Raw genomic sequence first — 56,708 nt, forward strand, 5'->3', positions numbered from 1 at the left:
ACCAGTGCGCGAGATGGTGACCGTGCCGCCCTCGTGCGGGAAATCTGCAAGCTGGAACGGTTTCAGCCGTTCGATGCCCTCAAAGCCGGCTTTGGAGAGCACGGCGAATGATGTGGGTCCCTGCAGGGCAAGCCCGGCGATCTGCATCGTTTCTTCCTCAATCCCGACATCGAAACCGATGGCGCTGTCGAGCAACCAGGGCAGGTGGTGTTCCTGGCAGCAGAGGCGAAACGTGTCGGGCGCAAGCCGGAACAGCGTGCCATCGTCCAGCACATGACCGTGGTCGTCGCACCATGCGGTATAGTGGACGCGGTAGGTGCCGAGCTTGGCGACATCGCGCACGGTGAGGCGGTTGAGATAGCGCTCGGCGTCCGGTCCGGCGATACGATATTTGACCATCGGTGAAATATCGAACAGCGCCGCCGTCGAGCGAATAGCGAAATATTCGAGTTCCTCGTCAAAGACCGAATGCGGCGCCTTGTAGCCGGCCCAGGTGTACCAGTCGCTGGTTTCGCTGAGGGCGGCGATACGCGGATGAAACGGGGTCTCGAAGCGAGGCGTGGCGATATGGCTTTGTTGGGCGCGGCGGCTGATTACCTCCAGCATCATGATCTCTCCGAAAGAATGTGGCGCGCGGCGAGAAGCCCCGGCAGGCCGCAAATGCCGCCGCCCGGATGCGAACCGGCGCTGGCAAGGTAGAGACCGGAAAGCGGCGTCGCATAGCCGGCGGCTGCATTAACAGGGCGGTTGACCAGCAGTTGATCCGCCTGCAGCTCGCCATGATGCCAGTGGCCGCCGGGCAGATTGTAGTGCATTTCCATATCGGCCGGTGTCATCAGGTTGCTGGCGATAATATCCTTGCTCAAGCCCGGTGCGTAGCCCTCGAGTGTTTCGAGGATGATCCTTTCGAAGGCCACCTTGCCGCTTGCCCAGCCGCCCTTGAGGTCGTAGGGCGCGAACTCGACCAGAGCCGAGAGCGTCGCGCCACCGGAAGGCGCGAGCGCCGCATCCGCGAGGCTTGGCAAAGTGATTTCCATCACCGGATCGGCGGAGAATTCGCCATATTTTGCCGGGTTGAAGGCATTTTCGACATGGGCGATGGAGCGGGAGATGACCAACCGGCCGCGATGGTCTTCAGGTGAAACGCCGGTGAATGTGGGCGGCTTGTCGAGCGCCAGATCGAGCTTGGCGACATTGCCTTTCGAGCGGATATTGCTGATGGCGCGGACGAAGCCGGTGCCGAGTTCGGCGGTGTCGCAGAGTGTGAGAAATGTCGCCTGCGGATGGATGGCGGAGACGATGATGGGTGCGTTCAGCTGCTCGCCATTGCCAAGAATGACGCCGGTTGCCACGCCGCGATTGGCGACGATACGGGCGACGGCGGTGCCGGTACGGACGGAAACTCCGGCGGCCGTTGCTGCCTTTTCGAAAGCCGGGGCAAGGGGGTTCATGCCACCCTGAGGTATGTATTGCGCACCCGTCTCGCCACCGGTTTCTCCGGTCAGGCGATAATAGAGGCCGAGCAGCGATGTCGGCGATCTCGGCCCGAGATGAATGCCGAGCGTGGCGTCGAAGGCGATGAGGCCCTTGAGGCGGTCGTCGCTCAGATATTCGTCGGCGACATCGGCGACATTCATCAACAGCATGCGCAGGAAGTCGCGGCCTTCCTCCCGGCCTTTGGTGATGAGGCTGAGGCCCGCGCCGGCAAAGGTGCCGAGGTCACGCATCCCGACCTTGCCGATTTCCGGCGGCCGGCGCTTGAGGAAACGTTTGAGAATGCCGGCCTGGAACATCAGCTTCTTGCGCATGGCGGCAAAGGCCTTGGCTTCGGCCGGGCTGACGCCGTCGATGGTCGCGCCATAGGCGCCGCGCAGGACGGCGTGCTTGCCGTCTGCGGAGAGCGCGGCAGTTGGCAGCGGCGCTCCGGATGCGGTTCCGGCATCCAGCTTCAGCAGTCTGGCGACCTCCGGGTCGAGCCGGTTGACGATATGGGCGAGACCGGCAGAGCGGTATCCGGGGTGGAATTCGAAACCGCGCATCGCGCCGCCGGTGCTTTCGGCTGCCTCGAGCACAATCACCTTTCGGCCGTTCTGGGCGAGCAGGGTCGCGGCCGTCAGGCCGTTATGGCCGCCGCCGATGACGATGGCGTCGAAGTCTGCGGCATCGAAGTCTTTGGTCCGGGCGAGATCAGATGACGTCATGGGCCGGGCTCATTTCAGCGGGTTTCAGTTTCAGGTCGCGCAGGATTTCGGCGGCGGCATTGCGGCCGGGCGCCCCCATGACGCCACCGCCGGGATGTGTAGAGGAGCCGCAGAGATAGAGGCCGGGCACCGGCGTGCGGTATTGCGCGTAACCGGGCACCGGGCGGTTGAACAGCAACTGATCGAAGGTCAGTTCGCCCTGGAAAATATTGCCTTCCGTCAGGCCCACTTCCGCTTCGATCTCGCGCGGCGTGCGCACTTCCATATGCAGGATGCGGTCACGGAAACCGGGGGAATAATCGGCGATCTGGCTGACGACGGTGTCGGCAAAGGCGTCGCGGTCGGCATCCGTCCAGTCGCGGCCGTCCAATTGCGGCGGGCAATATTGCACGAAACAGCTCATGAAATGTTTGCCCGGCGGCGCCATGGTCGGATCGAGCGTCGTGGGGATCACCATATCAACGAAGGGATCGGCGGAATAGCGCCCACCCTTCCAGTCATCATAGGCGCGCTCCATCCGCTCCATCGAATCGGTGAAATGCAGGTCGCCGCGAATGCAGGAGGAACCCTTCGGCAGTGCGGGGAATTCCGGCAGGCTATCGAGCGCAATGTTGAGCTTGCCGGACGAGCCGCGCATCTTGAAGTGCTTGACCCGGTGGACGAAGGTTTCGGGCAGGGCGTCTTCTTCGACGAGCTGGAGAAAGGTGCGCTTGACGTCGGCATTGGAGACCACGAGGTTGCCGCGCACCTCTTCGCCATCGGCCAGCACGACGCCAGTGGCACGGCGGCTGCGGGTCATCACCCTTGCCACATCGGCGCCGGTGCGGATCGTGCCGCCCGATGCCTTGAAGGAGGAGGCAAGCGCCTGCGTCACCGCGCCCATGCCACCGCGGGCATAGCCCCAGGCGCCGACGGAGCCATCGACTTCGCCCATGTAGTGATGCAACAGCACGTAAGCCGTGCCGGGGGACATCGGCCCGAGGGCGGTGCCGATGATGCCGGACAGCGCTAAGTAGGCCTTGATGACGTCGGTCTCGAAATACTCGTCGAGAAAATCGGAGATCGACATGGTCCAGAACCGCAGCGTCTGCGCCATGTCATGGGCGGAGAACTCGCCGAATTTTTTGCCGAGGTAAAGCAGTTCGGAAATGTCGCGCGGCTTGAACGAGAACGGATCGGGGGCGGTCCGCATCAACAGCGGCTGGATGAAGCGGCATTGGCGTGTGACGTCGCGGGCGTAGCGGTCATAGGCCTCGGCGTCGCGCTTCGAATAACGGGCAAATTCGCGGCGGTGGCTGTCATGGTCGCGGTAGGAGGCGATGTAGTCGCCGTCGCGGGTGAACACCGCGCCGCCTTCATAGGCGATGACCTGCAGGCCGTGTTTGGGCAGTTCGAGGTCGCGCATGATTTCCGGCCGGAACAGCGAGCAGACATAGGAACAGTTGGAGTATAGGAAGCCCGGTGTCAGCTCGCGGCTGGTGGCAGCGCCACCGACCCAGTCGTTCTTTTCAAGCACCAGCACATCAAGCCCGGCGCGCTGCAGATAGCAGGCCGCGACAAGGCCGTTATGGCCACCTCCGATCATCACCACGTCGTATTTTTTCATGATGCCGTCTCCCTCAATGCGAAAAATCTGGCATGAAAAGCAGAATGTTGTCCAGTTATATTGAATGAGTATTCAGCAAGTATGTTGCAATCCTCTGATAATGCGATAGGATTTCGTGTCAGAGGTCAGGCGGCGGAAAAGCGGGCATGCAGAAGGTTCTTGACACTGGTGAACATTGTCCCACTCATCTGCGCGGTGAAAAACCGGGCGGGAGCGCGTGATGAGCGTTGTTCTGAGCCTGAAGGACAAGAAGGTAACGTTGAGAATGAAGGCAGTGTCTGCGGCGGTGCAAGCCGGCGAAAGCGAAAAGCGGGGCCGCAAGGCGTCCAAGGAAACGCGGCGCCAGCAGCTGGTCGAGGCGACGATCGATTCGCTCGCCAAGCGCGGCTATTCCGAGACGACGCTCGCCGATGTTGCCGATGGCGCCGGTCTATCACGCGGCATCGTCAACTTTCATTTCGAGAGCAAGGAAAAGCTGCTGATCGCCACGCTGCAGTTCATGGCCGATGAATATGCTGCCCATTGGGGCGTGGCACTGGACAAGGCAGGCGAGGCGGCATCGTCGCAGCTCTGGGCGCTGGTGGCGGCCGATTTCGACCGAAAAATCTGTACCAAGCGCAAGCTGGCCGCTTGGTGCGCCTTCTGGGGCGAGGCGAAATCGCGACCGACCTATCAGGCGCTGTGCGGCGCCCGCGACACCAAATACCAGGAGCTGTTCGTGGCGCTCTGCGCCCAGATGAAGGCCGAAGCATCCTATACATACGACGCCGAAACCATCGCGCTGGCGCTGAGCGCCATGATGGAAGGCCTGTGGTTCCGGCTGATGATGGGCGACGGGCTGACGCGCGAAAAGGCCCATGCGGCCGCGATCGAATATCTGGTCTCGGTTTTTCCGGGCCATATGACCCACAAGGGTCCGAAATAGGGAAAAGCTGAAACAGCGAAGGAGACCGGAATGCGGATAATGGGAATGCTCAGACATTCGAGCAAGGCCGCGTTGCTGGCCTTGCTGCTGTCCGGCGCGGCTTTTACGGCTCGCGCCGCCGATAATATTACCGTCTTTGACTGGTCCGGCTATGAGGACCCGGCCTTTCATCCGGCCTATACTGCGAAATATGGAACCGAGCCGGATTTCAGCTTCTTTGGCGATGAGGAAGAGGCGTTCCAAAAGCTGCGTTCCGGCTTCAAGGCGGATCTTGCCCACCCCTGTTCGCAGAGCGTCAACAAGTGGCGCGAGGCTGGCCTGCTGGAGCCGCTCGATACTTCCAAGCTCACCGGCTGGAATGACATCCTGCCGGGTATCAAGGCGATGAAGGGGCTGATGACGTCCGATGACGGCACCGCCTGGTTCCTGCCGTTCGAATGGGGCAATACGGTGCTGACCTATCGCACCGACACGGTGAAGCCGGAAGAGGTTCAGTCGCTGAAGGCCTTTGCTGACCCGAAATTCAAGGACCGTGTCTCGATCGGCGACAATGTCGATGATGCCTATGCGCTGGCCAGCCTTGTCGTCGGCGTGAAGGACTGGACGAAAATGACCGATGCGCAGTTTGCGCAAGCGTCCGCGTTCCTGCGCGAGGTGCACAAGAATGTCCGCCTCTACTGGACTGACAATACCGAAGTCAGTCAGGCGATGGCGAGCGGCGAGGTCGATCTCGCCTGGGCCTGGAACGAGACTGTGACGACGCTGCAGAAGGACGGCGTGCCGGCCGACGTCAAGCGGGATACGACGGAGGGGCTTTCCACCTGGGTCTGCGGCTATGTCCGGTTGAAGGGCGCCGAAGGCGACACGGCAAAGCAGTACGATTTCCTGAATTCGATCAGCGATCCGGCCATCACCACCTATCTGGTCAACGACTGGGGTTACGGCCATTCCAACGGCAAAGGGATGGCTGCGGTGGATGCGAAGATCCTCGCCGAAAAAGGTTATGCCGATGTTGATAAGTTTATCGACAAGACGTTGTTCCAGTCGCCGATGCCGACCGAATTACGCCAGAAGATGATTGCAGAATTCGAGAAGATAAAGGCGGGCTATTGAGCGGATATGATGCAGATGTGATCGTCGCCGGGGCCGGTTTTACCGGCCTTTCGGCGGCTGATGCCCTGGTTTCGGCCGGTCTAGACGTGATCGTGCTCGAAGCGCGCGACCGTGTTGGCGGACGGGTCGAGCGCACGGCTTTTGGCGATGGCGTGGCGATGGATACCGGCGGGCAGTTCGTCTGCGACGAGATGCCGAATGTCACGGCACTGGCGCGGCGCTTCGGCTTGAGGCTGGCGGAAACGCCGTTGGATGGGGAATTCGTGTTTCGACCACAAGCGTCGGCCAACCCGGAGGTTGTCTTTGCCGAAACCGACCGAATCCATGCCCGGGCCGGGGGGATAGATCCACGCGATCCAAAGATTACCGGGCTCACGGCGGGTGAGTGGCTTGCCCGGCAGAACGATCCACCGGATGCGAAAGCCGGCTATCAGGCCATGGTTGAGGGGCTTTGGTGCCGTCCGGTGGGGGAAATCCCACTCTGGTATCTGATCGATAACGACCGGCGCACGACCAGCGACGGCAACGAACTGCAGTATTTCGTCGAAGGCACGATCCATGCCGCAGCCGAAGCTTTGGCGGCAACGCTGGGTCGGCGCCTGCGGCTCGGAACGCCTGTCGTTCGCATAACCCGTGCGGGTGATTCGGTATCGGTGAGGACGGGCAACGGCGACGTTTTAACTGCGCGGCAGGTGATCATTGCCGTGCCGCCGGTGATGGCCTCGCGCATTGTCCATGAGCCGGGCTTGCCGGCGTCTCTGGCCGGGGCGCTCGGCGCCTGGAAAAGTGGTACGGTGATCAAGGCGCTGGTGCGCTTTGAACGGCCGTTCTGGCGCGATCGCGGTTTGAGCGGCATGATCCTGTGGCGCGATACCCTGGGGCTGTTCGCCTGTGATGTCAGCAGCGTGCAGGCAACGGCTTTGGTCGTCTTCGCAGGCGGTCCGCTTGCCGTCGAATGGAGTGCGAAGGGGCGGGCGTTCATCGAAGCCGAAATTCGCCGGCGGCTGGTGGAAGCGCTGGGAGAAGCTGCCGCCGGTGTCACGGGCCTCCTGATCCGCGACTGGGTCGGGGACCCTTGGAGTGGTGGCGGCTACAGCGATGTGATCACCGACCTTCAGGCCTATGATGCCGAGGACATTCTTCGCGCCGGTGCACCACCGGTCCATTTCGCCTCATCGGAACTGGCCTCGTCGTTTCCCGCCTATATCGAAGGCGCGATCGTTGCCGGCCGTGAGGCGGCCGTAAGGGTGATCGCGGCGCATCAATCGGCCATCGCCACCAGCGCATCCGGATCATAGGCCAGCCGGATCGGTGCGCCGACCGGAATATCGTCGGCGCCGAAATTGTTGGTTTCCGATACCGACAATGGTTTTTCCAGGCCCGGAACATCGACGATCAGGTGGGTGATCTCGCCGAAATAGTGCCGGTCGACCACATGGCCGGTCACCTCGCAATCGGCCTTGGCATCGTCCCAGAGCACCCGCAGCCGTTCCGGCCGGATGCCGATGGTGGCCTGGCCGTTATGCGCGGTAAATCCCTTGGGCTTGGCGATGGTGACATTGCCGAAGCGGGTGGTTTCGACGCACAGATTGACGGCGCTCTCGCTGGTGATCTTTGCCTGCATGAAATTCATGCCGCCGAGAAAATCCGCCACCTGCCGGGTGAGGGGGTGCTGGTAGATCTCTTTTGGCGTCGCTACCTGGGCGATCCTGCCACCGAACATCACGGCGATCCGGTCCGACATGGCAAGGGCCTCGTACTGATCGTGGGTGACCAGCACGAAGGTAATGCCGACGGCCTTTTGCAGGGTGCGCAGCTCGACCTGCATTTCCTCGCGCAGTTTCTTGTCGAGCGCCGAGAGTGGTTCGTCGAGCAGAAGTACCTTCGGCCGCATCACCAGTGCCCGGGCAAGGGCGACACGCTGGCGCTGGCCGCCGGACAATTCATGCGCCTTGCGTTTGCTCAAGTGGGCGAGCCGTACCTGTTCGAGCGCATTGCCGACACGCTGGCGTTCGGCGCTCGCGTCCAGTTTGAGGCGCTTCAGGCCATAGGCGACGTTTTCCTCGACATTCAGATGCGGGAAGATCGCGTAGTTCTGGAAGACCATGTTGGTCGGCCGCTTGTTGGGCGGCAGGTCGATGGCGGACTGGCCATCGATGCGGATATCGCCGGATGTCGGCGTGTCGAAGCCGGCGATCGAACGCAAAAGGGTCGTCTTGCCGCAGCCGGATGGGCCGAGCAGCGAGAAGAATTCGCCAGCGGCGATATCGAGACTGACATCGTCGAGCGCGCGGTAGATGCCGTAATAGCGGCTGACGGCATCGATTTCGATCATCGGGGTGTCAGCCATGGGCAGCGGCTCCAGCTTTGAGGCGGTTTTCGGCACGGCGGCGCAGGATTTCGGCGGTGGTGACCAGGACGATCGAAAGCGCGATCATCAAGGTTCCAAGCGCCAGCACACTCGGCAGCTTGGCGGCAAAGCGCAACTGCCCCCAGATATAGACCGGCAGCGTCGGTTCGGTTCCCGACAGAAAAAAGGCGAGGATGAATTCGTCGAGCGAAATGGTGAAGGAGACCAAAAGGCTGGATATGATCGCCGGCGCCACAACCGGCAACGTTACCCGGCGGAAGGTGCCGATCGCGGTTTCGCCGAGATCGAGTGAGGCCTCTTCCAGTGAGCGGTCGAAACCATCAAAGCCGGAGATCAGCACCGACAGCGCATAGGGCAGACAGAACACCGTCTGACCGAGAATGACGGTTGCCAGCGACAGCTCGATGCCGAGCTGCAGCACGATCATCAGCAGCGACACAGCGACGATGATTTCCGGCAGGAACAGCGGTGCCATCAGCAATCCGGTGGCGGCGCGCTGTCCGCGAAACTTGTAGCGGGTGACGGCGCGGGCGGCGCAGATGGCAAGGCCGGTGGAGAGGACGGATACGCAGATGCCGACGATCAGGCTGTTGCGCGCCGCCTCCAGCATCACCGTGTTGCCCCAGAGTGCGGCATACCATTTGGTGGTGAAGCCGGCGAGCGGGAAGGTGGTGGAAGCCGCGTTGTTGAACGAGAAGATCGGCAGGAGCAGGATCGGCAGGTAGAGAAAGGCAAGGTAAGCCGTCACGTAGACAGGCAGCCAGCGGGATTTTCGAATGCCGTGACGACCGCTCATCTGATCCGCCTCACAAACAGTTTCAGCGCCAGAACCATAAGGCCTGCCATGGCCGAAACGATCACCATGGTGGTGACGGAGAGAGCAGCGCCCAGCGGCCAGTTGGCGCCCTTGCCGAATTGCGCCTGGATGGCGGTGGCGATCATCACGCCGTCCTTGCCACCGACCAGTTTCGGCGTGACGTAATCGCCGACGGTCGGGATCATCACGATCAGGAAGGCCGAAATCACCCCCGGCAACGACAAAGGCAGCGTGACGCGCAAGAAACTCCAGAGCTTGTTGTCGCCGAGATCATGTGCCGCCTCAATCAGCGAGCGGTCGATCTTTTCCAGCGAAACATAGATCGGCAGGATGGCAAAGGCGGCCCAGCTGTGCACCAGCGTGATGATCACAGCGTTGGAATTGTAGAGCAGCGAGGTCACCGGCGTGTCGATCAGGCCCGTGGACATCAGCCCGGTATTGAGCACGCCCTGATAGCCGAGAATAACCTTCCACGACATCACGCGCAGCAGGTAGCTCGTCCAGCAGGGCACGGTGATCAGGAACAGCCAGAGGTTTTTGTGCACCCCGCCGTGGAAGGAAATGAACCATGCGACGGGATAGGAAAAGCAAACGGTGATGACGCTGACGACGAGCGAGATGGTGAGGGAGCGCCACAGCAGGTCGCGGTAGATCGGTTCGGTCAGGGCGACGCGGTAATTCTCAAGCGTAAAACTGCGGTCGATGGTCAGGTAGTCCTGGGACCAGAAGCTGTAGGCGATGACGATGAGGACCGGCAGGAACAGCAGCGCCAGTGCATAAAGCAAGGTTGGCGAGATCAGCGTCAGACCTTTTGCCTCGTCGCTGGACGTCCATCGGCGGCCGCTATCAAGTGGCCGTCTGTTCTCCGTTTCAACGGCGCCCGGCAACGCCACCATCAGCGCCGCCTTTCCGGCGGCATGCCGGTACAACAGTGAAAATACAGGGATGGTATCATTTCGTCCGTCCCGGGCGGTTTTCCGCCATTCTTGGTTCCCGGATGCAGAATGAGCGCAAAACGGGATTGAACGCAAGTGTTTTTTCTGCCAGTATTGATTGAACGAACATTCAAAATAATCAGAATTACTAATTTAATTCAGATATTTGATTGGAAAAGTTTCCGTGAAATTACCTGTGGAGACGGCATATGGCGGCGAAACGTGACGATGCGACCGGTTCTTTCGAAGCCTCGGAGAGCATGGTGGCGCTGGCGAAAGACCATCTTGTTCAACCCTGGCCGACGGCAGGCGAAATCGGTGCCGAGGCACGCGGCGGCATCGTCAGCGGCGATGGCATCTATGTTGTCGATGGCGAGGGGCGAAAGCTGATCGATGGCCCTGCCGGCATGTGGTGCGTCAATGCCGGGCATCGGCGCAAGGAGCTGGCCGATGTGCTCTACCAGCAGGCGATGGACCTCGCCTACAATTCGCCATGGTACACGATGAACGAACCGTCGGTGACGCTGTCGGCGCGGCTTGCCGGGCATGCGCCGGGTGACCTTAATCATGTTTTCTACACGACGGGCGGTTCCTCCGCTGTCGAGACTGCGCTGCGCTTCATGCAGTTCGCCAACAATGTGAAAGGCCGCCCGGAAAAGAAGCTGATCGTCTCGCGCCAAGGCGGCTATCACGGCTCGACCTATCTGTCGGCCTCGCTGAACGGCCGTCCGCGCGATCACGACTGGATGGACAGCGCCGGTGAGCAGGTGGTGAAACTGACCTGCCCCAATCCCTTCCGCCGGCCGGAGGGGACGAGCGAGGCAGCTTTTTGCGATTTTCTTGTCGAGGAATTCCGCGTGGTCATCGAGGCAAGGGGGGCCGATCGCATCGGCGCGTTCATTGCCGAGCCGGTGATGGCATCCGGCGGTGTCATCGTGCCACCGGGTGGCTATCTGCGGCGGATGCGGCAGCTCTGCGCCGAGAATGAAATCCTTTTCATCGCCGACGAGGTGGTGACTGCCTTCGGGCGGTTGGGGCATGTCTTTGCGTCCAGCGATGTCTTCGGCATCGAGCCTGATATGATCACCTTCGCCAAAGGGGTCACCTCCGGTTATTTCCCGCTCGGCGGGGTGATGATCGCGTCGCGCCTGTTCGAAGAGCTGCGCCGGTCCAACCATCCGGATGCGATGTTCGCGCATGGGCTAACCTATTCCAGCCACCCGATCGGCTGCGCCGTGGCGTTGAAGAACCTTGATATCCTGGAGGAGGGACTGCTCGAACATGCTCGCGTCATTTCCGGCCATTTCCAGGCGAGCCTGAAGATGCTCGAAGACCTGCCGCTGGTCGGCGAAGTGCGCGGCGTAGGCCTGATGGCGTGCGTCGAATGTGTCGCCGACCGCGTGCACAACAATCCGCTGACGCTTGATCTTGAGGTCGGAAAACGCATCGACAAGCATTGCCAGGAACTGGGTCTTCTGGTGCGGCCGCTGATCAACATGTGCGTGATGTCGCCGCCGCTGACGATCACCGTGCCGCAGATCGACGAGATGACGGCGATCCTGCGCTCAAGCATCCGTCGCACCATGGATGAGCTGGTGCGCGAAGGGCTCTGGCACGGCTGAGCGTTGTCTTGAGCAGGGCATTCATTTCCCGCCATGCTCAATTTTAAAAGGGCCGGTTTTTCCGGCCCTTTCTTTTGGCTTATTAGAGAGTTGCAGAGTGCAACCGGCTGTTCATGCCGGCCATTTCCCGTTCGTCCGGGGCTGCGGGAAGGTTCATCACTGGCAGGATGGCCCGCAGGTGGTCGTGATGGGTGCGCACGCCGTATTCGAGATCGGACAGGTAGAAGCCGCTGAAGGCCTTCGAGGTCATGGATTCATTCGACCAGATCGTCAGTTGCACGTCCTCGGCCTGGGTGTCGCGGTCGATGCGGTAGGCGAGATAGCGGGCGGCACGTTGATGCCGTGTCTCGTCGAGGTGCCGGTAGACGCCGCCCCGCAATATCGTTTCGCCCGTCGAGAGCGGAAACTCCTGATAGAACTGCACGGCCTCCGGCGTCACCGCAATCACCGCATTGGCGAAGATGCCGTAATAGATCCAAGCCTTGCGCAAATGCTCCGGCAGGTGTGTTGCTTCCGGGGCGATCTTGACATAGTTGCGCACGCTCCAGCGGCGGCCGGCATGCGGATTGTAGGTGGCGAACGATCGGCAGAGGCCGTTGACGAACGGCTCGTCGTAATATGTCGAGCCGTAGAGATCCTGCAGCGCCGGATGCGCCATCGCCACGTGATAGCCCTCATTGTCGACATCGCGCACCGATTTCCAGTTGACCGGCGAGGCCTGGGTCCAGATATCGGCGGCGGGAACCATGTCCTGCGTCTTGTACTCGCCGAGTTCGGCGGCGAAGGGCTGCATCAGTTCGGTGACGGAAGGTTGCGGGCCGGGCACGAAACGGATGAAGACGAAGCCCATCCAGACTTCGAGATCGAGTGCGATCAGCCCAAATTCCTGCTTGTCGAGCGGCGGGAAGGAGCGGGGGCGGGCGGCGCCGCGGAGCGTGCCGTCTAGATTGTAGACCCAGCCATGGAACGGACAGACCAGCGCATTGCGGCAGGTCCCCTTGTCGTCGGCGACGACGCGCGAGCCGCGATGGCGGCAGATATTGTGGAATCCGCGCACCGTGCCGTCCTGGTCGCGCAGGATCAGCGCGCGCTCGCCGACGACGTCCATGGTGATGTAATTGCCGGCCTCGGGGATGTCGGAGATGTGGCAGGCGATCTGCCAGTGTTCGCGGAAAACATGTTGTTTTTCAAGCTCAAGCAGGGCGTCGCTATGATAGCACCAGCCGGGCAGGCCGCGCCGGTCCCAGTCATTGGGAATACCGATGTTCCGGGTCATTTCGTTCATGAATTTCCCCATATCTTGCTGAACGTTCATTCAATATAATCACATTTTTCTATCCAAAGGAATAGGTTGAGGCATCATCGATCCTTGAAGTTTGCCAATTGATGGCGACGTTGGGGAGGTTACTGGTTCGCGCTGTTGTGCGAAGGGCGTATGCCAAAGCCTGATATTGTCATGCCGCGAGACGAGCGTGCTCGCTACAAAGTCTACTTTTCCAGTTCCGGATAAATCCGGTCGAGAAAGCCGGGACGCAGCTTCTCACCCATCATGCAATCGGTGGGCGGCGTCATCTGCACGGGGATAATCCGCATGCCCGAACCCTTGCGGCTGACCTCCATGACCAGTTTCTGGCGGATTGCGACGGCGAAATCTTCCGGCCGGTGAACCGGCAGAACGAAGGATCCGGGGCCGCCGATGACGCAATCGGCATAGTACCTGTCCAGCGAAACCGTGCCGCCGGACGGGCGAATGATGATGGCAAGGCCGTTGATGACGATGCCGCTGGCAACGGCTGCGTTGCGCGCCGGATCGACCGGGGGGCCCAGATTGTTCGGCCCATCGCCGGAGATATCGACTACCCGGCGCATCGCATCGTAGGGGCTGGCTGATATCAGTTTCGATGCGACGGTGATGGCGTTGGAGATCGATGTGCCGCGGCGGGTGAAAACCGGCCGGGATGCAAGATGTTCTGCCAGGTCTGCGGCATCCTGTGCGTCGTCAATCAATTGCCAGTTGATGACAGAGGTTTCGTTGACGCTGCCTGCCCATTCGAAATAGCTGACGGCGATGCGGCCGTTGAGGCCGGCGGTGACCGCATTGATGAAATCCGGGTGACGCAGGGCCTCGACATAGCCCCTGCGCTGCACTTGCGCCTCTTCAAGATCCATCGACCCCGACATATCGACGGCGAGCACCAATGCAACATCCACCTGAGCGACGTCGGCGACAGGTGTTGCACTTGGGGTACCCGAAATCGTGAGAAACAGTGCAAGTGTTGTGAACATAAGGTCATCCAATCACTGCTAAGGATCGTATGAAACTAAAATGTAACACAAATCGTAGGTGAGGCGACCGTTCCGGATGCGGGCGACTTCAACAATCGGTGATTTGTACCGGCTGTCATTTTTAGTGAACTTTCGATCGACTGGAGTAAGCCTGCAATGCTTCTGAAAAACGATACCGACACGGTTATTATCGACCGGTTGCAGAAAGCGGCGTTCGGATATTTTCTGGAGTTCGTCAATCCCGAAAACGGCTTGATTGCAGATACCTCACTGCCGGATGCTCCCTCGAGTATTGCTGCGACCGGCTTTGGCCTTTCCGCCTATCCCACCGGCGTTGAGAGAGGCTGGATGAGCAGGCAGGATGCTGCTGCCAGGACGCTGGTCACCTTGCGATTCTTTGCGCAAAGCCCGCAAAGTCGCAACAAGGATGCGACCGGCTACAAGGGGCTCTACTACCACTTTCTCGATATGAAGACCGGTCTGCGGACATGGCGCAGCGAGCTTTCGCTGATCGACAGCGCGCTTCTGATCGCCGGCATGATCACCGCGGCTACCTATTTCAATCAGGACAATGAGGTCGAGACGGAGATCCGGTCTCACGTCGATATGCTCTATGCCCGGGCGAACTGGGCCTGGGCACTCGACGGCAAGGGCGCCTTGTGGCTCGGATGGAAGCCCCGGACGGGCTTTATGCCCTATCGCTGGGAATCCTACAGCGAGGCGATCATTCTGTATACGCTGGCTCTGGCCTCGCCATCCTATCCGATCGGCAAGGAAAGCTATGATGCCTTTGCCGGGAAATTCGATTGGATGACGGTCAAGGGCAAGCCGTTCCTCTACGCCGGGCCGCTGTTCATTCATCTGTTTTCACATGCATGGATCGATTTCCGGGGCATCCGCGATGGGGCTGTCGCGGCGCATGATACGGATTATTTTGAAAACACCCGTCGTGCCATTGCCGTTCAGCGCGATTATGCGATCGCCAATCCCGGCAATTTTACCGGCTATGGCGCCGACACTTGGGGGCTGACATCCTGTGACGGCCCGCAGCGTCCGCGCCGTTTGCAGGATGGACGGCGCCAGCAATTTGCAGGCTACGCTGCGCGCGGTGCACCGCTCGGGCCGGACGATGGCACGCTTGCACCCTGGGCACCGCTGGCATGCTTGCCGTTCGAACCGCAGGCGGCGATGTCGGCGACACGGCATATCCTTTCGAGCTATCCCGACGTCGTTGACGAGGGCCGTTTTATCGGCAGTTTCAATCCCAGCGTTCCTGGCAAGACGGCGGAAGGGTGGATGAACAACCGTTGCGTCGGTCTTGACCACGGGCTGTTGGTGATGATGATCGAGAACCATCGCACAGGCCTTTACTGGAACATGCTGCGCGAAACACCGGTTATACGGCGCGGCCTCAGACGGGCAGGCTTTTCTGGCGGCTGGCTTTAAGGTAAACGGGCTGCCATGCGATGACGGGTGGCCCCTTTGGATGAAAATCGAAAATCAAGCAGTTTTTGCGAGGGCGATGGAGGGCAGGCGGAGGCCGCCATCGCCTGGCAGGCGGAGCATTTTCCGCAGGTTGCCGTATCGCTGGGGGTAGAAGGTGGCGATTTTCTGCCGGTCACCGAGGCATGGCGTCGTGATGGCGATATGGTCGCCGGCCTGCTGGACTATCAGAACCGTTTTGCCACCGGCATGGATGACCGCGTCAGAGCCGCCCATCTCATTTCCTTCTACAGCCATCATCTCAGCATCGCGGCTGCAGCGGTCTATCTGCGGACGGTGCTCGTTCCTGACCTCAGCCCGGATCGCCTGGCGTTCCGTTTCGAGCCCGTCGTTCCGCACGATCACATTCCACCGATGGAAACGCGTCCATCCGATATCAGCCGTCTTCATTTTCGCTTCGAGCGTTTTGTGCGTGGCGACGACCGGGCACTACTGTTTCACGATCTATTTGTCGAAAGCGTCCTTCCGGTGATCGACGCGCTCCAGGCATGCACTGGCCTCTCTCCTGTCGCACAATGGCGGCTGGCGGCCGATGGCATTGCGGGCGCTTTCCTAGAGGTTGGTACAGCCTTGGGCGACGCGGAGCGCGCCATGGCTGCGGCACTTGCCATCATCAATAGGACGGGATCGCCGCTTTTCTCTAATGCCGTGCGCTATCAGCGAGTTGAGGCTGTTTGCGATGGCGTTGCGGTCGAGCGCGTGTTCCGCCTGCGAAGCGGCTGCTGTCTCTACTATCGAACAGAGGGCGGGGATTTCTGCGATGTTTGCGTTCTTCTCGATACGAAGACGCAAAGAGACCGCCTGCACGCCCATATCGAGCGTACCGGCGGCCTCTGATTGCCGTTGCCGCGCAAGCAATGCCGGCGCGGCAAAGATTTAGGCTCAGGCCGATTTCAGAAGCTTGTCGTTCAGGTAGCCGGAGATCACGCCGAGCACGATCCAGAATGCCAGTGTCGTTGCCAAGGCGGCGACCGCGAATTCCGCTCCGAGAACGGCCGGAACCGGGCTCGAAATATCAGACGGCTGCGGCGCACCATAGGCATGCGGTGCGGCGATCAGGACAAGCCCGATGATCTTTGCAAGGATTTCATCGCGCAGGACGATGAGATAGACCCCGGCGACAGCGAGAACGATGGTTGCGATCCACCAGATCTGCCGGTCATGCAGATCGGCGGCCGGAAAGCCCGGCAACTCCGGCGGCAGGCCGATGGCGGGCAGAAGATGAACCGTCAACCAGCCGCACGCGCCCCACACTGCGCCGTTGCGCAAGGTAATCGGATAGTTGAAGACGAGACTGGCACCCGCGAGCAACAGGCCGAAGCCGGCGCCAGCCACCAGATTGGCAAGAAGCGTGCCGGAGAACCGGCTCATGCCGAACATGATGCCGCCCTCGTCTTCATGCTCGCCCTCATGGGCATAGGCCGGCGTGACCGGCGACAGTGCCGACAGCATCTCGCCGATCACGGATGAGCGGTTGAGCGACGAATGCTGCTGCTGGCCTTCCGTCGCCGCCGGCGGTTCGGCAGCGGGTTCCTTGACCTCATATTCTTCGGCATGAAGGATGAGCGGGACCACCCGCAATTCCTGCGCCGCCGTCATGAAGACGCCCGCGATCAATCCAGCCACCAATGCGGCCAGAAGTGTTTTGACAATCATTTGTACCCCCAAATTCAAGCGGAGCCGATTTCTCGTCAGTGCTCAACGCTTGTCGTGTTTCAATTCCTCACGGCAAAAACCGCCCGATGCCAGAGCATGGGCGCAGCCCGCAGCCGCGCGATTTCCAAAAGGAAATCCACCATCCGTTTCACCGATAGAGCGTGGAAAGCCCTCAAGCCTTCCACTGCTCACATCAATGGCACGGGAAGCCGTAGGAATGGCGGACGTCGTGGGCGGTGTCATGCAGCACGGCCGAATTGGCAAGGCCGGCGCCGAAAACCAGGAAGCCACCGATCAACAGGGCGAGAATAGCCGTGGTAATGCGGTCGTTGAGCGAAAGCGGAACGCTTGAAACTGTAGTCGTAGCCATGACAACCTCCGTGATGGCGCGTGGGAAATATCCCACCAATTGGGCACCATGCCCCTCATCAACCGGCAGGTTTCCTGGCTCGCGGCGTCAGGCGCTTTCGCGCCAAGGAGCTTGTCTCACCTTCCCGGGGCAGGGGCCAAGGGCCCGTCGCCGCAGTGGTTTCTACCGGTTGCACATACCGGCATGACAAACTCTGACCGCTCTACAGTCGCGGGGTCGGCCGTGATAAAGATGCCCAGAATGGGTCCATCCGTCACGTTCCCATTTACTCCCCGAAAGCACCTCGCCGCCAGGGAACCAATTGATCCAACGATGATTATGCCGTCGCCCCGGTCATGTCAATTCAGCGCTGCGACCTACAATGACGCATTGTCTGTCTTGTTTTTTTAGTACAATATCTAAATCTGATATGTAATGGATTGCCGAATTCTCCCTGGTTGCAACTGGTTGCCTTGCGGTAACACTCCGTGGTTGTTTTTTATGGGAAATACTCTTCTCAAATGATGGAACAATAGTTCTTTAGGAACCTTGGCATAGGGTAAAACCGCGCTGATACGCGAAGAATCCTCCACAGAGAAAACCATGAACGCGGCGAGGTCCGAACAGGAATTCCAGAATATTCTTCGCCGCTTGGGAATTGCGCTTGACGCTTCTCAGATCGGTGTGTGGGAGCACGACACCCAGAAAGACGAAGTCGTCTGGGATCTGCAGATGCACCGGCTCTACGCGACTGGCAAGACCAAAAAGCGGGTCAAGGCGGAAGTCTGGATGAACGCGATCCATCCCGAGGATTTTGCTCAAGCCCAAGCCGACTTCGATCGGGCGATTTTGACCAAGGACGTCTACTCTTCGGAATACCGGATCATTCTGCCAGATGGCGAAACACGCTACCTGCGTTCGCGTGCCTATTGTTTCGAGGAAGACGGCCATATCACCTTCATCGGAGCCGAATGGGATGTCACAGCTGACGTGCTGCTCAATCGCGAACTGCGGCGGCAGAAGGCGATCGCCGAGGCGCGCGCTGTCGCGCTGGAAGCAACCACGGAGCGGATCGAATATGCAGCCGAGCACGATTACCTAACGGGACTTCCCAATCGCCGGTTCTTCGACCGGCGATTGGCGGAACTCGCCGGGGAGCCCGGCCTTGAGAAGCTGGCGATCCTGCATATCGGTCTCGACCGGTTCAAGCAGATCAACGACACCGCCGGCCACGCAGCCGGAGACGACGTTTTGAAATCCTGTGCGAGGCGGATCGAAGCCGGCGTGCCGAAGAACTCGTTCATCGCGCGTGTCAGCGGCGACGAATTTGCGGTTCTGATCGCAAACTTTACCGCCCTGGATGATCTTAAACACCGCGCTGAGCAACTGGCGCAGCAATTGAAGCAATCTGTCTGGCATAATGACGACGTGTTGCGTACCGGCGCGTCGATGGGGGTGGCGGCTGCCAGCGGCCGTAATATCGCCAGCCTGCTGGCGGAATCCGACATCGCGCTGCAACGGGCCAAAAAATTGGGACGGGGTAGGGTAGAGGTGTTTTCGGCGCACTTGAAGGCGCAGCTCAACAACGAGCAGCGCGTCGGCCGGCAATTGGCGCATGGACTGGAGAAAGGGGAGTTCATTCCCTACTATCAGGCTCAGGTCGATGCGCGGACCCGGCGCATTGTCGGAATGGAAGTTCTGGCACGGTGGCGCCATCCAAAGCGCGGAATGATTCTGCCGGGCGAATTCATCACGGTTGCGGGCAGCCTTGGCCGGCTGGACGATCTGGACGCCGCAATTTTGAAAGCGGCGCTGAAGGATCGGCAGGCCTGGATGCGGCAGGGTGTGCAGGTTCCGCGTATCGCGGTGAACGTTTCTGCCGCCCGTCTGTCGGATCCGCTTTTGATGGATCAATTAAAACATCTGGATATTCAGCCGGATATGCTGTCATTCGAATTGCTGGAAACTATTTTTCTGGACGATAGCGAGGATGAGGTGTTTTCCAATGTGGCCGGTTTGAAGGCCATGGGCATCGACATCGAGATCGATGATTTCGGCTCCGGCCACGCGTCGATCATCGGGCTGGTGAAGCTGAAACCGCGAAGAATGAAAATCGACCGGCAACTGGTGATGCCGACCACGACATCACGCGAACAGACGCGTTTGTTGCGTTCCATCATCGACATCGCCAAAGCGCTGCACATCGAAGTCATCGCCGAGGGCGTCGAGACGCTGGAGCACGCCAAACTTTTGACGCGCCTTGGATGCGATATCCTGCAAGGCTATGCGATCGCCTATCCCGTTCCGGCGGACGATATGCTGGCTCGGTTGATGCAGGACCAGGAACAGAGCCTCGTTGCGCAGTCCTGACGGCGTAAAACGTTTCCTGCTTCCCATTATATCAACAGGTCCTGCATGGCGCCAATGATGCGGCGGTGCTGGTGTGCGTGGCGTGTGCGGATGCTGGTAGCGGCGTAGACTGCCTGTTGAATATGGGGAGCGTCTGTGATCGGAAAGGCGGCGCCTTCGCGTTCGAGCCGCAAGGCGGTGCTACAGGTGACATAGGCAGCGCCGCCCAGCGTTTTAAGCAGACCGGTAATAGCGATATTCTGTCCAGAGGCCAGGGGAGCCGAGGACAGCTGCGGCAGGGCCAGACGATGTGCCCGGTCGAATGCCGGTGAATAGACGGCCTGGATGTATTTTTCGGGCAGTAACTCACTGACCGTCCGCGCCGTGGTGCCGACCAGCGTATAGGTCATGTCACCGATCCGCTCATAGTGAAGGTCAGGCAGATAGTGTGGCGTATAGAGGATGGCGAGATCGAGATCGCCGGCCGCCAGATCACGGTTCATCTGATTGGAGTAATCGGCTTCCATATAGATCGAGGTCGTCGGCAGTTCGGTGCGGACGGCCGATAGCCATTGTCCGGCAAAGGCTTCGGCCAGATCATGCTGGATTCCCAGCCGCATCGAGCGCTCGTAGGTGCCGGCGTTTTCCACCGCCCGCGTTGCTTCATGCCACTGATGTTGCAGCGCCTTGGCATGATCGAGGAAGCGCAGGCCGGATGCCGTCGGCGCCGTGCCGCCCTTGTTGCGGATGAAGAGCTTGCGGTCGAACTGCGCTTCCAGCGCCTTGACGCGATGGGAAACCGTGGATTGCGTGATGTTCAACCGGTCCGCCGTGCGGTTGAAGCTGCGGGTTTCCATCAGGTCGAGGAAGGTTTCGATGAGGTCGATCTGCATGGATGTGTCCCGTGCGTTGTGGTTCAGACCCCTCCCCAACCCTCCCCACAAGGGGGAGGGAGTTTACCGAGAATGCCGTCCGCTCTTTGCAACGTCCGCTTTTTGCAAGAAGTACAGAAGGCGAGACGGAGCACTGTCGCTCCCTCCCCCTTGTGGGGAGGGTTGGGGAGGGGTTTTTCTTCATCCCCCAATCTAATCGAATTCTTCGATCAATAAAGCGAATTCTGGCTGCTTGATGCCATCGTGCTTCGTTGCGAAAACTGATCCCAAACAAGGGAACATACATGTCGAATTTGCCGTCTTATGCGCGCGTCGTAATCATCGGGGGAGGTGCTGTCGGGGCATCCTGTCTCTACCATCTGGCCAAGGCCGGGTGGACCGATTGCGTGCTTCTGGAAAAGAACGAACTGACGGCCGGATCGACCTGGCATGCGGCCGGCAATGTGCCGACATTCTCGTCGTCCTGGTCGATCATGAACATGCAGCGCTATTCGGCGTCGCTTTACCGTGAACTCGGCGATCTCGTAGATTATCCGATGAACTACCATGTCACCGGCTCGATACGGCTTGGCCATTCGAAGGAGCGGTTGCAGGAGTTCAAGCGTGTCGTCGGCATGGGCCGTTATCAGGGCATGGACCTCGACATCCTGTCGCCCGATCAGATCAAGTCGAAATATCCCTTTCTCGAAACCCATGATCTCACCGGCGCACTCTACGATCCCTATGACGGCGACATCGATCCGGCGCAACTGACGCAGGCCTTGGCAAAGGGCGCCCGGGACATGGGCGCAAAGATTTTCCGCTTCTGTCCCGCCACCGGTGCGCGCCGGGAGAACGACGAGTGGGTGATCTCGACGCCACAGGGCGAGATTCGCTGTGAGAAGGTTGTCAACGCCGCCGGCTACTATGCCCGCGAGGTCGGCAAATGGTTCGGCCGCGATGTGCCGATGATGGTGATGAGCCACCAGTACATGCTGTTCGAGGAAATTCCGGAGCTGGCCGCGTGGTCGAAGGAGGCCGGGCACAAGCTGCCGCTGCTACGCGATGTCGATAGCTCCTATTACCTGCGTCAGGAAAAGACCGGGATGAACCTCGGTCCCTACGAGAAGAACTGCAAGGCACACTGGATCACCCCCGACGATCCGATGCCGGAGGATTTTTCATTCCAGCTTTTCCCCGACGATCTGGAGCGGCTGGAATGGTATCTGAATGACGCCGTCGAGCGCGTGCCGATCCTCGGCACTGCCGGCCTGTCGCGGATGATCAACGGCCCGATCCCCTATGCGCCGGATGGCAATCCGCTGATCGGGCCGATGCCGGGCGTGCCGAATGCATTTGAGGCCTGCGTCTTCACCTTCGGCATCTGCCAGGCAGGTGGCGCGGGCAAGGTTCTGGCCGAATGGGTGACCGAGGGCCAGACGGAGTGGGACATGTGGTCCTGCGATCCGCGCCGCTTTACCAGTTTTACCGACCAGGATTATTGCGTCGCCAAGGGCATGGAAATCTATGGCCATGAATATGCCATGCACTTTCCGAAACACGCCTGGCCGGCCGGCCGCAACAAGAAGCTGTCGCCGATCCATGACCGGATCGCTGCCCTCGGCGCCCAGTTCAAACCCTATAACGGCTGGGAGCGCGCCAACTGGTACGCCAAGCCGGGCGACGATCTGTCGGAGGGCGCCACCCAGACCTGGAACCGGGCGGGGCCATGGCAAAAGCGCATCGAGGAAGAGTGCCTTGCGGTACGCGATGCGGCCGGTATTCTCGATCTGCCGGGCTTTTCCCGTTTCCGCCTGAAGGGCGAGGGCGCCCGCGACTGGCTGCTTGGCCTCACCACCGGCAAGGTGCCGAAGCCTGGCCGGATCGGCCTTGCCTATTTCTCCGACGACAAGGGCCGCATCGTCACCGAGATGTCGGTCATGGCGCTGGAGGAGGATTTCTTCTTCCTGATCACGGCAGCGACGGCGCAGTGGCACGATTTCGAGTGGCTGAAAAAACACTTGCCGAAGGATGCGGCTTTTACGCTGGACGATGTGACCGAAAGCTTCACCTGCCAGATTTTGTCAGGTCCGAAGTCGCGTGACATCTTGGCTGAGGTTTCGAATGCCGATTTGGCGAAAGGCTGGCTGACGCATCAGTCGGTGCAGATCGCCGGGCGGTGGTGCCAGCTGGTGCGGGTGTCCTTTGCCGGCGAACTCGGCTGGGAAATCCACACCAAAATCGATGATACCGCTGCGATCTTCGACGCCGTTTGGGCTGCCGGGCAAAAGCATGGGCTAAAGCCTTTTGGCATGGAGGCGCTGGACAGTCTGCGCATCGAGAAGGGCTATCGCGCCTGGAAGGGCGATCTTTCGACCGATTACACCATCCTGCAGGGCGGTCTTGAGCGCTTTATCGATTGGGCCAAGCCTGATTTCAAGGGCAAGGCGGCGCTGGAGCGTGAGAAGCAGCAGGGTGTGACCAAGCGGTTCGTGACGCTGGTTGTCGATGCCGGAGATTGCGACGCGCCCTATATGTCGACGCTTTGGCATGGCGGCAACGTTGTCGGCGAGACGACATCCGGCAACTGGGGTTACCGCATCGGCAAATCGGTGGCGCTCGGCATGCTGCGCGCCGATTTGGCTGAGCCCGGGACCGAGATTGAGATCGAAATCTACGGCGACCGCTTCAAGGCAATCGTGCAGGCCGATGAGCCGCTGTTTGATCCCAAGAATGAGAGACTGCGCGCATGAGCAAGGCCATCCCCACCAAAGCACGCGCGGTCATCATCGGCGGCGGCGTGTCGGGCTGTTCGGTCGCCTATCACCTGGCGAAACTCGGCTGGACGGACGTCGTCCTGCTCGAACGCAAGCAGCTGACCTCGGGCACCACCTGGCATGCGGCCGGCCTGATCGGCCAACTGCGCGCCTCGCAGAACATGACCCGGCTCGCCAAATATTCGGCCGATCTTTACACCAAGCTGGAGGCTGAGACCGGCATTGGCACGGGCATGCGCCAATGCGGTTCGATCACCGTGGCGCTGACGGAAGAACGCAAGCAGGAAATCTACCGGCAGGCCTCGCTTGCCCGGGCTTTCGATGTCGATGTGCGGGAAATTTCGCCGGACGAGGTCAAGGCGATGTATCCGCATCTGAATATTTCGGATGTCACCGCCGCCGTGCACCTGCCGCTCGATGGCCAGTGCGATCCGGCCAATATCGCCATGGCCTTGGCCAAGGGCGCCCGGCAGAACGGCGCGACCATTCTCGAAGGCGTCAAGGTGACGGCTGTCCACAAGAAGGACGGCCGGGTATCCGGCGTCACCTGCGAGCAGAATGGCGAGACGTTCACGATCGAGACCGAGAACGTCGTCAACGCCGCTGGCATGTGGGGCAGGGAGCTCGCCAACATGTCCGGCGTCACCGTGCCGCTGCATGCCTGCGAGCATTTCTACATCGTCACCGAACCGGTCGCCGGGCTTCAGCGCCTGCCGGTCTTGCGTGTGCCGGACGAATGCACCTACTACAAAGAGGATGCCGGCAAGATGCTGGTCGGCGCCTTCGAACTCAAGGCCAAGCCCTGGGGCATGAACGGCATCAGCGAGGATTTCTGTTTCGACCAGCTGCCGGAGGATTTCGATCACTTCGCGCCGATCCTGGAAAAAGCGGTCAACCGGCTGCCGATGCTGGAAACCGCCGGGATACACACCTTCTTCAACGGCCCCGAAAGCTTCACGCCGGATGACCGCTACTATCTCGGCGAAGCGCCGGAGCTGAAGGGCTACTGGGTGGCGGCCGGCTACAATTCCATCGGCATCGTTTCTTCGGGCGGCGCGGGCATGGCGCTGGCGCAATGGATGAACGACGGGGAGCCGCCGTTCGATCTCTGGGAGGTCGATATCCGCCGGGCGCAGCCGTTCCAGAAGAACCGCACCTATCTTAGGGAACGCGTCACCGAAACACTTGGCCTGCTCTATGCCGATCATTTCCCCTATCGCCAGATGGCCACGGCACGCGGTGTTCGCCGCACGCCTATCCACGAGCACCTGAAGGCACGTGGCGCCGTGTTCGGCGAAGTGGCGGGCTGGGAGCGGGCCAACTGGTTTGCCAGAGAAGGCCAGGAGCGGGACTACAAATACAGCTGGAAGCGGCAGAACTGGTTCGATAACCAGCGCGACGAACATCTGGCGATCCGGAATGGCGTCGGCCTGATCGACATGACGTCGTTCGGCAAAATCCGCGTCGAGGGCCGCGATGCGCTGACTTTCCTGCAGAAGCTCTGCGCCAATCAGCTGGATGTCGCCACGAACCGCATCGTCTACACCCAGATGCTCAATGCCCGTGGCGGTATCGAAAGCGATCTGACCGTCACGCGGCTTTCGGAAACCGCGTTCCTGCTGGTCGTCCCCGGCGCCACGCTGCAACGCGATCTTGCCTGGTTGCGCAAGCATTTGGCCGATGAATTCGTCGTTGTCACCGATGTCACCGCCGCAGAATCGGTGCTCTGCGTCATGGGGCCGAAGGCGCGCGACCTGATGCAAAAGGTGAGCTCCAACGATTTTTCCAATGCGGTCCATCCGTTCGGGGCGGCACGCGAGATCGAGATCGGCATGGGCCTCGCCCGCGCCCACCGCGTCACCTATGTCGGCGAACTCGGCTGGGAGCTGTACGTCTCGACCGACCAGACGGCGCATGTCTTCGAGACGCTGGAAGCAGCGGGCGCGGATATCGGCCTGAAGCTTTGCGGTATCCATACGCTCGATAGTTGTCGTATCGAAAAGGCCTTCCGCCATTTCGGCCATGACATTACCGACGAAGACCACGTGCTGGAAGCCGGTCTCGGTTTCGCGGTGAAGACAGGGAAGGGCGATTTCATCGGCCGGGATGCCGTGTTGAAAAAGCAGGACAAAGGGCTGTCGCGCCGTCTCGTGCAGTTCCGCCTCACCGATCCGGAGCCGCTTCTATTCCACAACGAGGCGGTGGTGCGCGATGGCAAGATCGTCGGCACGATCACCTCCGGCAATTACGGCCACCATCTCGGCGGCGCGATTGGCCTTGGCTACGTGCCGTGCAAGGGCGAGAGCGAGGCGGATGTGCTGGGCTCGGCTTACGAGATCGAAATTGCCGGGACGCGGGTGAAGGCGGAGGCGTCGCTTGCGCCGATGTACGATCCGAAGTCGGAGCGGGTGCGGACATGATGCAGGACACGAAAGCGTCTTTCGGTGCCACCCCCCTCTGTCACTCCGTGACATCTCCCCCTCAAGGGGGGAGATTGGCCGCATCCGCTACGGTTCACCTCACTTTTCTTCACTCCACCCCCGTTCAGTTCATTTTTGTTGGACAGAGAATTATCCGCGATCGCCCGATCTCCCCCCTTGAGGGGGAGATGTCACGCAGTGACAGAGGGGGGTGCGCCACACGCTCTTCAGCCTGGAGGAAGTCCCATGATCGCACCTGATACTAAGACCACGGCAGCCCCATCGACCGACCGCATCGACCAGCTCGTCGCCGCCCACAAGCCTGGCCATGGTCTCGCCCGGCCGTTCTACCGGGACGTAGATATCTATGAGCGCGATCTGGAGCGTGTGTTCCGTCGCCACTGGCATTGCGTCGCGCATGAGAGCGTCATTCCGAGGCCGAACGATTTCGAAGTTTTTCGGATGGCCTCCGAGCAGGTAATCCTGACGCGGCATGCGGACGGGACCATTCATGCCATCCTCAATGTCTGCCGCCATCGCGGCGCCGAGGTCTGCACCAAGGACAAGGGCAATGCCCGTGTTTTCGTCTGTCCCTATCATGCCTGGACCTATGGCAATGACGGATCCTTGCGGGCAGCCCGGTTGATGCCGAAGGATTTCAGGCGGGAAGATCACGGGCTGAAAAAGCTGCATGTCCGCGTCGTCGAAGGCCTGGTGTTCATTTCCTTTGCCGACAATCCGCTTGATTTCACCGAGGTCGAAAACCTCCTGCATGCCACCTGCGGCCAGTATGGCTGGGGGCAGGCGAAGGTCGCCTATCGGCAGAGCTATCCGGTCGATGCCAACTGGAAGCTGGCGGTCGAGAATTATGTCGAGTGTTATCATTGCGGTCCGGCGCATCCGGAATATTCGCAGACCCACGCGCTCGAACAGCCGCTGCACATGATCGAGGCGCTGAACGCGGCGATGGAGGAGCGCACCTGCGCGCTCGGCATCCAGGTCGGTTCCGGCGATCACTGGCAGACCTCGGAAAACGGCAAGGAAACCATCCATGCCTTCCGCTATGCGCTCTATGATGGCGTCAAGACCGGTAGCCAGGACGGTTCGCCGCTCAGCACCCTGATGGGCCGCTTCACCGAATTCGACGGTGGCGTCACCTCCGTCCATCTCGGCGGCACATCGTTCCTCGTCTGCTATCCGGATCACGGCATGATCTACCGGTTCATTCCCAAAGGACCGGAAGCCTGCGAGATGGAGCTGATCTGGCTGGTCAATGGCGAGGCGCAAGAAGGTGTCGATTACGATCTTGAAAAGCTGAAATGGCTATGGACAGTGACCACCGACGAGGACAAGTCGATCATCGAGCACACCTCGCGCGGCGTCCGCTCGCATTATTTCGTGCCCGGTCCGATCGCGCCGATGGAGCAGAACGAGTTGCGCTATATCAACTGGTATCTCGATGAGATCAGCCGGCCCTGACCAAGAGCGGGTGCGTTATTGCACTGCCACACCGCGGATGTTGGAAATCTGCGCCGTCCATTTCGGCGCTGCGGGCTCAACGCCGAAGCGGGAGGGGAAGGTGAAGAAGGTTTCGAACGTCTGTTCCCTTCCGGCGGGAACGCGGGCAAGGATCAGGGCCGTGTCTTCGCCGACCGTCTTGCAATCGCCGTTCGGGCAATCCTGAAGCGTGACGGTCAGATTGAAATTGGTGAGATTGGCGGCGCTTTTGTTCACGACCGTACCGGTGACCCGGTAGCTCGTATCCGGCCGGTTGCGGGTGAACTGCAGGCCTTCCAGCGCAATCTCTTCCGGCAGGATGACAGGACGGTTCTGGGTGAAGGGGGGCGGATCGCTGTCGTTGCTCTCGCCAGCACCGTCTCTCATCCAGACGACGAAAGCCGACACAAGCCCCAAAGCGACAAGAATGCTCAGCACCGGTTCTGCAAAACGCCGGAAGCGCGACGAGCGCATGGCGAAATATACGATTAAAAGGCCTGCTATCGCAGGGAAAATCCAGATCATCAAAGTCCTCCAGCCTCCTATATAGGCGGGGCGACGCCGCGATGGAAGCGGCTGTGGCACGAACCGGCGATCGTAGGCGCCAGCGGAACAAAGTACGGGATCGACCGTTACTTGCTCGTCGCCCCCGACATGTTTCAATTGCGGAAAAGGAAGAGAACAATGGCCGAGAAAGCCCTGGAAGACCTGTTCTATGATATGCTCAAGGATGTCTACTACGCCGAGCGCAAGATCCTCAAAACCTTGCCGAAAATGGCCAAGGGCGCACAGAGCCCGAAGCTGAAGGCGGCGTTTGAAAAGCATCGTGATGAAACCGAAGGCCAGATCGAGCGCCTGCAGCAGGTGTTTGAAATCTTCGGCAAGCGCGCTGTCGGCAAGACCTGCCCGGCGATCGACGGTATCGTCGAGGAAGGCGAGGAAATCCTCGAAGAATTCAAGGGCTCGCCAGCGCTCGACGCCGGCCTTTTGGCAACAGCCCAAGCTGTCGAACATTATGAAATGGCCCGTTACGGCACCCTGAAGACCTGGGCCGGTATGCTCGGCCTCACAGATGCGGTCAAGCTGCTGGACGAGACTTTGCAGCAGGAAGGCGCTACCGATCACGCGCTGACCGCACTGGCGGAAGCTTCAGTCAACGCAACGGCGATGAAAAAAGCCGCTTAACGGGGCTGCACCACATTGGCCGGAGACCCATCTCCGGCCAATTTTCTATTTCAAGCTGATCCAGTACGAACCACGGAACGGAACTGCGGCAAAGCGCTCGTTGATTTCCTTGAGCGACTGGTCCGGATCGATATCCCCAAAGATCTGCGGCCGCAGCCAGCGGGCAAAAGCCTCCGCTGCCAGAATATTCAGCGGCACTGCGTTGAAAAAATTCCACACCCCATGCACGCGGCCTTTTTGCACGCCCGCCAGGTTGGCCAGAACCGGATTCTTCACCGCTTCGCCGAGCGTCCGGCGGGCCTCGTCGGCCGGAACGCCGGGGCCGATTGAAAAGACGCTATAGGTACCGCCCGGCGAAGCGGTGGCGATATAGACCTCCGGGTCGGCCTCGATCAGGTACTCGCTGCTGACGATGCCGCCTTGGCGCGGCAGGTTCTTATCCGCAATGTTGCGGCTGCCGGTAATGCCGATAAATTCGCCAAGGCCGCCTGTGCCATAGGCATAGCAGCAGCGATCCGGATTGGGGAAAGCATCCATCAGCACGGTCGGGCCGGGCGCCGGATTGGCGGCGACCCGGTCGGTAATGCGCTTCAGGTGTTCCTCGTAGAAATCGGCAAAGGCGTTGGCCTGGTCTTCGCGCTCCAGGATCTTGCCAAGCAGCCGCATGTTGTCAGGCGTGTTCTTCAAGGGATCGCTGTTGAAATCGACGACGAAGACGGGAACGCCGGTGCTTTCGAGATAGTCGATCGCCCGCTTGCCGAGATCGGTATCGGCCTGCCAGTTGGCCAGGATAGCAAGATCGGCCTTGAGCGACAGGATGGTTTCGAAGGACAGGCCGTCGCCGGTGCCATTGCCGATGATCGGGACGCCCGCGAGGCTCGGAAACTTCTCGACGAAATCCCTGTAGATTTCCGGATTGTCGCCCTTCAGGTCTCCCGACCATCCGGCAAGCAGGCTGACGGGATCGGGATGGATCAGCGACAGCGCCACCAGATTGAAGCCGCTGCCGAGCAGGATCGCCTTGGGTTTTTCCCTGATCGTCACCTGCCGGCCAATCGCGTCGGTCAGCGTCAGCGGCCAGCGTTCCTGCGCGTTCGGCATGGCGGTACAAGTCAGAAACAGACAGAGGGTCAGGAGGAGGAGGCGTTTCACCATCATTGCTTTCTTTGGCATTGCTTTCTTTGGGCGGGCAGAGCGCAGAGTTCGCCGCAGCTTGGTATGCCCGGCAGAAGGTAGCGCAGGCAGCAGACCTTGCGGCGGCAGAGGGTTTCTTCGCCTTCCACTTCGTGGCGCAGGCAGCCGAGGAAGGGGTTGGCGCTGCCGTCCGGCAGGTGCGGCTGCGAAAACAGAGCGCGCGACGCCCAGGCGTCGCCATCGGCCGGGCGCTCCCGCTCCGTGGCGTTGAAGGCGTAGTCGATATAGACAGCCGCATTGTTCCAGGCGAGTTTTGGCGCAATGCCGCCAAGTGACTTCAATTGCACAACAATTTCGGCGAGATGCTGGCTGACCAGTGGCATGACGAAGGACAAAAGGCTCGCGTCCTTGCCTTCGCTCCAATCGCCTTCACGGGCGAGACCGAGCGCGCGCGGCAGCCCGTCTTCGGCAAGCGCGATGGTCATGCCGCTGGCTGCGACCGGCAGAACATGGTCAGCGCGGCGCGCAACGATATAGGGGATCGTCAGCATCGATAAATAGTAGAGCGACCACATGGACGCAACGGCGCGCCGGTCGGGTTTGCCATGGGTGCTGGCATAGGTATCAAGGGCAGCGGTAAAGCCGCCGGAGCCGAAAAATTCGGCAAGCGGAACGCCACCTTCCAGCTCCGACGCCAACATCATCTTTTCGCCGCACCAGGCATGCTCGCCGGCAAACACCTCCTTCAGGCAGGATGGCCTGAAGGAGGTGTTTGTGTCGTGAGTGGAGGCAGTCGCGTTTTTCAAAGGATCACCAGTCGTCTTCAATGATTTGATGCCTCCCGGCACCAATAGCGGGGACATGGCAAGGGCTTCAAATCGCCTTGTAAGGTGACTTCTTCTATCAAGTTTATTCGGCCGGAAAAGCAAAACTATTCAACCGAGTGAAAATTTCCCGATCCCTGTGGCAGAGGGCTCAGCTGCTTGAAACCAGTTCGTATTGCTGCACGAGATACAGGAAAGGCCTCGCGCATTGATAGAGCGAGGCCCGTGGCCGGTGATCCTGGTGGCCTGACAGCCTATCCGTGATTGATCATCACATGCCTGACGGCTGTGTAGTCCTCCAGCGCGTAGATCGACATATCCTTGCCGTAGCCCGATTGCTTGACGCCGCCGTGGGGCATTTCGTTGGTCAGCATGAAGTGGGTGTTGATCCAAGTGCAGCCATATTGCAGGCGGGATGCGGCTTTCATCGCCTTGGAGATGTCCTTGGTCCAGACGGAGGAGGCGAGGCCGTAGTCGCTGTCGTTCGCCCATTTCACGGCCTGGTCGTTTTCGGTGAAGCGGGTGATGGAGACGACGGGGCCGAAGACTTCGCGGCGGACGATCTCGTCTTCCTGGGTGGCGCCGGCAACGACGGTCGGCTGGAAGAAGAAGCCGTCCTTGCTGCCGATTGCGCCGCCGGTGGTGATCTCGATATGTTTCTGCTCGGTGGCGCGCTCGACGAAGCTTGCGACCCGGTCGCGCTGGCGCTTTGAGATCAGCGGGCCGATCTCGTTTTCAGTATCGTCGGCCAGATTGTACTTGATCGTCGAGACGGCGGAGGTGAGGTCGGCGACCAGCTTTTCATAGATGCCGTTCTGCGCGTAGATGCGGCAGGCGGCGGTGCAGTCCTGGCCGGCATTGTAATAGCCGAAGGTGCGGATGCCGTTGACGACGGCTTCGAGGTCGGCGTCGTCGTAGACGATGACCGGCGCCTTGCCGCCGAGTTCGAGATGGGTGCGCTTGACGGTTTTGGCGGCCGCCTGCAGCACTTTCTTGCCGGTGGCGATATCGCCTGTGATCGACACCATGCCGATCTTCGGATGGTTGATCAGCGTATTGCCGACCGTGTCGCCGCGGCCGAGAATGACGTTGACGACACCTTCCGGCAGGATATCGGCGAGCAGGCGGGCCATCTTCAGCGCGGTTAGCGGCGTCTGTTCGGATGGCTTGAAGACGACGGTGTTGCCGCCGGCAATGGCAGGCGCCAGCTTCCAGGCCATCATCATCAATGGGTAGTTCCACGGCGCGATCGAGCCGATGATCCCAACGGGATCGCGGCGGATCATCGAGGTATGACCGGGCAGGTATTCACCGGCGACGGTGGCATGCAGCGTGCGGATGGCACCGGCGAAAAAGCGCCAGCAGTCGACGATGGCAGGCAGTTCGTCGTTGCGAACGGCATTGATCGGCTTGCCGCAGTTCAAGGCTTCAAGTGCTGCAAAGGCATCCGCATCCTTCTCGATCGCATCGGCGATTTTCAGGAGATAGCCGGAGCGTTCGCCGGGCGTGGTCATCGACCATGTAACGAAAGCCTTTTCGGCTGCCTCGACGGCGCGCTCGATCTGCGATTGCGAGGCCTCGGCGAGGTCGATGATCTTGCCGCCGGTGCGCGGGTTGAGGATCAGTTCCTCGGCCTCGGTTCCGGCTTCAAATGTCGATCCGATCAGCAATTGCGTGTCCATAGAAGTTCTCCGTTGTTTTGACGGAGCGAATAGGAGTAGCGAGTAGCGAACAAGGTCTTAAAACCGCTCGTGGACGTAACACCCTATTCGCTACTCGCTACCCCCTATTCGCTCAAATTCATTTTCCGGCACCGGCGATCTGGTCGCCGTCGCGCGTCAGGTAATAGGCGGCCAGGATCGGCAGGAAGGTGACCAGCATCACCACCATGGCGACGACATTGGTGACCGGCCGCTGGCGCGGGCGGATGAGTTCTTCGAGCATCCAGATCGGCAGGGTCGATTGCTGGCCGCCGGTAAAGGTGGTGACGATCACCTCATCGAAGGACAGCGCGAAGGCGAGCATGCCGCCGGCCAGAAGTGCGGTGCCGATATTCGGCAGGATGATATGGCGGAAGGTCTGGAAACCGTCGGCGCCGAGATCCATCGAGGCCTCGATCAGCGAGCCGGACACCCGGCGGAAGCGGGCGACGGCATTGTTGTAGACGACGACGACGCAGAAGGTGGCGTGGCCGAGCACGATGGTCCAGAACGAGAAGGGGATATCGGCAAACGAGAAGGCCGAGCGCAGCGCGATGCCGGTGATGATGCCGGGAAGGGCAATCGGCAGAATGACCAGCAGCGAAATGGTCTCACGGCCGAAGAAGCGCGTCTGGCTGACGGCGGCAGCGCACAGCGTGCCGAGGACGAGAGCGATCGCCGTGGCGACGGTCGCGACCTTGACCGACAGGGTCAGGGCTGCCCAGACATCCGGCCGATTCCAGGTGACGGCGAACCATTGCAGCGTCAGGCCGGGCGGCGGGAACTGGTAGCTCTTTTCCTCTGTGGTGAAGGCATAGAGGAAGATCAGGAGGATCGGGATATGCAGGAAGGCGAGGCCACCGATGGCGGCGATCTTCAAGGACAGCGGGGCGGAGGTGGAGCGGTCAGAGCGCATCGAAGGCCCCCAAGCGTTTGGCCATCCAGAGATAGAGGCCCATGATGACGATCGGCACGACGGTGAAGGCGGCGGCAAGCGGGATATTGCCGGCGGTACCCTGCTGGGCATAGACGGCCTGGCCGATGAACAGCCGCGAAGAGCCGACGATCTGCGGAATGATGTAATCGCCGAGCGTCAGCGAAAAGGTGAAGATCGAGCCGGCGACGATGCCGGGAAGGGCGAGCGGAAACAGCACGTGGCGAAACGTCTGTTGCGGCGTGCCGCCGAGATCGGACGAGGCTTCGATCAGGTTGCCGGGTACGCGCTCCAGCGCTGCCTGGATCGGCAGGATCATGAAGGGCATCCAGACATAGACGAAGACGAGGAAGGTGCCGGTGTAGCTGACCGAGAGCGAATTGCCGCCGATGATGGGGAGCGACAGCCAGCCGTCGAGCAGCCAGAGCAGGTGAAGCTTGGTGAAGGCCCAGGTGAGGATGCCCTCCTTGGCGAGGATCAGCTTCCAGGCGTAGATCTTGACCAGATAACTCGACCAGAGCGGCAGCATGATGCCGAGATAGAACACCGCCTTCCATTTTCCCTTGGCGTAACGCGCCGCATAATAGGCGATCGGAAAGGCGATCAGTGCCGAGAAGATCGTTACGACGGCCGCCATCGTCACGGTGCGGACGATGATGTCGAAATTGGCATCCGATAGCAGCTGCCTGTAGGTCGCGAACGTGAACTCGTAATTGATCAGGCCGGAGAAATCATCGATCGAAAAGAAGCTCTGCAGCAAAAGCGCAAACAGCGAGCCGAGATAGATGATGCCGAGCCAGAGAACCGGCGGGCCGAGCAGGATGGCCAGAAGAACATGTGGATGCTTCCACAGGAAGTCCGACAGCCGTCCCGTCAGGCTTGGCCTGTTCGGCAGGATTGTCGCGGGAGTGGCGAGCGCGCTCATGCTTCCTCCATCAGGTGAAGGTCGTTGCGCGAAAATGCGAGCTGCACCTCGGCGCCGATCTCGGGAACCGGCATGGCGGCGGGGCTGGCGACGATGATCTTTTCGCCGCTGCAATCGACGCTGACACGGTTGGTCGCGCCCAAAAAACTGCGGGCGGTGACGGTGCCGGGCAGGCTGAGCTGTTCAGCCCAGGAGGTGCCGATGGCGATGGCTTCAGGCCGCAGGCTGGCGGCTTTTGCGGGAACGCCGAGCCTGGCGCAGGTGGCGCTGGACAGCACATTCGAGGAACCGACGAAATCGGCGACGAAACGGGTCTGCGGCCGCTTGTAGATATCTTCCGGCGTGCCGAGCTGCTGGATCTTGCCGTCATTGAAGACGGCGATGCGGTCGGCCATCGACAGGGCCTCGCCCTGGTCATGGGTGACGAAGACGAAGGTGATGCCCAGCGATTTCTGCAGGGTCTTCAGTTCTTCCTGCATCTGCTCGCGCAACTTCAGGTCCAGCGCGCCGAGCGGTTCGTCGAGCAGCAGCACCTTGGGCTTGTTGACGAGGGCGCGGGCCAGCGCCACACGCTGGCGCTGGCCACCGGAGAGCTGGCCCGGGCGGCGCTGGCCGTAGCCGGGAAGCTTGACCATGGCGAGCGCGTCTTCGGCTGCCTTGCGCCGCTCCTCCTTGCCGACGCCCTTGACCATCAGGCCGTAGGCGACATTGTCGAGGATGGAGAGATGCGGGAACAGGGCATAGTCCTGAAACACCGTGTTGACGCTGCGGCGATAGGGCGGCACGCCCTCTGCTGTCTCGCCAAAGATTTCGATATGGCCGCCGGTTGGCTGCTCGAAGCCGGCCATCAGCCGCAGGCAGGTGGTCTTGCCGGAACCGGAAGGGCCGAGCATGGCAAAGAACTCGCCGGCTACGATTTCAAGATCGACCGCATCGACGGCTTTGACGGCACCGAAATGGCGCGAGACGTTTTCGAATAGGACGGCGGCGGTCATGGGGTACTCCGGAAATGGGTGTTTGCGAACCGGCATGGCGGTTTAATACCCTCCCCTTGAGGGGGAGGGTCGGAGCGTAGCTCCGGGGTGGGGTGACCTCTTGTTTGATACGGTGGGTCACCCCCACCCGCGCATTCGCGCGACCTCCCCCCTCAAGGGGGAGGTAAAATCAACGCCCGCCGATGACGCCGATATAGTCGGAGACCCAGCGATGATAGGGGACGCACTCTGTTTCGCTGGCGCATTTCGAGGTCGGCGTTTTCCAGAACTTCACCTTGGCGAAATCGTCATAGCCATTGGCCTTGCAGCCGCCATCGGTCAGGAGTTCATTGCCCTTGCAGGCCGCTCCCACCGATGGGTTGGCGCCGAACCACGCGGAGACATCGCCTTGCACCTTCGGCGACAGCGAGTGTTCCATCCACATATAGGCGCAGTTCGGATGGGCGCTTTCGGCGTGCAGCATGGTCGTGTCGGCCCAGCCGGTGACGCCTTCTTCCGGAATGGTCGAGGCGATCGGCAGCTTTTCCGATTGCAGCAGATTGACCTGGAACGGCCAGGAACCGGATGCGACCACGCCTTCGTTCTTGAAGTCGTCGATCTGGATCATCGCGTCATGCCAGTAGCGGCTGGCGAGCGTGCGCTGGGTGCGCAGCACGTCGAGCGCTGCCTTGTACTGGTCTTCGTTGAGTTCGTACGGGTCCTTGATGCCGAGTTCCTTGTTGTGGAACATCAGGTAGTTGGCGGCATCGGCCACATGGATCGGGCCGTCATAGGCCTGGACGCGGCCCTTGTTGGACTTGCCGTCCGGCAGGGTCATTTCCTTGAAGACGACGTCCCAGCTCTTCGGCGCCTCACCCTTGAAGGCCTCGGTGTTGTACATCAGCACGTTCGGACCCCAGACATAGGGAACGCCGTAATGCACGCCGTTGACGGTGTACCAGGGGGACGACTGCATGCGCTCGTCGACGGTCTTGAAGCTCGGGATCAGGTCGGTGTTGATCGGCTGGACGCGCTTGCCGGCCACCAGCCGCAGCGAGGCGTCGCCCGATGCAGTGACGAGGTCGAAACCGCCTTCGTTCATCAGCGCGACCATTTCATCGGATGTTGCCGCCGTCTTGACGCTGACCTTGCAACCGGTCTGCTTTTCGAAGCCGGTGACCCAGTCATAGGCCTTGTCGGTCTCGCCGCGCTCGATATAGCCGGCCCAGGCAACGATCGACAGTTCGCCTTCGCCCTTGCCGAGTTCCTTCAAGGGCTCAGTGGCGAAAGCATGGGTGGCGAAGCTAAGCGAAAGGGTGAGCGCGGTGCAGGATTTCAGAATCTGCTTCATCTTCAGTCTCCCGTTTTGGTGTCCGAATTTTTCGGTCTTGTTCCCAAAACGAAAGGTGCCTCTATTTCGCCGCTTTCGCAAATCCATTAATCAGAATGTCGCTATCGGTTTTTCCGATATCGATCGATTTTATCTTGCCCGGCCGCTGCGCAGAGCTTCCGCCACCCCGATAAAATCCTTGGCCGATTGCGGCAGGCCGGAGCCCTTGCGCCAGACCATGCCGACCTGGACGACGGGCAGGGCACCGGAGACGTCGCGGCTTTCGATCCGGTCGCCTTCCAGCGACCAGGGCCGGTAGACCAGATCGGGCAGCAGCGCAATGCCGGCGCCGGTGGCGACAAGGCTGCGCACCGCTTCTACAGAGCGTGTGCGAAAGGCCACATGCGGGCGGGCGCCGAGCGCCGTCAAAAGCTTGCCGGTATTTTCTTCGATTTCATCGACCGTCAGCATGATCAAAGGTTCCTTGGCGATATCGGCAACCGAGATGATATCGGCCGAAACCAGCGGATGACCGAGCGGCAGCCAGAGCCGGTAGGGCGAGGTCTCGATGATTTCTGCCTGCAGCGCCATGCGGTCACGCAGGTTGGAGATGACCATGACGGCAACATCGAGTTCGCCACCGACCAGAAGATGTTCGAGATAGGAGCCGTTATCCTCGATGGCGCTGACCTCTACGCCGGGGCAGGCGCGGCGGTAGCGGGCGAGCAGATCGGACAGCACATAACCGGCCACCAGCGAGGTAACGCCGAGATTGAGCTTGCCGCCGGTGCGCTCCTCCGGCTCCTGCGAAAACGAGCGGCGGGCATCGGAGACGCCGGCGAGGATCTTGGTCGCATGACGCAGGAACTGATGGCCATTATGGGTGATGTGCAGCCCGCGTGGATGGCGCTCGAACAGCTCGACGCCAAGATCGGTCTCCAGCTCCTTGATCGCTTCGGTGATCGACGACTGCGAGATCGACATGTTCTGCGCCGCCCGGGTGACGGAACCCTGCTCGGCGACGGCGATGAAATACTGGAGCTGACGGAGCGTGAAGGCCATGGCCTAGCTAACACGGTTGCGGGGGGAGATGGCAAGGCTCACAAAGGTTTGGCGTAACTCTCTCGATCAACTGTCTTCCCAGTCCTCGGGAAAATCCCGGCCTCCGTAGAAAATGCGCAGGATGCGAACAGTCTCGCTATCCACGACGAACGCGATCGATGCGCGCCGTTCAAAGCCAATGATCCGCAGACCCGGATAAAGGTCGTCGCGCTTTGCGCCACGAAAGGGAAATTCAGCAAGGGAGATGCATGCATGTTCGATACGGCCAATATAGGCTCCGGCCCGATCATGGCTGCTGTTTTCGGCGATGTACTCATAGAGTGCGACAAGATCGTGTTCCGAAAAGGGACGGAAGACGATCTTGTAGGCCATGCTCACTGCCCTTCGGCATGACGGGCGCGAAGGCGCGCAAAGACATCGGCGGCCGTTACATCAGGCCGGGGATCGTCGATTGCTTCCCGGATTTTCGCGCGCATGATCTCGCTCAAAGCAGCCTCTTCGCGGTCAAGCGCACGCAAACCGGCGCGGATAACTTCGCTGGCGGATTCGTAGGCACCTGACTTCAGGCGATCCTCCAGCAGAGCCTGCTGTTTTCCAAGCGTGACGGTGATGGGTTTGCTGGTTCGCATGCGCAGATATTAACATGGGTGCATGACATTGTCATACCCAGACAGCTGGGGATTGCAGGATGTGGGATTGAGGACACAACGGTCCAAAAATCCGGGTATGTTCGGGTATCAAATCAGGATCGTTTCTTCATGACCAAAGATCGCCCAATCCCCACCGAACCGGGCATTCTTGCCTTCCACAAGCGCTGCCAGGATTTCTATCCGGCCGATGCCGTCGATGCCTCCATCCAGCAACAGCGCGCATGGTATGACGCGCTGTGCGCCGAGTTCGATGCACCGTCGCCGGAAGGGCTGACGCGGCAGGACGAGGCGGTTGGCGGGCGTATTCCGGTTCGCCGGTATCAGCCAGCAGAAATCGCGACCCAGACCCGTATCTTCTATATTCATGGCGGCGGTTTCGTCGTCGGATCGCTGGATAGCCATGATGCCATCTGCGCCGAGATTGCGCATGCGGCAAAGGCGGAACTGGTGTCCATCGACTACCGGCTGGCACCGGAGCATGTCTGGCCGGCCGCGTTTGACGATTGTTTCGAGGTGCTGCGATGGCTGTTGGCCGATGGGCGGCCGCTGGTCGTGGCGGGTGACAGTGCCGGCGGCAATCTGGCGGCTGGAATGGTGCTGAAGGCCAAGGCCGAGGCAATCAATGGTATCGTTGGGCAGGTGCTGATCTATCCGGGGCTCGGTGGTGACCTTGTCTCGGGTTCCTATGCCGAGATGGCTGAGGCGCCGGGCCTGACGAGCGCCGATGTCGCCTATTACCGTGACGTCCTGAAGGCACCTGCAGATAATGCCTTTGCCAACCCTTTGAAAGCGGCCGATTTTTCCGGCCTGCCGCCTGCCTATATTACCGCGGCGCATTTCGATCCGCTGCGCGATGATGCCGCTCTTTATGCGCAGCGGCTGATCGCTGCGGGCGTCAACGTCACCTACCGTGACGAACCGCAGATGATCCATGCGTGGCTGCGCGCCCGTCACATGAGCGAGGGCGCGCGCGACGGTTTCATGTGGTTGTGCAGGGGTGTCAGCAATCTCGTCGGGACGCTCTGATCAGCCCTTGGCTTTCAGAACAAGAACCGGAGTGGCGCTGAATTCCGTCGGGAACAACGCTTTGAGGTTTTCGATCTTCGGCATGTCATTGTAGACGATGTAGGGATAGGTCGGGTTGAGCGTCAAGAAATCCTGGTGATATTCCTCGGCCGGATAGAAGGCGCTCATCTCGGACACCTTGGTGACCACCGGTTCGCCGTATACCTTCGCCTTGTCGAGCTGGGCGATATAGCTTTGCGCGATTTTCTTCTGCTCGCTGTTGGTCGCAAAAATTTCCGAGCGATATTGCGTGCCGTGGTCCGGGCCCTGGTAGTTCAGCTGGGTCGGGTTATGCGCCACCGAGAAATAGATCTGCAGCAATTGGCCGTAGGTGACCATCTTCGGATTATAGGTGACTTCGACGGCCTCGGCATGGCCGGTATCGCCGCCGCTGACGGTTTCATAGGTGGCAGTATCCTTGGCGCCGCCGGAATAGCCGGAGACGGCGTTCTTGACACCCTTCACATGCTGGAAAACGCCCTGCACGCCCCAGAAGCAGCCGCCGGCGAACACAGCCTTCTCCGTGGTGGCAGTCGCTGCCTCGTCGATGGCCGGAGGCGGAATGACCACGGCCTCTTCGGCCGCGTTGCTGAACGTCGAGGACATCGAAAACACCGCAGCGGCAATGGCCGTCACGCCGGCAAGCCCGAAAATGAGCGGGCGTTTGGTTGCGTTCGAAATCCTGTCTTTTCCAAGCTGCGGCATGATAATCCTCCTTCGATGGCTTTGGCACGGGCACCCGCTACCGATTGCAGCGACATGCGCCCTTGCTTTATGAGCAAACTCTGGCCAACAGAGGCAGGCTGGTCAAATCGCAATTGCGTGCGTAACGCCAAAGTGACAAGCCTCCGAGCCGGATACACGTCGGCGTGATCCAGCAGGGTTAAGGCAAGGGGAGAGAAATGAGCGGCATTACCGATCTCGAAACGCTGTTGCGCGAGATGCGGCCGGACTTGCGGCCGGGCGACTATGTCTATTGCAGCGTTCCGGCAGATGCGGATGAATGGCTTTCGCTGAAGCCGCTGGGCTTCTTTCGCGAGGACGAGGGGCTGACCCTGATTGTCGAAAAGGCTGATGCCGACAAGGCCGGGCTGAGCTATGGCCCGGTGATGCGGTGCATCACCCTGACGGTGCATTCCGCTCTGGAGGCTGTCGGACTGACGGCGGCGGTCGCGGTGGCGCTGACGCGGCATGGCATCAGCGCCAATGTGGTCGCGGCCTATCACCACGACCACATTTTCGTGCCTGCTGACGATGCGGAACGGGCACTTGCGGCCCTGGCAGAGGCCACCCCCGTTCTCACATGAAATCGCGTGGCACGCGCGTTTCGTCGAAAGTTTTTTCGAAGATCTGCGTCTCCCCCTCGAATGCAACCACGGAAGCAGACGTCAGCCATTCGGTCGCCGTGCAGGCGATCCGCGAGACCGAAACGGTCTTGACCGACCAGTTTTCGCGTTTCGCGATACAGGTCCAGGTCGAGACACCCGTCATCGACAGCGGATCGTCCGCAGCGATCGTCCAGGTTTCGTCGCGGATATCCTGGGTGGCAAGGCCGGTATCGGGATGCTCGGTCAGGCCGCCATCCTCGTAGATGTAATAGTGCGTCCGGCCTGTCGTCATATCGCGCTCGACCCGGCGGCGGGTGCTGCCGGCCGTATGCTCGATATATTTCGGCAATGGATCGGGATTGGTTGGCTCCGGCATGGTGATGACCTGATGTTCGCCGAGCTTTGGCATAGCCAGTCCCAGCGTGGCGAGATCGAGCGTCAGGCCGGGATCGGACGGGGCGGGCAGGATCATCGGCCAATAGGCGGTGGAGAGCGACAGCCGGATGCGATGCCCCACGCCAAACCGGTAGCCGCAGGCGTCGAGCACCAGCTGCACCCTGGTCTTCTTGCCGTTTTCCATCGGCTTCGGCTCGGCATTGCCATCGCGGTGGGCAAGGTTCAGCACGCCGAATGTGACGCGGGTGGCGCTGCCGTCGGGATGGATATCGACGACACGGACAACAAGATTGGCCCAATCGTCATCGCAGGTCAGCTCAACCGTCAGCACCGGCTGTCCGAGATAATCGACGGCCTCTGTCAACGGCGCCGTTTCGAAGGTCAGCGAACCGGCATCGTCGATGCGCTGGTCGCCGGCCATTTCGGCGTCGGGTTTCAGGGTGAACCATTCGCCGGACGCCGTGCCGGTGTCGAGCGGCGATTTCAGGTAGGCGTTGTGATCATGGGCGCCGGCAATCGGCATGCCCTCGTTAAGGCTGCCGAACTGGTCGATATAGAAGGTCTGCATTTCGGGCGGATGCCACTCGTCCTTGGCCACCCAGAAACCGGGCTCGACATTGCGGCGCAATGCCGGTTTCGGGCCGTCAAGGATGAAGGCGCGCATCTGCGGCAGCGCTTCGACGCCGGTTTCTTCGCCGCGCAGCCAGTGGTTCCACCAGGCAATCGCCTCGCCATGGAAATCGGCACGCGGTTTTGGCCAGGCGAAATGCGGATATTTGTGTACCCATGGACCGATCAGGGCTTTCACCTTGTCGCCCAGACCTTCAGCTGCCTTCATCGGCGTGTTGCGGTAGCCGTCGGCCCAGCCGGCAATGACCATGGCCGGAACCGGAAAGCCTTCGAAATCCTCGCAGATCGAGCCGTGCTCCCAGAATGCGTCCCGGCGCTGGTGCTCGAGCCACTCCTCCATGAAATAGGGTTCGTTTTCCAGCCGCTCCAGCCACATGTCCTTCCACTTGTCGCCGACCAAGGCCGGATCGGGCGAGCGCGACTGATAGGCAAGCATGGTTGCGGCCCAGGAGAGCTGGGCGGAAAGATGGGTGCCGTTCTTGTAGTGGATGTCATCATTGTAGCGATCGACGGTGGAGGCGATCGAGATCACCGCCTTCAGCGCCGGCGGTTTGAGGGCTGCGACCTGCAGGCAGTTGAAGCCGCCCCAGGAAATGCCCATCATGCCGACATTGCCGTTCGACCAGGGCTGGGCGGCGATCCAGGCGATCAGTTCACAGCCGTCGCTCAGTTCGCGCGGCGTGTATTCGCCGTCGATGACGCCGTCACTTTCGCCGGAGCCGCGGATATCGACACGGACGCCGGCAATGCCGGCCGCCGCAAGGACCGGATAGGTGGACTCGTCGCGGGCATTGGTGCCGCCGCGCTTGCGGTAGGGCAGATATTCGAGCACCGCCGGAACGGGGCTGGCGTCAGCGCCGTCCGGCATCCAGATGCGGGCGGAAAGCCGGGTGCCGTCGGCGAGAATGATCCACTCGTTCTCGATCAGGGTGAAACTGCGTTTCGACATGCTATCCATCTTCGTCATTCCGTTTCAATTGTCGAACCAGACGCGGCTTGCCACATAGCCGTTCGAAAGGTCATTGCCGATATCGTGGACAAAGCCCTTCAGCGATGTCGAGGCGGCATTCACATAGTCGTTGAAGACCGGCAGGATGAGGCCACCTTCATCCCGGACCGTCAGCGCCATGGTGCGATAGAGGTCCTTGCGCTTGGTCTCGTCGAGCTCGGAGCGTGCCTGCAGCAGAAGCTTGTCGAAATCGTCGCGCTTGAAGCGGGTGTCGTTCCATTCGGCCGTCGACAGATAGGATGTCGAATAGCGCGAATCCTGCGTCGGGCGGCCGCCCCAGTAGGAGGCGCAGAACGGCTGGACGTTCCAGACATTGGTCCAGTAGCCGTCTTCCGGCTCGCGCTGGACTTCGATCTGGATGCCGGCCTTGCCGGCGCTTTCCTGAAACAGCACGGCGGCATCGACGGCGCCGGCAAAGGCGGCGTCCGAGGTGCGCAGCGGGATCGGCCGGTCGTGGCCGGATTTCTTGTAATGAAACGCCGCCTTGTCCGGATCATAAGTGCGCTGTTCAATCTCCTCTGGGGCCAGCGCATAGTTCTCGTTGACCGGATAGTCATTGCCGATCTTGCCGTAGCCGCCCAGGATACGGTCGAGAATGGCCTGGCGGTCGATGGCGTATTTCAGCGCCAGCCGCAGGTCGGTATTGTCGAAGGGCGCGGTGTCGCAATGCATCAGGAAACTGTAGAATCCTTTGCCTGCAGTTTTCAGGATCTCGACTTTTGGCGCGCGCTTCAGCATCGGGACTGTCTTCGGATCGATATTGTTGATGAAATGCACTTGGCCGGAGGCAAGCGCTGCGACGCGTGCCGTGTTGTCGTTCATCACGATGATCTCGACACTGTCGACGAAACCGCGATCCGAGCGCCAGTCGGCGGCGTTTTTTTCGAAGATGGCGCGCAGTCCTGCTTCATAGCTCGAAAGCTTGTAAGGGCCGGTTCCGATCGTCGAGGTAGGATTGCTGACGCCCCCGCCTGGCTGGATGATCAGGTGGTAGTCGGTGAGAATCAGCGGCAGGTCGGCATTGCCTTCGGTCAGCGTCAGGACAAGCTCGCCGCCCTTGTCCTCGATCGTCTTGATCGAGCGCATCAGGCCGAGTGCTCCGGACTTGGAGCCTTCGTCGGCATGGCGCTTCAGGGTGGCGATGACATCGGCCATGGTCAGCGGGCTGCCATCGTGGAACGTCACGCCGCTGCGCAGTTTGAATGTCCAGACTGAGGCATCGGGAGAAGGCGCCCAGGACTCGGCAAGGGAAGGCAGGGCTGCGCCGGTCTTGGGGTCGGACTCAACCAGCGTATCGCCCCAGAGATGGCCGATGGTGAACAGGACGGAACCGCTATAGGTGGCCGGATCGAGTGAGTCGGTCGTGGCGCCGCCCTTGAGGCCGAGCTTGAGGTGGCCGCCACGCTTGGGCTCTTCCGCGCTCGCCTTGCCGGCGATCAATGTGCCGGAGAAAGCTGCCCCAAGACCGAGCACAACCGTGCCGCCGAGGAAAGTCCGGCGATTGACGTCGCCGCTGGCAATCAGGCCGTCGGGCTTGTGGGTGAAATCACGCATTCGCTGTTCCCTTTATCGTTGTTTTTCATCAGGAAACGTAACGGTAAAAGCGATTGGCACAATTTCGCGACTTGACGCTGATTGACGCGACTTTACGCTATGAAAAACTGCGAAGGGAATTGTCCGTGTCCGGTATCGATGCTTTTACGGAAAATCTGCGCTTTGCCTGCGCCACGCGGCCGTCGATATCGCAGATCTGCCGGGAGATAGGCATCAATCGCCAGCAGTTCAACCGTTATATTTCCGGTGAAGCCCGGCCGTCGGCGCACAACCTTGCCCGGATCGCGGCATTCTTCGGGGTGGGGGCTCAGGACTTTTCCCTTGCCTCGTCGGTATTCCAGACACGCATGATGCGCCCGGATCAGCGCAGGGTGGATGGCGGCCTTTTGCTGGAAGGACTTCCGGGCGATCTGCCGTCTCTTCGCCGCCATCTGGGCTATTTCCAGACCTATCATCTATCACCCTCCTGGCCGGGCCTTGTCGTCTGTTCCTGTGCCCGGCTTCTGGAGGAAAACGGTTCCGTCCACGTCAAATCGATCGAACGCATCCGTGATGCGGCCCACGAGATCCGGCAGTATTCGAAATATGTGGGGCTGGCGGCGTTCCTGAGAAACCGCATTTTCATCACCGAGCGCAGCGTCAGCCGGCAGCCGATGATGTCGCAGACGATTTTGATCCCGTTCGAGGTGCATCAGAGGGTCTATCTGCGCGGCGTCACCATGGGGGTTTCCTGGCGCAAGGAAAACCTGCCTTACGCCTCGCGCGTCATTTGGCGCCATCTCGGCACCAATCCGGACAAGCGCCAAGTTTTGTCGCGCTGCGGCGTGTTGCCGGAAAACTCGCGGCAATTGCCGGCAACCGTGCGCGGCTATTTTGATACGCCGTCATCCGGCATCCTGTCCGTTCCGGAGAATTTCTAGGCAGCCCGTCGCGCTGCTGTCCGTTTCGTCATAAGGTTCGGGCGACGCAAGCGGGAAGGATATTGTCATGTTGAAGGTGGTTGTTGCCGGATTGATGCTGATCGGCTTTTCCGCCCCGCCTGCTCTTGCCGGCGATACCGCGCCTTCGCCGCTTGCCGGCTGCGCCATGTCCGGCGCGTCGAGTGTTTTCATCGGCGGCGCGCCGGCGCTCAGGCTGTCGGATGTCGTCAATTGCCCCGCCGATCTCTACGAAATCGTTCCAGGCATCATGATCGAAGGTCAGCCGCTTGTCCGGGTGCGTTCCGGATTATCCGAAAAAGCCGATTGCGCCACCAAGGGCGAAACGACGGTCACCGCAAACAACCAGCCCATGCAGCGGCTGGGCGATGTCAGTTGTAACACCAAATAGACAGCTGACGGCGTTCCTCCCTTCAATAAATGCGTGAAGGGAAGGCCATTTTTGTGGGGTTCAGTTGCCGGCGCTTTCCATCCGGCGGGTGGTCAGAACCTTTTCCAGCCAGCCGATTTCCATCTCCGGAACCGACTTCAAGAGCAGGTCGGTATAGTCGTCGAACGGTGGCGAGAGCACTTTCGACTTCGGCCCGAAGCGCACCAGCTTGCCGCGATGCATGACGGCGACCGAGTCGGCGATGGCGCGGACGATGGCGATGTCGTGGGTGATAAAGACATAGGAAACAGCGGTTTCCTCCTGAAGCCTGAGAAGCAGATTCAGGATGCCTTCGGCCACCAGCGGGTCGAGCGCCGAGGTCGGCTCGTCGCAAAGGATCAGTTCCGGCTTTGCCGCCAGCGCCCTTGCGATCGCCACACGCTGCTTCTGGCCACCCGACAGTTCGGCCGGGTAGCGGTCGAGGAAACGGTCGCCCATCTCGATCTGGTCGAGCAGTTGCTTGACCCGCTCCGTCTTCTTTGCCCCATGCAGGCCGTAGTAGAAGGAGATAGGGCGGCCGATGATGTCACGCACCGTCTGGCGCGGGTTCATCGCCGTATCGGCCATCTGGTAGATCATCTGCACGCGGCGCAGCTCTTCCTTGCTGCGCCCGCTCAGCGCCTTCGGCAGCACCTTGCCGTCAAAGGTGATCGTGCCTTCGGAGGGCGGCAGGAGCCCGGTGATGACGCGGGCGAGCGTCGACTTGCCGGAACCGCTTTCGCCGACAATCGCCAGCGTCTGGCCCTTCGGCAGGTGCATGGACACATTGTGCAGCACCTTGAAGCCATTGGCGTATCCGGCGCTGATATGGTCGATCTTCAGCAGCGTGTTGCTCTGATCCCTGGCTTCCTCGCGCCGCGCCTGGCGGACGCTGACCAGCGCTCGCGTGTAGTCCTCGTTCGGCGCCTCGATGATCTGCCTGGTCGTGCCGTATTCGACGGTCTTGCCGTGGCGCAGCACCATGATGTCGTCGGAAATCTGGGCGACGACGGCAAGGTCGTGGGTGATGTAGAGGGCCGCCGTATGCGTCTCCTCGATCGCATGCTTGATCGCCGCCAGCACATCGATCTGCGTGGTAACGTCAAGCGCTGTGGTCGGCTCGTCGAAGACGATCAGTTCCGGATTGGGGCAGAGCGCCATGGCCGTCATGGCGCGTTGCAACTGGCCGCCGGAGACCTGGTGGGGATAACGGTCGCCAAACGTTTCCGGGTTGGGCAGGCCGAGCACCTGGAACAGATACAAGGCCCGCTTTTCGGCTTCCGGCCGGGTCATGATCTTGTGGCGCAGTGCCGCCTCGATCACCTGTTCGCCGAGCTTGTGGGCCGGGTTGAAGGCTGCGGCTGCCGATTGGGCGACATAGCAGACCCTGCAGCCGCGGATGGTGCGGACACCGTCGCGGCCGAGCGTCAGGATGTCCTTGCCGTTGAGCAGGACCTGACCGCCGGTGATCGCGGCGCCACCACGGCCGTAGGCGAGGGCAGAGAGGCCGATCGTCGATTTGCCCGCACCGCTTTCGCCGATCAGGCCAAGCACCTTGCCCTTCTGGACGTCGAAAGAGACATTTTCCACCAGGGTCACCGTTTTCGGCGGCTCGCCCGGCGGATAGCTGGTGGCTTCGATCTTCAAGTTCCTGACGGACAAAAGACTTTTGTTAGGCAAAGATTCAGGCATCGCCGCGCCCTCCCTTGAGGCTCGAGGTACGCTTCATCAGCCAGTCGACGACGAGGTTGACGCAGATCGCAAGGCCGGCAATCGCACCACCCGGCACAAGTGCCGCCGAGATGCCGAAGATGATGCCGTCCTTGTTGTCCTTGACCATGCCGCCCCAGTCGGCGGCTGGGGGCTGAATGCCGAGGCCGAGAAAGGACAGGGTGGAGAGGAACAGGATGGAGAAGGCAAAGCGCAGGCCGAACTCGGCCAGAAGCGGCGATAGGGTATTGGGCAGGATTTCCCGAAAAATGATCCATCCGGTGCCTTCGCCGCGAAGGCGTGCTGCCTCGACGAACTCCATGACGGCCACATCCAGCGCCACGGCACGGCCGATGCGGAAGACGCGGGTACTGTCGAGGATGGCCATGACTAGGATCAGGATCCACAGCTGCTGCGGCAGGACGGCCAGCACGACCAGCGCGAAAATCAGCGTCGGGATGGCCATCATCAGATCGTTGAAGCGCGAGAACAGCTGATCGATCAGGCCGCCGGTGACGGCCGCCGTGAACGACAGGAGCATGCCGAGCGAAAACGAGATGACCGTTGCGGCAAGCGCCACGAAGATCGTCGTTCTCGCCCCGAAGATCAGGCGGGACAAGAGGTCCCGGCCAAGGTTGTCGGTGCCGAGCAGGAAGTCGCCGCCCATCGGCAGCCATATATCGCCGACGACATCGCGTTCGCCGAACGGCGCGATCCAGGGTGCGAAGATGGCGCAGAACAGGGACAAGGCGATACCGATGAGGCCGACCCAGGCGCTAAGGGGAATGGAGCTCAATCTCATCGTGGGTGCCTCAATCTCGGATTGGCGAGGATGGCGAGAATATCCGCCGCCATGTTGAGGAAAATGTAGAAGGCGGCAAAGATCAGGCCGCAAGCCTGCACCACCGGCATGTCGCGCACCGTGACCGCATCGACCATGTATTGGCCCATGCCCGGATAGACGAACACCACTTCCACCACGACGACGCCGACCACGAGATAGGCGAGATTGAGCGCGATAACATTGATGACCGGGGCGACGGCGTTGGGAGCGGCGTGCCTGGCAATGATGCGGAAGGCGCTGAGGCCCTTGAGTTCCGCCGTCTCGACATAGGCAGATGCCATGACGTTGAGGATGGCCGCACGGGTCATGCGCATCATATGGGCAAGAACCACCAGCACCAGAGTTGCCACCGGCAGCGCGATGGCGGAGAGCCGTTCACCAAAGCCCATGCTGTCGTAGACGGTGGAAGGGAAGGTCGCGACCCCCATCTGAACGGCAAAGAACAGGATCAAGAGATAGCCGACGAAGAATTCCGGCAGCGAGATGGCGGCCAGGGAGATCACGTTGATGATCTTGTCCGGTAGCCGGTTCCGATATTGCACGGCGAGCATGCCGAGGGCGACGGCGAGGGGAACTGACACGATTGCGGCGAAGAAGGCCAGGAACAGGGAGTTTCCAAGCCGCTTGCCGATTTGCTCGCTGACGGAGTTCTTGCTGGCCCAGGATTTTCCGAAGTCGCCCTTCACCGCGCCGCCAAGCCAGGTGAGGTAGCGTTCGGCAAGCGGCTTGTCTAGGCCAAGATCCTTGCGGATGTTTTCCACCGCTTGCGGAGTGGCCGACTGGCCGAGATAGGTGGTGGCGAAATCACCCGGCAAGGCTTCCACGCCGCCGAAGATCATCAGCGACACGGCGAAAAGGAGACCAACGCTCAAACCAAGACGCTGGACGATGAGAGCCGCCAAGGGGCGGCGAAGGGTGAAACGGCGCCAGAACGTACCGGTGACGGCCGATTCGGGCGTCACCATTGCTCCGGAAACGGGCGCAGGCTGCGAGAGGCTTTCGCCCCCCGCAGTAGCAGTACCCGTTATCAACGCCGGACCCTTGATCGGTCCGTCCCCCGTCATCAAGCGTCAAGCCAGACGCGGGTTGCGACGTAACCGTTCGACATGTCGTTGCCGATATCGTGGACATAGCCCTTCACCTGCTTGGTGGAGGCGTTTACGAAGTCGTTGAACATCGGCAGGATCAGGCCGCCTTCGTCGCGGACCATCATGGCCATCGAGCGGTACATGTCCTTGCGCTTGGTTTCATCCAGCTCCGAGCGGGCTTCAAGCAGCACCTTGTCGAAGTCGGGACGCAGGAAGCGCGTGTCGTTCCAGTCGGCAGTCGAAAGGTAAGCCGTCGAGTACATCTGGTCCTGGGTCGGGCGGCCGCCCCAGTAGGATGTCGAGAAGGGCTGCACGTTCCAGACGTTCGACCAGTAGCCGTCGCCGGGTTCGCGCTTCACTTCGATTTCGATGCCGGCCTTCTTGGCACTCTCCTGATAGAGCACCGCCGCATCGACCGCACCCGGGAAGGCGACATCCGACGTGCGCAGAAGGACCGGGCCGCTGTGGCCGGACTTCTTGTAGTGGAAAGCCGCCTTGTCCGGATCGTAGGCGCGCTGCTCGATGCCTTCCGGGAAGAGGGCATAGGTCGAGTTGATCGGGAAGTCGTTTCCGACCTTGCCGTAGCCGCCGAGGATGGTTTGCACCATGTTCTCGCGGTCCATCGAGTATTTCAACGCCATACGCAGGTCGTTATTGTCGAACGGCGCGGTGTTGCAATGCATGATGAAGACGTAATGGCCACGGCCGGCAGTCGAAAGGATTTCGACGGTCGGCGCGCGCTTCAAGAGCGCCACGGTCTTCGGATCGACACGGTTGATATAGTGAACCTGGCCCGAGGAGAGCGCCGCAATACGCGCCGTCGCATCGTTCATGTTGATGATTTCGACACTGTCGACATAGCCGCGGTTCGGGTTCCAGTCGTTCTGGTTCTTCTCGAATGTGGCACGTACGCCGGGCTCGAAGCTGGTCAGCTTGTAGGGACCGGTGCCGATAGCAGCGTTCGGATTGTCATAACCGCCGCCCGGCTGGATGATCAGATGGTAGTCGGACAGAAGCAACGGCAGGTCGGCATTGCCCTCGGTCAGGGTCAGGACGAGATCTCCGCCGTTTTCCTCGATCGTCTTGATCGACTTCATGACGCCGAGCGCTCCGGATTCCGACTTCTCGTCGGTATGGCGCTGCAACGTCTTGACGACGTCGGCGATGGTCAGTTCCTTGCCGTCGTGGAACATCACGCCCTTGCGGATCTTGAATGTCCAGACGGCGGCATCCGGCGAGGGTTCCCAGCTTTCAGCCAGTGCCGGTACGGCTGCACCCGTCAACGGATGGGATTCGACGAGCATATCGCCCCAGTTGCGGCCGACGCAGAACAGCACCTGGGACAGCGCCTTGGCCGGATCAAGCGCATCGGTGGCCGAACCACCTTCCAGGCCGAGCTTCAGGTGGCCGCCCTTTTTCGGCTCCTGTGCCTCAGCGCTGGAGGCAAACAAAATGCCGGCGCTGGAGAGCGCCACACCGGCAGCCACGGTGCGACCGATGAATTCGCGGCGGTTCATCTTGCCCAGCATGACCTGATTGGCGAGATAGTTCTTGTAGTCACTCATTCCCCTGTTCCTTTTTGTTGTATGGCTTTTCGCCGTTTATTGTTTTCTGCAATTGTTACCGATCGTGTGTTCCTAGAATGCTTGCCCGGGGGCAGGTAGGCCAGTCACTTTTGCGGTTGGTTTGCCGCGATCGAGCCTTTCGTGAAATGGGAGTTTCGACGCCGAAAACCCCGTTAAAATTAATGGTATCTGCTGAGAGATACTCTGTATTCACGTAAAAATTTTGCAGTTATCATAAGCTAGGCTTATGATAGTGGGACACAGAAAGCCCTGTCACCCCGTTGTCCTTTATGCGGCGCGGCAGTTATTTTCCCTTCCACACCGGATCGCGTTTTTCCGAAAAGGCCCGCGCGCCTTCCAGCTGATCGTCGCTCGAATAAAGGATGTCGACCGTCTTGAACTGGCGCTTGGTGATCTTGTTCATCGTCGTTTGGAAATCCTCGCCCTCGGCAGCGCGCACCACTTCCTTGATGGCGGCGTAGACCAGCGGCGGACCGCTTTCGAGCAGGCGGGCGAGTTCCCAGGCACGCTCCATCAGCGTGGTCGCGGGCAGGATCTCGTTGACGAAGCCCCAGCGGTGCGCCTCGGTCACATCCAGCCAGCGGCCGGTGAACAGCATATCCATGGCGATGTGATAGGGGATGCGCTTGGGCAGCTTGATCGAGGCGGCATCGGCGACGGTCCCGGAGCGGATTTCCGGTAGCGCGAAGGTCGCGTGTTCGGCGGCGAGGATCATGTCGGCCGACAGGGCGATTTCGAGGCCGCCACCGCAGCAGATGCCGTTGATGGCAGCGATGACCGGCTTGTTGAGGTCGCGCAGTTCCTGCATGCCGCCGAAGCCGCCGATGCCGTAGTCGCCATCGACCGCATCGCCGCCGGCAGCGGCCTTTAAGTCCCATCCCGGACAGAAGAATTTTTCACCGGCGCCGGTGATGATCGCGACGCGCAACGTTTCGTCATCGCGAAAACCGGCAAAGATTTCGCCCATGATGCGGCTGGTCACCAGATCGATCGCGTTGGCCTTCGGCCGATCGATGGTGACTTCGAGAATGCCGCCTTCGCGGCGGGTTCTGATAGGTCCGGTCATAGGCGTCATTTCCTTCGACGGATCAGGGCATCGGCTGCAACGGTTCCAGACCCTTGCGGCAACACCATGATAGGATTGATATCGAGTTCCTCGAGTATTGTAGCGTTTGCTGCGACATAGGATGCGACGGCAGCGACAGCGGTTGCGAGCGCTTGAATGTCGCCCTTCGGGCCGCCGCGATAGCCATTGAGCAGTTTTTTGATTTTCAGGCCGGAAATCGCCTCGGTAATGGCTTCCGGCGTGGTTGGAAGGGTCAAAATCGCCGAATCCTCCAGCAATTCGACCAGAATGCCGCCCGCACCAATGGTGAGAACCAGTCCGGCGACGGGATCTCGCAGTGCCCCGACGATGATTTCAGCGACGGGTTTTGCGATCATTTTTTCAACGAGATAGCCGGACGCGACGCTTTTCATGGCGTCTGCCGCGTCCAGAACCGACTGGCGGTCGGCCAGATTGAGTTTGACGGCTCCCGCTTCGGTCTTGTGGGCGACGCCTAGACCTTTGAGTACCACGGGAAATCCAAGAGTTTCGGCTGCGTCAGCAGCTTCGTCTGCCGTGGAGGCAGTTTTGCCTATCGGCACCACGAGACCGAATTTCGCCAGTTCGGCCTTAGCCTCGCTCTCGCTGATCGTGATGATCTCTCCGTCTTCCGCGTGTGCGGACAGGAGCGGCGGCGGAGCCGGCTTCGCCCAGATGCCGCCGATGCCGGCCGAGATCTCGGCAGCAGCCAGCGCCTCGTCGATGCCGGAGAAGGCAACGACACCGGCAGCCATCAGCGACAATGCCGTGTCTTCCGGCATATTTTCGCCAAGGCTGGCGACGATACCGGCAACGGCGCCAGTCGCCTTTTCGGCGGCAATCACGGCATCGCAGGTGGTGTTCCAGTCGGCCGCGTCGCAACGGTCCTGTCGGGGGAAATCGAGCACGATGAGATTCAGCGCATAATCGCCCTTCATCATCGCTGTAAACGCTATCGTCTGCTTCTCCAGATTGCCCCAGACAAAAGTGTGGTAGTCGAGCGGATTGGCGATGGTGACCATTTCGCCAAGGCTTTCGCGCAAGGGCTGGCGCTGCTCGTCCTTCAGCGCCCGGAACATGGTTTTTCGTTTCACGCCTGCATCGGCCATCAACGAAGCCTCGCCGCCGGAGCAGCTCATCGAGGAGACGTCATAGTTTTTCAGCGGCGGGTGCAGATGGAGCAGTTTCAGGGTTTCCAGCAGTTCCGGCAATGTATCGACCCGGCCGATGCCGAGACGTTCGAGCACGGCGCTTGAAACGGCGTCGTTGCCCGCAAGAGATGCGGTATGCGAGACCGTCGCCAGCTGGGCGGCTTCGGATTTTCCGACCTTCAGGGTGACCACAGGCTTTTTCAGTTCGCGCGCCCGCGTTGCCAGCCGCTGCAGGGCCTCGATGCTGTCGAAGCCCTCGATATGCAGGCCGACGGCGGTCACGCGCGGATCTTCGAGTGCTGCGATGGCGAGTTCGGAAAGGCCGGTCTGCGCCTGATTTCCGGCCGTCATGATATAGGCGAGCGGCAGGCCGCGCATCTGCATGGAGATATTGCAGGCGATGTTTGACGACTGGGTGAGAACGGCAACGCCGCGCTCGACGCGCTGCATGCCGTGCTGGTCCGGCCAGAGCAGGGCGCCGTCGAGCGCATTGATGAAGCCGTAGCAATTGGGACCGACGATCGGCATGTCACCGGCGGCTGCGACCAGCGCTTCCTGCAGGTCGCTGCCATCGGCAAGCTCGCTAACGGCTTCGCGAAAACCGGATGCGTAGCAGATGGCGCCCCCGGCACCCCTTGCGGACAGATCGCGGATGATCTCGATGGTCAGCTGGCGGTTGACGCCGACAAAGGAAGCGTCGGGCGCTGCCGGCAGTTCGGCCACCGAGCGATAGCAGCGGCGGCCGAGAATTTCGTCCTGTTTCGGATGCACGGGCCAGATATCGCCGGTGAACCCCATCTTGTCGCATTGTTCGATGACCCGGCGCGCCTCCTTGCCACCGAAGACGGCGATGGATTGGGGCCGGATCAGGCGGTCAAGGGATCGCGTCATAGCGGTACTCCTGAAGGGAAAACCCCTCCCCACAAGGGGGAGGGGCTTAACCAGCCGAACCCCTTGGGAGTGGAAATGGGCAGCAGAAATTCAAGTGGCGCCGTTTTGCGAGAGCTTGCCGCAGGTAAGTCCCTCCCCCTTGTGGGGAGGGGTTGGGGAGGGGTCTTTTTCACGGAGTCGATCATCCTCACGCTCCGAGCGGCCGCAGGAGGTCGCGGCTGATGATGTGACGCTGGATTTCCGAGGTGCCGTCCCAGATGCGTTCGACACGGGCGTCGCGCCAGAAACGGGCGAGCGGCAGGTCGTCCATCAAGCCCATGCCGCCATAGATCTGGATCGCCTCGTCGGTGACGCGCGACAGCATTTCCGAGGCGTAGAGCTTGGCCGAGGCGATTTCGCGGTTGGCCGGAAGTTTCTGGTCGAGCCGCCAGGCAGCCGCCAGCGTCAGGTAATCGGCCGCATCGATCTCGGTGATCATGTCGGCAAGCTTGAAGGAAACGCCCTGGTTGGCGCCGATCGGCTTGCCGAACTGCTTGCGCTCGGCGGCATAGGGTAGGGCATAGTCAAACACCCGGCGGGCGCGGCCGACGCAGGTGGCGGCAACGGTGATGCGGGTGGCGTAGAGCCAGTCATTGGCGATGTCGAAACCCTTGTGGACTTCGCCGAGAATGGCGGACGAGGGCAGGCGGCAATCGTCGAACGACAGGATACAGTTCTTGTAGCCACGATGCGAGACCGAATCGTAGCCGTTGCGGATTTCAAAGCCCGGTGTGCCGCGATCGACGAGAAAACAGGTGATCTTCTTTTTTGGGCCGCGCGGGGTTTCCTCTTCGCCGGTGGCGATGAAGACGATGACGAAATCGGCGATGTTGGCATGCGAAATGAAATGCTTGGTGCCGTTGACGATCCAGTCGCCGCCATCGGGCTTGGCAAAACATTTCATGCCGCGCACGTCGGAACCGGCATCCGGCTCGGTCATGGCGAGCGCATCGAATTTCTCGCCCTTGACGGCGGGGATCAGGTATTTTTCGCGCTGCTCGTCGTTGCAGGCCATGAGGATGCCGGAGGGGCGGCCGAAGAACACGGTAAGGCCCATCGAGCCTCGGCCAAGCTCGCGCTCGACCAGCGTAAACGTCTGGTGATCAAGGCCGGCACCACCGACCTCTTCCGGCATGTTGCAGGCGAAGAAGCCGAGATCCTTGCACTTTCGCGCAATCTCCTGGCCAAGTTCCTTCGGCACGATACCGGTGCGCTCCACCTCGTTCTCGTGCGGATAGATTTCCGTCTCGACGAAGCCTCGCACGGTATCGACGATCATCTGCTGTTCTTCGTTCAGTGCGAAATCCATATCAAATCCCTCCTTTTTTATGTGCTTCGGGCGCGGCATGCTCCGAGGCGCTCCCTCCCCCTGTGGGGAGGGTTGGGGAGGGGATTTTTTAAAGAAAGAACCCCTCCCGGCCCTGCGGGCCACCCTCCCCACAAGGGGGAGGGAAAATCACTACCTTTTCTGCCCAACACTCCGTCCCGCACCCTCCGGCTTCGGCAATGCCGCATGTGCCTGCGCAATCGCCTTCACCCGGTCCAGCACGGCAGCTGGGGCCGGTACGGCCTTGCTCTCCTTGGAGGCGACGTGCAGCATCATCTGTTCGGCTGTCGCCACCGCCTCATGGGTGGTCGCGTTGTAGATGGTCGAGAAGATGTGCAGGCGTTTCTCGTCGTAGGACAGGACCTGGCAGGTCGAGTACAGCGCATCGCCGAGCTTGGCTTCGCCGAGATTGCGGATATGGGTCTCGACCGTATAGTAGCTGTGACCGTTTCTGACGTAATCCAGATCGACGCCGATCAGGCGCAGGATGCCGTCGGACGTATCGCCGAACACCTGCAGGTAGCGGTGCTCGGTCATGTGGCCGTTGTAATCGACCCAGGCGGCGTTGACCTTGGTGTCGAGGATGCGGATCGCCTTAGCTTGGCCGAGATCGGTCTGCGGCTTTTCGGCGCTGGCCCAGAGGCTGTCTTCGAAATCGGCGAGCAGCTTGCCCGCACCCCAGCCCTTGCCGCCATCGCCGCTTTTCAGCGCATGCATGATGCCGACGAGGTTTTCGTCGCGGATGCGCTCAAGATCGCGGATGCCACGGGCGCCGGACTGCGCATCGGACTGGCCGGCGATCTTGTTCACCAGTTCATCGTCGAGATCGACGACATCCATCAGCTTGGTCCACGGCCAGGACAGGCAGGGGCCGAACTGGGCGAGGAAGTGGCGCATGCCGGCTTCACCACCGGCAATTCGGTAGGTCTCGAACATGCCCATCTGCGCCCAGCGCATGCCGAACGAATAGCGGATGACGTCGTCGAGCGTTTCGGTGTCGCAGATATCGTCCTTGATCAGCCACAGGCCTTCACGCCAGACGGCTTCGAGAAGACGGTCGCCGACGAAGGCTTCGATCTCCTTGTTGATGATGACGCCCTTCATGCCGATCGGTGCAAGCTTGGCTTTCGCATCCTGCAACGTGGCTCTGCTGGTCTTTTCGCCGCCGACCAGTTCGGCAAGCGGCAGCAGGTAGACGGGATTATAGGGGTGAGCGACGAACATTCGCTCGGGATGTTTCATGTCGCGCTGCAGGTCGGTCGGCATGATGCCGGATGTGGACGAGCCGATCAGGGCTGTCGGCGAGGCGGCGGCATCGATCTGGGTGATGACGTTGCGCTTCAGATCCACCCGTTCGGGAACGCTTTCCTGAATCCAGTCAGCGCCTTGCACCGCTTCTTCAACGCTCTTGACGAAGGTCAGCTTTCCTTTCGGAGGCAGCGGCGCCATGGTCAGCATGGCATAGGCGCGCTCGGCATTGGCCAGCACTTCGCCGACGATGCGTTCGGCTTCCGGATGCGGATCGAACATGTTGACGTCGATGCCGGCAAGGATAAAGCGCGCCGCCCAGGCCCCGCCGATAACGCCGCCGCCGATGCAGGCCGCCTTGGTGATTTTGGTCATTGGTATTCCACCTTTGTTG

General features: G+C 60.7%; 48 protein-coding genes and 1 riboswitch (1 of these 49 only partly in view). Of the genes, 15 read left to right on the forward strand and 33 right to left on the reverse strand.

Annotation, left to right across the window (positions count from 1 at the left end; all coding sequences use genetic code 11):
- The 3 genes in view from ACP7E6_RS02175 to ACP7E6_RS02185 are tightly spaced (each overlapping or abutting the next) and all read right to left on the reverse strand, a layout consistent with a single transcriptional unit that may run on beyond the window.
- A protein-coding gene (locus ACP7E6_RS02175; RefSeq protein ID WP_426227487.1) for an aminomethyltransferase family protein crosses the window boundary here: on the reverse strand, positions 1 to 609 show its beginning. 612 nt of this gene lie to the left of the window's left edge; only the first 609 of its 1,221 coding nucleotides appear in the window; it begins with the start codon at positions 607 to 609; its stop codon lies off the left edge, out of view.
- Complete coding sequence (locus tag ACP7E6_RS02180) at positions 606 to 2,201, reverse strand: phytoene desaturase family protein (RefSeq protein WP_426227489.1); 1,596 nt, start codon at positions 2,199 to 2,201, stop codon at positions 606 to 608. The genes ACP7E6_RS02175 and ACP7E6_RS02180 overlap by 4 nt, the downstream gene beginning before the upstream one ends.
- Positions 2,188 to 3,807: a phytoene desaturase family protein gene (locus tag ACP7E6_RS02185; RefSeq protein WP_426227491.1), complete on the reverse strand. Its 1,620-nt coding sequence runs from the start codon at positions 3,805 to 3,807 to the stop codon at positions 2,188 to 2,190. The genes ACP7E6_RS02180 and ACP7E6_RS02185 overlap by 14 nt, the downstream gene beginning before the upstream one ends.
- Before the next feature lie 265 nt (positions 3,808 to 4,072).
- On the opposite strand from ACP7E6_RS02185, the gene ACP7E6_RS02190 reads away from it, so the two are divergent.
- Genes ACP7E6_RS02190 through ACP7E6_RS02200 form a run of 3 tightly spaced genes read left to right on the forward strand, consistent with a single transcriptional unit; the run spans position 4,073 to position 7,143 of the window.
- A complete protein-coding gene (locus ACP7E6_RS02190) occupies positions 4,073 to 4,732 on the forward strand; it encodes a TetR family transcriptional regulator C-terminal domain-containing protein (protein WP_426228503.1) in 660 nt (219 codons plus the stop codon).
- Between the two features lie 39 nt (positions 4,733 to 4,771).
- Positions 4,772 to 5,845: an extracellular solute-binding protein gene (locus ACP7E6_RS02195; protein ID WP_426228505.1), complete on the forward strand. Its 1,074-nt coding sequence runs from the start codon at positions 4,772 to 4,774 to the stop codon at positions 5,843 to 5,845.
- Positions 5,842 to 7,143: a flavin monoamine oxidase family protein gene (locus ACP7E6_RS02200; protein WP_426227493.1), complete on the forward strand. Its 1,302-nt coding sequence runs from the start codon at positions 5,842 to 5,844 to the stop codon at positions 7,141 to 7,143. Before ACP7E6_RS02195 ends, ACP7E6_RS02200 begins: the two co-directional genes overlap by 4 nt.
- Here ACP7E6_RS02200 and ACP7E6_RS02205 read toward each other — a convergent pair.
- The 3 genes from ACP7E6_RS02205 to ACP7E6_RS02215 are packed head-to-tail and all read right to left on the reverse strand — an operon-like array spanning position 7,107 to position 9,920.
- Positions 7,107 to 8,180, reverse strand: a complete 1,074-nt coding sequence (locus ACP7E6_RS02205; protein ID WP_426228507.1) for an ABC transporter ATP-binding protein — start codon at positions 8,178 to 8,180, stop codon at positions 7,107 to 7,109. The two genes, ACP7E6_RS02200 and ACP7E6_RS02205, sit on opposite strands and share 37 nt — an antisense overlap.
- A 7-nt stretch (positions 8,181 to 8,187) precedes the next feature.
- Positions 8,188 to 9,012, reverse strand: coding sequence for an ABC transporter permease (locus ACP7E6_RS02210; protein WP_426227495.1), 825 nt, complete (start codon positions 9,010 to 9,012; stop codon positions 8,188 to 8,190).
- Positions 9,009 to 9,920, reverse strand: a complete 912-nt coding sequence (locus ACP7E6_RS02215) for an ABC transporter permease (protein WP_426228508.1) — start codon at positions 9,918 to 9,920, stop codon at positions 9,009 to 9,011. The genes ACP7E6_RS02210 and ACP7E6_RS02215 overlap by 4 nt, the downstream gene beginning before the upstream one ends.
- A 257-nt stretch (positions 9,921 to 10,177) precedes the next feature.
- On the opposite strand from ACP7E6_RS02215, the gene ACP7E6_RS02220 reads away from it, so the two are divergent.
- Positions 10,178 to 11,590 carry an aminotransferase gene (locus tag ACP7E6_RS02220; RefSeq protein WP_426227496.1) on the forward strand — a complete coding sequence of 471 codons (1,413 nt, stop codon included), beginning with the start codon at positions 10,178 to 10,180 and terminating at the stop codon, positions 11,588 to 11,590.
- 82 nt (positions 11,591 to 11,672) lie between these two features.
- On the opposite strand, the gene ACP7E6_RS02225 is transcribed toward ACP7E6_RS02220, so the two are convergent.
- Together ACP7E6_RS02225 and ACP7E6_RS02230 are read right to left on the reverse strand one after the other, a co-directional pair.
- Positions 11,673 to 12,875 carry an aromatic ring-hydroxylating oxygenase subunit alpha gene (locus tag ACP7E6_RS02225; RefSeq protein WP_426227498.1) on the reverse strand — a complete coding sequence of 401 codons (1,203 nt, stop codon included), beginning with the start codon at positions 12,873 to 12,875 and terminating at the stop codon, positions 11,673 to 11,675.
- Positions 12,876 to 13,078: 203 nt separating this feature from the next.
- A complete protein-coding gene (locus tag ACP7E6_RS02230; RefSeq protein WP_426227500.1) occupies positions 13,079 to 13,876 on the reverse strand; it encodes a DUF1194 domain-containing protein in 798 nt (265 codons plus the stop codon).
- A gap of 156 nt (positions 13,877 to 14,032) precedes the next feature.
- Between ACP7E6_RS02230 and ACP7E6_RS02235 the strand changes: the two genes are divergently transcribed.
- Together ACP7E6_RS02235 and ACP7E6_RS02240 are read left to right on the forward strand one after the other, a co-directional pair.
- The gene (locus ACP7E6_RS02235) at positions 14,033 to 15,322 is read left to right on the forward strand and encodes a glucoamylase family protein (RefSeq protein WP_426227502.1); all 1,290 of its coding nucleotides are present in this window, start codon (positions 14,033 to 14,035) and stop codon (positions 15,320 to 15,322) included.
- Between the two features lie 36 nt (positions 15,323 to 15,358).
- Positions 15,359 to 16,216 carry an IucA/IucC family C-terminal-domain containing protein gene (locus ACP7E6_RS02240; protein WP_426227504.1) on the forward strand — a complete coding sequence of 286 codons (858 nt, stop codon included), beginning with the start codon at positions 15,359 to 15,361 and terminating at the stop codon, positions 16,214 to 16,216.
- 45 nt (positions 16,217 to 16,261) lie between these two features.
- On the opposite strand, the gene ACP7E6_RS02245 is transcribed toward ACP7E6_RS02240, so the two are convergent.
- Together ACP7E6_RS02245 and ACP7E6_RS02250 are read right to left on the reverse strand one after the other, a co-directional pair.
- The gene (locus ACP7E6_RS02245; protein ID WP_426227506.1) at positions 16,262 to 17,035 is read right to left on the reverse strand and encodes a CbtA family protein; all 774 of its coding nucleotides are present in this window, start codon (positions 17,033 to 17,035) and stop codon (positions 16,262 to 16,264) included.
- Positions 17,036 to 17,228: 193 nt separating this feature from the next.
- Positions 17,229 to 17,405: a CbtB domain-containing protein gene (locus ACP7E6_RS02250; protein WP_082512317.1), complete on the reverse strand. Its 177-nt coding sequence runs from the start codon at positions 17,403 to 17,405 to the stop codon at positions 17,229 to 17,231.
- Between the two features lie 47 nt (positions 17,406 to 17,452).
- A riboswitch (cobalamin riboswitch) is annotated at positions 17,453 to 17,722 on the reverse strand.
- A gap of 265 nt (positions 17,723 to 17,987) precedes the next feature.
- Between ACP7E6_RS02250 and ACP7E6_RS02255 the strand changes: the two genes are divergently transcribed.
- A complete protein-coding gene (locus ACP7E6_RS02255) occupies positions 17,988 to 19,754 on the forward strand; it encodes a bifunctional diguanylate cyclase/phosphodiesterase (protein ID WP_426227508.1) in 1,767 nt (588 codons plus the stop codon).
- Between the two features lie 26 nt (positions 19,755 to 19,780).
- Here ACP7E6_RS02255 and ACP7E6_RS02260 read toward each other — a convergent pair whose 3' ends face one another.
- Positions 19,781 to 20,626, reverse strand: coding sequence for a LysR family transcriptional regulator (locus ACP7E6_RS02260; RefSeq protein ID WP_426227510.1), 846 nt, complete (start codon positions 20,624 to 20,626; stop codon positions 19,781 to 19,783).
- A gap of 284 nt (positions 20,627 to 20,910) precedes the next feature.
- Between ACP7E6_RS02260 and ACP7E6_RS02265 the strand changes: the two genes are divergently transcribed.
- The 3 genes from ACP7E6_RS02265 (at position 20,911) to ACP7E6_RS02275 (ending at position 27,281) form a co-directional block, all read left to right on the forward strand.
- A complete protein-coding gene (locus ACP7E6_RS02265) occupies positions 20,911 to 23,358 on the forward strand; it encodes a GcvT family protein (RefSeq protein ID WP_426227512.1) in 2,448 nt (815 codons plus the stop codon).
- Complete coding sequence (locus ACP7E6_RS02270; protein WP_426227514.1) at positions 23,355 to 25,802, forward strand: GcvT family protein; 2,448 nt, start codon at positions 23,355 to 23,357, stop codon at positions 25,800 to 25,802. Before ACP7E6_RS02265 ends, ACP7E6_RS02270 begins: the two co-directional genes overlap by 4 nt.
- A 246-nt stretch (positions 25,803 to 26,048) precedes the next feature.
- Entirely contained in the window at positions 26,049 to 27,281 is a 1,233-nt protein-coding gene (locus tag ACP7E6_RS02275; RefSeq protein WP_426227516.1) for an aromatic ring-hydroxylating oxygenase subunit alpha, read from the forward strand.
- 15 nt (positions 27,282 to 27,296) lie between these two features.
- Here ACP7E6_RS02275 and ACP7E6_RS02280 read toward each other — a convergent pair whose 3' ends face one another.
- Positions 27,297 to 27,824 (reverse strand): hypothetical protein, encoded by a 528-nt coding sequence (locus ACP7E6_RS02280; RefSeq protein WP_426227518.1) that lies wholly within the window; start codon positions 27,822 to 27,824, stop codon positions 27,297 to 27,299.
- Positions 27,825 to 27,983: 159 nt separating this feature from the next.
- On the opposite strand from ACP7E6_RS02280, the gene ACP7E6_RS02285 reads away from it, so the two are divergent.
- Positions 27,984 to 28,484 carry a ferritin-like domain-containing protein gene (locus tag ACP7E6_RS02285; protein WP_426122594.1) on the forward strand — a complete coding sequence of 167 codons (501 nt, stop codon included), beginning with the start codon at positions 27,984 to 27,986 and terminating at the stop codon, positions 28,482 to 28,484.
- 45 nt (positions 28,485 to 28,529) lie between these two features.
- Here the strand turns inward: ACP7E6_RS02285 and ACP7E6_RS02290 are convergent, their stop codons facing one another.
- The 10 genes from ACP7E6_RS02290 to ACP7E6_RS02335 form a co-directional block, all read right to left on the reverse strand.
- Positions 28,530 to 29,585 (reverse strand): ABC transporter substrate-binding protein, encoded by a 1,056-nt coding sequence (locus ACP7E6_RS02290; protein WP_426228510.1) that lies wholly within the window; start codon positions 29,583 to 29,585, stop codon positions 28,530 to 28,532.
- Positions 29,586 to 29,638: 53 nt separating this feature from the next.
- Entirely contained in the window at positions 29,639 to 30,322 is a 684-nt protein-coding gene (fhuF, locus tag ACP7E6_RS02295) for a siderophore-iron reductase FhuF (protein WP_426228512.1), read from the reverse strand.
- Between the two features lie 374 nt (positions 30,323 to 30,696).
- The gene (locus ACP7E6_RS02300; protein ID WP_426227519.1) at positions 30,697 to 32,124 is read right to left on the reverse strand and encodes a gamma-aminobutyraldehyde dehydrogenase; all 1,428 of its coding nucleotides are present in this window, start codon (positions 32,122 to 32,124) and stop codon (positions 30,697 to 30,699) included.
- Positions 32,125 to 32,242: 118 nt separating this feature from the next.
- Complete coding sequence (locus tag ACP7E6_RS02305) at positions 32,243 to 33,058, reverse strand: ABC transporter permease (RefSeq protein ID WP_426227521.1); 816 nt, start codon at positions 33,056 to 33,058, stop codon at positions 32,243 to 32,245.
- Positions 33,048 to 34,001, reverse strand: coding sequence for an ABC transporter permease (locus tag ACP7E6_RS02310; protein ID WP_426227523.1), 954 nt, complete (start codon positions 33,999 to 34,001; stop codon positions 33,048 to 33,050). Before ACP7E6_RS02310 ends, ACP7E6_RS02305 begins: the two co-directional genes overlap by 11 nt.
- Positions 33,998 to 34,996, reverse strand: a complete 999-nt coding sequence (locus ACP7E6_RS02315; protein WP_426227525.1) for an ABC transporter ATP-binding protein — start codon at positions 34,994 to 34,996, stop codon at positions 33,998 to 34,000. Before ACP7E6_RS02315 ends, ACP7E6_RS02310 begins: the two co-directional genes overlap by 4 nt.
- Before the next feature lie 169 nt (positions 34,997 to 35,165).
- Positions 35,166 to 36,326: an ABC transporter substrate-binding protein gene (locus tag ACP7E6_RS02320; RefSeq protein WP_426227527.1), complete on the reverse strand. Its 1,161-nt coding sequence runs from the start codon at positions 36,324 to 36,326 to the stop codon at positions 35,166 to 35,168.
- 129 nt (positions 36,327 to 36,455) lie between these two features.
- Entirely contained in the window at positions 36,456 to 37,367 is a 912-nt protein-coding gene (locus tag ACP7E6_RS02325) for a LysR family transcriptional regulator (RefSeq protein WP_426227528.1), read from the reverse strand.
- A 66-nt stretch (positions 37,368 to 37,433) separates the two neighbouring features.
- Positions 37,434 to 37,739, reverse strand: coding sequence for a type II toxin-antitoxin system RelE/ParE family toxin (locus ACP7E6_RS02330; RefSeq protein ID WP_426227530.1), 306 nt, complete (start codon positions 37,737 to 37,739; stop codon positions 37,434 to 37,436).
- Between the two features lie 2 nt (positions 37,740 to 37,741).
- Positions 37,742 to 37,996 (reverse strand): type II toxin-antitoxin system ParD family antitoxin, encoded by a 255-nt coding sequence (locus ACP7E6_RS02335; RefSeq protein ID WP_426227532.1) that lies wholly within the window; start codon positions 37,994 to 37,996, stop codon positions 37,742 to 37,744.
- Between the two features lie 129 nt (positions 37,997 to 38,125).
- Between ACP7E6_RS02335 and ACP7E6_RS02340 the strand changes: the two genes are divergently transcribed.
- Positions 38,126 to 39,043, forward strand: coding sequence for an alpha/beta hydrolase (locus tag ACP7E6_RS02340; protein WP_426227534.1), 918 nt, complete (start codon positions 38,126 to 38,128; stop codon positions 39,041 to 39,043).
- On the opposite strand, the gene msrA is transcribed toward ACP7E6_RS02340, so the two are convergent.
- Entirely contained in the window at positions 39,044 to 39,688 is a 645-nt protein-coding gene (gene msrA / locus ACP7E6_RS02345; protein WP_426228514.1) for a peptide-methionine (S)-S-oxide reductase MsrA, read from the reverse strand.
- A 296-nt stretch (positions 39,689 to 39,984) separates the two neighbouring features.
- Here msrA and ACP7E6_RS02350 point away from each other — a divergent pair, with 296 nt between their 5' ends.
- Complete coding sequence (locus ACP7E6_RS02350) at positions 39,985 to 40,389, forward strand: ACT domain-containing protein (RefSeq protein WP_426227536.1); 405 nt, start codon at positions 39,985 to 39,987, stop codon at positions 40,387 to 40,389.
- On the opposite strand, the gene ACP7E6_RS02355 is transcribed toward ACP7E6_RS02350, so the two are convergent.
- A complete protein-coding gene (locus ACP7E6_RS02355; RefSeq protein ID WP_426227538.1) occupies positions 40,382 to 42,385 on the reverse strand; it encodes a CocE/NonD family hydrolase in 2,004 nt (667 codons plus the stop codon). The two genes, ACP7E6_RS02350 and ACP7E6_RS02355, sit on opposite strands and share 8 nt — an antisense overlap.
- A gap of 24 nt (positions 42,386 to 42,409) precedes the next feature.
- Positions 42,410 to 43,999, reverse strand: coding sequence for an ABC transporter substrate-binding protein (locus ACP7E6_RS02360; protein ID WP_426227540.1), 1,590 nt, complete (start codon positions 43,997 to 43,999; stop codon positions 42,410 to 42,412).
- 134 nt (positions 44,000 to 44,133) lie between these two features.
- Here ACP7E6_RS02360 and ACP7E6_RS02365 point away from each other — a divergent pair, with 134 nt between their 5' ends.
- Both ACP7E6_RS02365 and ACP7E6_RS02370 read left to right on the forward strand, forming a co-directional pair.
- Complete coding sequence (locus ACP7E6_RS02365) at positions 44,134 to 44,919, forward strand: helix-turn-helix domain-containing protein (protein ID WP_426228516.1); 786 nt, start codon at positions 44,134 to 44,136, stop codon at positions 44,917 to 44,919.
- A gap of 67 nt (positions 44,920 to 44,986) precedes the next feature.
- The gene (locus ACP7E6_RS02370; protein ID WP_426227542.1) at positions 44,987 to 45,328 is read left to right on the forward strand and encodes a hypothetical protein; all 342 of its coding nucleotides are present in this window, start codon (positions 44,987 to 44,989) and stop codon (positions 45,326 to 45,328) included.
- A gap of 60 nt (positions 45,329 to 45,388) precedes the next feature.
- Here the strand turns inward: ACP7E6_RS02370 and ACP7E6_RS02375 are convergent, their stop codons facing one another.
- The 8 genes from ACP7E6_RS02375 to ACP7E6_RS02410 all read right to left on the reverse strand — a co-directional run bounded on the left by ACP7E6_RS02375 (position 45,389) and on the right by ACP7E6_RS02410 (position 56,689).
- Positions 45,389 to 47,038 (reverse strand): ABC transporter ATP-binding protein, encoded by a 1,650-nt coding sequence (locus ACP7E6_RS02375; protein ID WP_426227544.1) that lies wholly within the window; start codon positions 47,036 to 47,038, stop codon positions 45,389 to 45,391.
- A complete protein-coding gene (locus ACP7E6_RS02380; RefSeq protein WP_426227546.1) occupies positions 47,031 to 47,858 on the reverse strand; it encodes an ABC transporter permease in 828 nt (275 codons plus the stop codon). The genes ACP7E6_RS02375 and ACP7E6_RS02380 overlap by 8 nt, the downstream gene beginning before the upstream one ends.
- Entirely contained in the window at positions 47,855 to 48,964 is a 1,110-nt protein-coding gene (locus tag ACP7E6_RS02385; protein ID WP_426227548.1) for an ABC transporter permease, read from the reverse strand. Before ACP7E6_RS02385 ends, ACP7E6_RS02380 begins: the two co-directional genes overlap by 4 nt.
- Complete coding sequence (locus tag ACP7E6_RS02390) at positions 48,964 to 50,553, reverse strand: ABC transporter substrate-binding protein (protein WP_426227549.1); 1,590 nt, start codon at positions 50,551 to 50,553, stop codon at positions 48,964 to 48,966. The genes ACP7E6_RS02385 and ACP7E6_RS02390 overlap by 1 nt, the downstream gene beginning before the upstream one ends.
- Positions 50,554 to 50,857: 304 nt before the next feature.
- Positions 50,858 to 51,640 (reverse strand): carnitinyl-CoA dehydratase, encoded by a 783-nt coding sequence (locus ACP7E6_RS02395; protein ID WP_426227551.1) that lies wholly within the window; start codon positions 51,638 to 51,640, stop codon positions 50,858 to 50,860.
- Positions 51,641 to 51,645: 5 nt separating this feature from the next.
- Entirely contained in the window at positions 51,646 to 53,700 is a 2,055-nt protein-coding gene (locus ACP7E6_RS02400; protein WP_426227553.1) for an acetate--CoA ligase family protein, read from the reverse strand.
- A 187-nt stretch (positions 53,701 to 53,887) separates the two neighbouring features.
- The gene (locus ACP7E6_RS02405; protein WP_426227555.1) at positions 53,888 to 55,048 is read right to left on the reverse strand and encodes an acyl-CoA dehydrogenase family protein; all 1,161 of its coding nucleotides are present in this window, start codon (positions 55,046 to 55,048) and stop codon (positions 53,888 to 53,890) included.
- A gap of 150 nt (positions 55,049 to 55,198) precedes the next feature.
- Positions 55,199 to 56,689 (reverse strand): carnitine 3-dehydrogenase, encoded by a 1,491-nt coding sequence (locus tag ACP7E6_RS02410; protein ID WP_426227557.1) that lies wholly within the window; start codon positions 56,687 to 56,689, stop codon positions 55,199 to 55,201.
- Positions 56,690 to 56,708: the final 19 nt, after the last annotated feature.

The organism is Pararhizobium sp. DWP3-4 (assembly GCF_049898205.1).
Classification (GTDB): Bacteria; Pseudomonadota; Alphaproteobacteria; order Rhizobiales; family Rhizobiaceae; genus Pararhizobium.

Excerpts from the sequence above, each read along its gene's own strand:
- ACP7E6_RS02180 (WP_426227489.1), bottom strand. The coding sequence starts at position 2,201 with ATGACGTCATCTGATCTCGCCCGGACCAAAGACTTCGATGCCGCAGAC.
- ACP7E6_RS02185 (WP_426227491.1), bottom strand. The coding sequence starts at position 3,807 with ATGAAAAAATACGACGTGGTGATGATCGGAGGTGGCCATAACGGCCTT.
- ACP7E6_RS02190 (WP_426228503.1), top strand. The coding sequence starts at position 4,073 with ATGAAGGCAGTGTCTGCGGCGGTGCAAGCCGGCGAAAGCGAAAAGCGG.
- ACP7E6_RS02195 (WP_426228505.1), top strand. The coding sequence starts at position 4,772 with ATGGGAATGCTCAGACATTCGAGCAAGGCCGCGTTGCTGGCCTTGCTG.
- ACP7E6_RS02205 (WP_426228507.1), bottom strand. The coding sequence starts at position 8,180 with ATGATCGAAATCGATGCCGTCAGCCGCTATTACGGCATCTACCGCGCG.
- ACP7E6_RS02210 (WP_426227495.1), bottom strand. The coding sequence starts at position 9,012 with ATGAGCGGTCGTCACGGCATTCGAAAATCCCGCTGGCTGCCTGTCTAC.
- ACP7E6_RS02220 (WP_426227496.1), top strand. The coding sequence starts at position 10,178 with ATGGCGGCGAAACGTGACGATGCGACCGGTTCTTTCGAAGCCTCGGAG.
- ACP7E6_RS02225 (WP_426227498.1), bottom strand. The coding sequence starts at position 12,875 with ATGAACGAAATGACCCGGAACATCGGTATTCCCAATGACTGGGACCGG.
- ACP7E6_RS02230 (WP_426227500.1), bottom strand. The coding sequence starts at position 13,876 with ATGTTCACAACACTTGCACTGTTTCTCACGATTTCGGGTACCCCAAGT.
- ACP7E6_RS02235 (WP_426227502.1), top strand. The coding sequence starts at position 14,033 with ATGCTTCTGAAAAACGATACCGACACGGTTATTATCGACCGGTTGCAG.
- ACP7E6_RS02245 (WP_426227506.1), bottom strand. The coding sequence starts at position 17,035 with ATGATTGTCAAAACACTTCTGGCCGCATTGGTGGCTGGATTGATCGCG.
- ACP7E6_RS02250 (WP_082512317.1), bottom strand. The coding sequence starts at position 17,405 with ATGGCTACGACTACAGTTTCAAGCGTTCCGCTTTCGCTCAACGACCGC.
- ACP7E6_RS02255 (WP_426227508.1), top strand. The coding sequence starts at position 17,988 with ATGAACGCGGCGAGGTCCGAACAGGAATTCCAGAATATTCTTCGCCGC.
- ACP7E6_RS02260 (WP_426227510.1), bottom strand. The coding sequence starts at position 20,626 with ATGCAGATCGACCTCATCGAAACCTTCCTCGACCTGATGGAAACCCGC.
- ACP7E6_RS02265 (WP_426227512.1), top strand. The coding sequence starts at position 20,911 with ATGTCGAATTTGCCGTCTTATGCGCGCGTCGTAATCATCGGGGGAGGT.
- ACP7E6_RS02270 (WP_426227514.1), top strand. The coding sequence starts at position 23,355 with ATGAGCAAGGCCATCCCCACCAAAGCACGCGCGGTCATCATCGGCGGC.
- ACP7E6_RS02275 (WP_426227516.1), top strand. The coding sequence starts at position 26,049 with ATGATCGCACCTGATACTAAGACCACGGCAGCCCCATCGACCGACCGC.
- ACP7E6_RS02280 (WP_426227518.1), bottom strand. The coding sequence starts at position 27,824 with ATGATCTGGATTTTCCCTGCGATAGCAGGCCTTTTAATCGTATATTTC.
- ACP7E6_RS02285 (WP_426122594.1), top strand. The coding sequence starts at position 27,984 with ATGGCCGAGAAAGCCCTGGAAGACCTGTTCTATGATATGCTCAAGGAT.
- ACP7E6_RS02290 (WP_426228510.1), bottom strand. The coding sequence starts at position 29,585 with ATGCCGAACGCGCAGGAACGCTGGCCGCTGACGCTGACCGACGCGATT.
- fhuF (WP_426228512.1), bottom strand. The coding sequence starts at position 30,322 with ATGATGTTGGCGTCGGAGCTGGAAGGTGGCGTTCCGCTTGCCGAATTT.
- ACP7E6_RS02300 (WP_426227519.1), bottom strand. The coding sequence starts at position 32,124 with ATGGACACGCAATTGCTGATCGGATCGACATTTGAAGCCGGAACCGAG.
- ACP7E6_RS02305 (WP_426227521.1), bottom strand. The coding sequence starts at position 33,058 with ATGCGCTCTGACCGCTCCACCTCCGCCCCGCTGTCCTTGAAGATCGCC.
- ACP7E6_RS02310 (WP_426227523.1), bottom strand. The coding sequence starts at position 34,001 with ATGAGCGCGCTCGCCACTCCCGCGACAATCCTGCCGAACAGGCCAAGC.
- ACP7E6_RS02315 (WP_426227525.1), bottom strand. The coding sequence starts at position 34,996 with ATGACCGCCGCCGTCCTATTCGAAAACGTCTCGCGCCATTTCGGTGCC.
- ACP7E6_RS02320 (WP_426227527.1), bottom strand. The coding sequence starts at position 36,326 with ATGAAGCAGATTCTGAAATCCTGCACCGCGCTCACCCTTTCGCTTAGC.
- ACP7E6_RS02325 (WP_426227528.1), bottom strand. The coding sequence starts at position 37,367 with ATGGCCTTCACGCTCCGTCAGCTCCAGTATTTCATCGCCGTCGCCGAG.
- ACP7E6_RS02330 (WP_426227530.1), bottom strand. The coding sequence starts at position 37,739 with ATGGCCTACAAGATCGTCTTCCGTCCCTTTTCGGAACACGATCTTGTC.
- ACP7E6_RS02335 (WP_426227532.1), bottom strand. The coding sequence starts at position 37,996 with ATGCGAACCAGCAAACCCATCACCGTCACGCTTGGAAAACAGCAGGCT.
- ACP7E6_RS02340 (WP_426227534.1), top strand. The coding sequence starts at position 38,126 with ATGACCAAAGATCGCCCAATCCCCACCGAACCGGGCATTCTTGCCTTC.
- msrA (WP_426228514.1), bottom strand. The coding sequence starts at position 39,688 with ATGTCCTCGACGTTCAGCAACGCGGCCGAAGAGGCCGTGGTCATTCCG.
- ACP7E6_RS02350 (WP_426227536.1), top strand. The coding sequence starts at position 39,985 with ATGAGCGGCATTACCGATCTCGAAACGCTGTTGCGCGAGATGCGGCCG.
- ACP7E6_RS02355 (WP_426227538.1), bottom strand. The coding sequence starts at position 42,385 with ATGTCGAAACGCAGTTTCACCCTGATCGAGAACGAGTGGATCATTCTC.
- ACP7E6_RS02360 (WP_426227540.1), bottom strand. The coding sequence starts at position 43,999 with ATGCGTGATTTCACCCACAAGCCCGACGGCCTGATTGCCAGCGGCGAC.
- ACP7E6_RS02370 (WP_426227542.1), top strand. The coding sequence starts at position 44,987 with ATGTTGAAGGTGGTTGTTGCCGGATTGATGCTGATCGGCTTTTCCGCC.
- ACP7E6_RS02375 (WP_426227544.1), bottom strand. The coding sequence starts at position 47,038 with ATGCCTGAATCTTTGCCTAACAAAAGTCTTTTGTCCGTCAGGAACTTG.
- ACP7E6_RS02380 (WP_426227546.1), bottom strand. The coding sequence starts at position 47,858 with ATGAGATTGAGCTCCATTCCCCTTAGCGCCTGGGTCGGCCTCATCGGT.
- ACP7E6_RS02385 (WP_426227548.1), bottom strand. The coding sequence starts at position 48,964 with ATGACGGGGGACGGACCGATCAAGGGTCCGGCGTTGATAACGGGTACT.
- ACP7E6_RS02390 (WP_426227549.1), bottom strand. The coding sequence starts at position 50,553 with ATGAGTGACTACAAGAACTATCTCGCCAATCAGGTCATGCTGGGCAAG.
- ACP7E6_RS02395 (WP_426227551.1), bottom strand. The coding sequence starts at position 51,640 with ATGACCGGACCTATCAGAACCCGCCGCGAAGGCGGCATTCTCGAAGTC.
- ACP7E6_RS02400 (WP_426227553.1), bottom strand. The coding sequence starts at position 53,700 with ATGACGCGATCCCTTGACCGCCTGATCCGGCCCCAATCCATCGCCGTC.
- ACP7E6_RS02405 (WP_426227555.1), bottom strand. The coding sequence starts at position 55,048 with ATGGATTTCGCACTGAACGAAGAACAGCAGATGATCGTCGATACCGTG.
- ACP7E6_RS02410 (WP_426227557.1), bottom strand. The coding sequence starts at position 56,689 with ATGACCAAAATCACCAAGGCGGCCTGCATCGGCGGCGGCGTTATCGGC.